The 57,671-nt window shown below is 35.2% G+C and carries 48 protein-coding genes, 25 tRNA genes, 3 rRNA genes, 1 riboswitch and 1 other annotated feature (2 of these 78 running past the window's edge); of the genes, 17 read left to right on the top strand and 59 right to left on the bottom strand.

The genetic code is table 11. The features are described from left to right. Positions 1-299: ribosomal RNA gene (locus BR65_RS12225) — 16S ribosomal RNA — on the bottom strand; it reaches 1,263 nt to the left of the window's first position. Positions 300-771: 472 nt separating this feature from the next. Then, positions 772-1,296 (bottom strand): GNAT family N-acetyltransferase, encoded by a 525-nt coding sequence (locus tag BR65_RS12220; protein WP_034538412.1) that lies wholly within the window; start codon positions 1,294-1,296, stop codon positions 772-774. A 325-nt stretch (positions 1,297-1,621) separates the two neighbouring features. Here BR65_RS12220 and BR65_RS12215 point away from each other — a divergent pair, with 325 nt between their 5' ends. Beyond that, positions 1,622-2,614: a zinc metalloprotease gene (locus BR65_RS12215; RefSeq protein WP_034538411.1), complete on the top strand. Its 993-nt coding sequence runs from the start codon at positions 1,622-1,624 to the stop codon at positions 2,612-2,614. A gap of 88 nt (positions 2,615-2,702) precedes the next feature. On the opposite strand, the gene BR65_RS12210 is transcribed toward BR65_RS12215, so the two are convergent. From BR65_RS12210 to BR65_RS12190, 5 genes are all read right to left on the bottom strand, one after another. Beyond that, positions 2,703-3,218 carry an HD domain-containing protein gene (locus BR65_RS12210; protein WP_034538410.1) on the bottom strand — a complete coding sequence of 172 codons (516 nt, stop codon included), beginning with the start codon at positions 3,216-3,218 and terminating at the stop codon, positions 2,703-2,705. 157 nt (positions 3,219-3,375) lie between these two features. Then, positions 3,376-4,137 carry a TrmH family RNA methyltransferase gene (locus BR65_RS12205; protein WP_023177090.1) on the bottom strand — a complete coding sequence of 254 codons (762 nt, stop codon included), beginning with the start codon at positions 4,135-4,137 and terminating at the stop codon, positions 3,376-3,378. Between the two features lie 131 nt (positions 4,138-4,268). Beyond that, positions 4,269-5,597, bottom strand: coding sequence for a murein hydrolase activator EnvC family protein (locus tag BR65_RS12200; protein WP_023177088.1), 1,329 nt, complete (start codon positions 5,595-5,597; stop codon positions 4,269-4,271). A gap of 295 nt (positions 5,598-5,892) precedes the next feature. Then, a complete protein-coding gene (locus BR65_RS12195; RefSeq protein WP_023177086.1) occupies positions 5,893-6,834 on the bottom strand; it encodes an NADP-dependent oxidoreductase in 942 nt (313 codons plus the stop codon). 200 nt (positions 6,835-7,034) lie between these two features. Further along, positions 7,035-7,895 carry a pyridoxamine kinase gene (locus tag BR65_RS12190; RefSeq protein ID WP_023177084.1) on the bottom strand — a complete coding sequence of 287 codons (861 nt, stop codon included), beginning with the start codon at positions 7,893-7,895 and terminating at the stop codon, positions 7,035-7,037. Between the two features lie 164 nt (positions 7,896-8,059). On the opposite strand from BR65_RS12190, the gene BR65_RS12185 reads away from it, so the two are divergent. Then, positions 8,060-8,542, top strand: a complete 483-nt coding sequence (locus tag BR65_RS12185; protein ID WP_034538409.1) for an ECF transporter S component — start codon at positions 8,060-8,062, stop codon at positions 8,540-8,542. An 85-nt stretch (positions 8,543-8,627) separates the two neighbouring features. Here BR65_RS12185 and BR65_RS12180 read toward each other — a convergent pair whose 3' ends face one another. From BR65_RS12180 to BR65_RS12160, 4 genes are all read right to left on the bottom strand, one after another. Continuing rightward, positions 8,628-9,485, bottom strand: a complete 858-nt coding sequence (locus tag BR65_RS12180) for a DUF368 domain-containing protein (RefSeq protein WP_023177081.1) — start codon at positions 9,483-9,485, stop codon at positions 8,628-8,630. Between the two features lie 237 nt (positions 9,486-9,722). Further along, on the bottom strand, positions 9,723-10,217 hold the full coding sequence (locus BR65_RS12175) for an AAA family ATPase (RefSeq protein ID WP_023177079.1): 495 nt from the start codon (positions 10,215-10,217) through the stop codon (positions 9,723-9,725). A gap of 398 nt (positions 10,218-10,615) precedes the next feature. Beyond that, a complete protein-coding gene (locus BR65_RS12165; protein WP_034538405.1) occupies positions 10,616-10,807 on the bottom strand; it encodes a hypothetical protein in 192 nt (63 codons plus the stop codon). Positions 10,808-10,992: 185 nt separating this feature from the next. Next, positions 10,993-11,337, bottom strand: coding sequence for a hypothetical protein (locus BR65_RS12160; RefSeq protein ID WP_144080628.1), 345 nt, complete (start codon positions 11,335-11,337; stop codon positions 10,993-10,995). Between the two features lie 1,242 nt (positions 11,338-12,579). Between BR65_RS12160 and BR65_RS12155 the strand changes: the two genes are divergently transcribed. From BR65_RS12155 to BR65_RS12140, 4 genes are all read left to right on the top strand, one after another. Then, positions 12,580-13,032: a hypothetical protein gene (locus tag BR65_RS12155; RefSeq protein ID WP_023177077.1), complete on the top strand. Its 453-nt coding sequence runs from the start codon at positions 12,580-12,582 to the stop codon at positions 13,030-13,032. 103 nt (positions 13,033-13,135) lie between these two features. After that, positions 13,136-13,951, top strand: a complete 816-nt coding sequence (locus BR65_RS12150) for an aldo/keto reductase (RefSeq protein WP_034538403.1) — start codon at positions 13,136-13,138, stop codon at positions 13,949-13,951. Between the two features lie 237 nt (positions 13,952-14,188). Continuing rightward, a complete protein-coding gene (locus BR65_RS12145) occupies positions 14,189-15,412 on the top strand; it encodes an MFS transporter (protein WP_034538401.1) in 1,224 nt (407 codons plus the stop codon). Between the two features lie 592 nt (positions 15,413-16,004). Next, positions 16,005-16,493, top strand: a complete 489-nt coding sequence (locus BR65_RS12140) for a LapA family protein (protein ID WP_081901384.1) — start codon at positions 16,005-16,007, stop codon at positions 16,491-16,493. Between the two features lie 79 nt (positions 16,494-16,572). Here the strand turns inward: BR65_RS12140 and BR65_RS13510 are convergent, their stop codons facing one another. Continuing rightward, positions 16,573-17,487, bottom strand: coding sequence for a YsnF/AvaK domain-containing protein (locus tag BR65_RS13510; RefSeq protein ID WP_051932778.1), 915 nt, complete (start codon positions 17,485-17,487; stop codon positions 16,573-16,575). A 98-nt stretch (positions 17,488-17,585) separates the two neighbouring features. Beyond that, a complete protein-coding gene (locus BR65_RS12130) occupies positions 17,586-18,065 on the bottom strand; it encodes an LURP-one-related/scramblase family protein (RefSeq protein WP_023177068.1) in 480 nt (159 codons plus the stop codon). A gap of 192 nt (positions 18,066-18,257) precedes the next feature. Between BR65_RS12130 and rpoN the strand changes: the two genes are divergently transcribed. The 6 genes from rpoN to BR65_RS12110 all read left to right on the top strand — a co-directional run bounded on the left by rpoN (position 18,258) and on the right by BR65_RS12110 (position 23,031). Beyond that, positions 18,258-19,613 (top strand): RNA polymerase factor sigma-54, encoded by a 1,356-nt coding sequence (gene rpoN / locus BR65_RS12125; RefSeq protein WP_034538828.1) that lies wholly within the window; start codon positions 18,258-18,260, stop codon positions 19,611-19,613. A 289-nt stretch (positions 19,614-19,902) separates the two neighbouring features. Continuing rightward, positions 19,903-20,043 carry a hypothetical protein gene (locus BR65_RS14115; protein ID WP_244877174.1) on the top strand — a complete coding sequence of 47 codons (141 nt, stop codon included), beginning with the start codon at positions 19,903-19,905 and terminating at the stop codon, positions 20,041-20,043. Positions 20,044-20,067: 24 nt separating this feature from the next. Continuing rightward, on the top strand, positions 20,068-20,295 hold the full coding sequence (locus BR65_RS14110; RefSeq protein WP_244877173.1) for a hypothetical protein: 228 nt from the start codon (positions 20,068-20,070) through the stop codon (positions 20,293-20,295). Next, positions 20,267-21,238, top strand: coding sequence for an ABC transporter substrate-binding protein (locus tag BR65_RS12120; RefSeq protein ID WP_244877172.1), 972 nt, complete (start codon positions 20,267-20,269; stop codon positions 21,236-21,238). Before BR65_RS14110 ends, BR65_RS12120 begins: the two co-directional genes overlap by 29 nt. A gap of 79 nt (positions 21,239-21,317) precedes the next feature. After that, a complete protein-coding gene (locus BR65_RS12115) occupies positions 21,318-22,190 on the top strand; it encodes a carbohydrate ABC transporter permease (protein ID WP_051932777.1) in 873 nt (290 codons plus the stop codon). Between the two features lie 25 nt (positions 22,191-22,215). Continuing rightward, entirely contained in the window at positions 22,216-23,031 is an 816-nt protein-coding gene (locus BR65_RS12110; protein ID WP_034538395.1) for a carbohydrate ABC transporter permease, read from the top strand. Positions 23,032-23,115: 84 nt separating this feature from the next. On the opposite strand, the gene BR65_RS12105 is transcribed toward BR65_RS12110, so the two are convergent. The 11 genes from BR65_RS12105 to pepV form a co-directional block, all read right to left on the bottom strand. Next, the gene (locus BR65_RS12105) at positions 23,116-24,903 is read right to left on the bottom strand and encodes a DUF4153 domain-containing protein (protein WP_034538393.1); all 1,788 of its coding nucleotides are present in this window, start codon (positions 24,901-24,903) and stop codon (positions 23,116-23,118) included. 129 nt (positions 24,904-25,032) lie between these two features. After that, a complete protein-coding gene (locus BR65_RS12100) occupies positions 25,033-25,833 on the bottom strand; it encodes a formate/nitrite transporter family protein (protein WP_034538390.1) in 801 nt (266 codons plus the stop codon). Between the two features lie 204 nt (positions 25,834-26,037). Beyond that, the gene (locus BR65_RS12095; RefSeq protein WP_051932774.1) at positions 26,038-26,637 is read right to left on the bottom strand and encodes a class I SAM-dependent methyltransferase; all 600 of its coding nucleotides are present in this window, start codon (positions 26,635-26,637) and stop codon (positions 26,038-26,040) included. Between the two features lie 6 nt (positions 26,638-26,643). Continuing rightward, positions 26,644-27,801, bottom strand: coding sequence for a cystathionine gamma-synthase (locus BR65_RS12090; RefSeq protein WP_034538388.1), 1,158 nt, complete (start codon positions 27,799-27,801; stop codon positions 26,644-26,646). Between the two features lie 13 nt (positions 27,802-27,814). After that, a complete protein-coding gene (locus BR65_RS12085) occupies positions 27,815-28,729 on the bottom strand; it encodes a PLP-dependent cysteine synthase family protein (protein WP_023177058.1) in 915 nt (304 codons plus the stop codon). 446 nt (positions 28,730-29,175) lie between these two features. Beyond that, positions 29,176-29,745, bottom strand: a complete 570-nt coding sequence (locus BR65_RS12080) for a DsbA family protein (protein ID WP_034538387.1) — start codon at positions 29,743-29,745, stop codon at positions 29,176-29,178. 133 nt (positions 29,746-29,878) lie between these two features. After that, positions 29,879-31,138 (bottom strand): voltage-gated chloride channel family protein, encoded by a 1,260-nt coding sequence (locus BR65_RS12075; RefSeq protein ID WP_034538385.1) that lies wholly within the window; start codon positions 31,136-31,138, stop codon positions 29,879-29,881. A 97-nt stretch (positions 31,139-31,235) separates the two neighbouring features. After that, positions 31,236-31,985: a DUF975 family protein gene (locus BR65_RS12070; protein ID WP_023177052.1), complete on the bottom strand. Its 750-nt coding sequence runs from the start codon at positions 31,983-31,985 to the stop codon at positions 31,236-31,238. Between the two features lie 91 nt (positions 31,986-32,076). After that, positions 32,077-33,084: a glycosyltransferase family 2 protein gene (locus BR65_RS12065; protein WP_034538383.1), complete on the bottom strand. Its 1,008-nt coding sequence runs from the start codon at positions 33,082-33,084 to the stop codon at positions 32,077-32,079. 88 nt (positions 33,085-33,172) lie between these two features. Then, complete coding sequence (locus BR65_RS12060; RefSeq protein WP_023177049.1) at positions 33,173-33,958, bottom strand: SDR family oxidoreductase; 786 nt, start codon at positions 33,956-33,958, stop codon at positions 33,173-33,175. 181 nt (positions 33,959-34,139) lie between these two features. After that, complete coding sequence (gene pepV, locus BR65_RS12055) at positions 34,140-35,540, bottom strand: dipeptidase PepV (protein WP_034538381.1); 1,401 nt, start codon at positions 35,538-35,540, stop codon at positions 34,140-34,142. Positions 35,541-35,726: 186 nt separating this feature from the next. Between pepV and BR65_RS12050 the strand changes: the two genes are divergently transcribed. Next, the gene (locus tag BR65_RS12050) at positions 35,727-36,563 is read left to right on the top strand and encodes an NAD(P)H-hydrate dehydratase (protein ID WP_034538379.1); all 837 of its coding nucleotides are present in this window, start codon (positions 35,727-35,729) and stop codon (positions 36,561-36,563) included. A 160-nt stretch (positions 36,564-36,723) separates the two neighbouring features. After that, positions 36,724-37,323 (top strand): general stress protein, encoded by a 600-nt coding sequence (locus tag BR65_RS12045; RefSeq protein WP_034538377.1) that lies wholly within the window; start codon positions 36,724-36,726, stop codon positions 37,321-37,323. Positions 37,324-37,592: 269 nt separating this feature from the next. Here BR65_RS12045 and rbsK read toward each other — a convergent pair whose 3' ends face one another. From rbsK to BR65_RS12010, 7 genes are all read right to left on the bottom strand, one after another. After that, positions 37,593-38,537, bottom strand: a complete 945-nt coding sequence (gene rbsK / locus BR65_RS12040) for a ribokinase (protein WP_051932773.1) — start codon at positions 38,535-38,537, stop codon at positions 37,593-37,595. A 228-nt stretch (positions 38,538-38,765) separates the two neighbouring features. Next, positions 38,766-39,485: a pseudouridine synthase gene (locus BR65_RS12035; RefSeq protein WP_034538374.1), complete on the bottom strand. Its 720-nt coding sequence runs from the start codon at positions 39,483-39,485 to the stop codon at positions 38,766-38,768. A 108-nt stretch (positions 39,486-39,593) separates the two neighbouring features. Next, positions 39,594-41,270 (bottom strand): putative polysaccharide biosynthesis protein, encoded by a 1,677-nt coding sequence (locus tag BR65_RS12030; protein ID WP_051932771.1) that lies wholly within the window; start codon positions 41,268-41,270, stop codon positions 39,594-39,596. A 210-nt stretch (positions 41,271-41,480) separates the two neighbouring features. Beyond that, on the bottom strand, positions 41,481-43,898 hold the full coding sequence (gene leuS / locus BR65_RS12025; protein WP_034538371.1) for a leucine--tRNA ligase: 2,418 nt from the start codon (positions 43,896-43,898) through the stop codon (positions 41,481-41,483). Between the two features lie 67 nt (positions 43,899-43,965). Then, positions 43,966-44,207 (bottom strand) — a binding site (T-box leader). Positions 44,208-44,303: 96 nt separating this feature from the next. Beyond that, on the bottom strand, positions 44,304-44,633 hold the full coding sequence (locus tag BR65_RS12020; RefSeq protein WP_023177037.1) for a putative heavy metal-binding protein: 330 nt from the start codon (positions 44,631-44,633) through the stop codon (positions 44,304-44,306). Between the two features lie 74 nt (positions 44,634-44,707). Next, positions 44,708-48,391 carry a LysM peptidoglycan-binding domain-containing protein gene (locus BR65_RS14170; RefSeq protein ID WP_034538369.1) on the bottom strand — a complete coding sequence of 1,228 codons (3,684 nt, stop codon included), beginning with the start codon at positions 48,389-48,391 and terminating at the stop codon, positions 44,708-44,710. 236 nt (positions 48,392-48,627) lie between these two features. Beyond that, positions 48,628-48,882, bottom strand: a complete 255-nt coding sequence (locus BR65_RS12010; protein WP_023177035.1) for a hypothetical protein — start codon at positions 48,880-48,882, stop codon at positions 48,628-48,630. Between the two features lie 207 nt (positions 48,883-49,089). On the opposite strand from BR65_RS12010, the gene BR65_RS12005 reads away from it, so the two are divergent. Both BR65_RS12005 and mnmM read left to right on the top strand, forming a co-directional pair. Then, positions 49,090-49,764 carry a phosphatase PAP2 family protein gene (locus tag BR65_RS12005; protein WP_023177034.1) on the top strand — a complete coding sequence of 225 codons (675 nt, stop codon included), beginning with the start codon at positions 49,090-49,092 and terminating at the stop codon, positions 49,762-49,764. 156 nt (positions 49,765-49,920) lie between these two features. Beyond that, the gene (gene mnmM, locus BR65_RS12000) at positions 49,921-50,499 is read left to right on the top strand and encodes a tRNA 5-(aminomethyl)-2-thiouridylate-methyltransferase MnmM (RefSeq protein WP_034538367.1); all 579 of its coding nucleotides are present in this window, start codon (positions 49,921-49,923) and stop codon (positions 50,497-50,499) included. Positions 50,500-50,521: 22 nt separating this feature from the next. Here mnmM and metK read toward each other — a convergent pair whose 3' ends face one another. Continuing rightward, complete coding sequence (gene metK, locus BR65_RS11995; protein ID WP_034538365.1) at positions 50,522-51,712, bottom strand: methionine adenosyltransferase; 1,191 nt, start codon at positions 51,710-51,712, stop codon at positions 50,522-50,524. Further along, positions 51,710-51,797, bottom strand: a riboswitch (SMK box riboswitch). Its footprint overlaps the gene before it by 3 nt. A 177-nt stretch (positions 51,798-51,974) precedes the next feature. Here metK and BR65_RS11990 point away from each other — a divergent pair. After that, the gene (locus BR65_RS11990; protein ID WP_034538362.1) at positions 51,975-52,814 is read left to right on the top strand and encodes a UbiA prenyltransferase family protein; all 840 of its coding nucleotides are present in this window, start codon (positions 51,975-51,977) and stop codon (positions 52,812-52,814) included. Positions 52,815-52,933: 119 nt separating this feature from the next. Here BR65_RS11990 and BR65_RS11985 read toward each other — a convergent pair. The 27 genes from BR65_RS11985 to BR65_RS11855 form a co-directional block, all read right to left on the bottom strand. Then, positions 52,934-53,005: transfer RNA gene (locus BR65_RS11985), tRNA-Glu, on the bottom strand. 20 nt (positions 53,006-53,025) lie between these two features. Then, positions 53,026-53,099, bottom strand: a tRNA-Ile gene (locus BR65_RS11980). A 10-nt stretch (positions 53,100-53,109) separates the two neighbouring features. Further along, positions 53,110-53,180 (bottom strand) — tRNA-Gly (locus tag BR65_RS11975). Between the two features lie 10 nt (positions 53,181-53,190). Beyond that, positions 53,191-53,263: transfer RNA gene (locus BR65_RS11970), tRNA-Phe, on the bottom strand. Positions 53,264-53,278: 15 nt separating this feature from the next. Further along, positions 53,279-53,351: transfer RNA gene (locus tag BR65_RS11965), tRNA-Asp, on the bottom strand. A gap of 38 nt (positions 53,352-53,389) precedes the next feature. Then, a tRNA-Met gene (locus tag BR65_RS11960) sits at positions 53,390-53,462 on the bottom strand. Positions 53,463-53,486: 24 nt separating this feature from the next. After that, positions 53,487-53,576 (bottom strand) — tRNA-Ser (locus BR65_RS11955). Positions 53,577-53,623: 47 nt separating this feature from the next. Next, positions 53,624-53,695, bottom strand: a tRNA-Glu gene (locus BR65_RS11950). Positions 53,696-53,720: 25 nt separating this feature from the next. Next, positions 53,721-53,808: transfer RNA gene (locus BR65_RS11945), tRNA-Ser, on the bottom strand. A gap of 36 nt (positions 53,809-53,844) precedes the next feature. Then, positions 53,845-53,918: transfer RNA gene (locus BR65_RS11940), tRNA-Ile, on the bottom strand. An 8-nt stretch (positions 53,919-53,926) separates the two neighbouring features. After that, a tRNA-Gly gene (locus BR65_RS11935) sits at positions 53,927-53,997 on the bottom strand. Between the two features lie 6 nt (positions 53,998-54,003). Next, positions 54,004-54,076 (bottom strand) — tRNA-Asp (locus BR65_RS11930). A 38-nt stretch (positions 54,077-54,114) separates the two neighbouring features. Beyond that, positions 54,115-54,187: transfer RNA gene (locus BR65_RS11925), tRNA-Met, on the bottom strand. Positions 54,188-54,214: 27 nt separating this feature from the next. Beyond that, positions 54,215-54,304 (bottom strand) — tRNA-Ser (locus BR65_RS11920). A gap of 37 nt (positions 54,305-54,341) precedes the next feature. Continuing rightward, a tRNA-Ile gene (locus BR65_RS11915) sits at positions 54,342-54,415 on the bottom strand. Positions 54,416-54,440: 25 nt separating this feature from the next. Further along, positions 54,441-54,514 (bottom strand) — tRNA-Met (locus BR65_RS11910). A 30-nt stretch (positions 54,515-54,544) separates the two neighbouring features. Further along, positions 54,545-54,617 (bottom strand) — tRNA-Ala (locus BR65_RS11905). 11 nt (positions 54,618-54,628) lie between these two features. Continuing rightward, positions 54,629-54,702 (bottom strand) — tRNA-Pro (locus BR65_RS11900). A 33-nt stretch (positions 54,703-54,735) separates the two neighbouring features. After that, positions 54,736-54,809: transfer RNA gene (locus BR65_RS11895), tRNA-Arg, on the bottom strand. A gap of 3 nt (positions 54,810-54,812) precedes the next feature. Next, positions 54,813-54,901 (bottom strand) — tRNA-Leu (locus tag BR65_RS11890). Between the two features lie 50 nt (positions 54,902-54,951). Next, positions 54,952-55,023, bottom strand: a tRNA-Gly gene (locus tag BR65_RS11885). 7 nt (positions 55,024-55,030) lie between these two features. Next, a tRNA-Thr gene (locus BR65_RS11880) sits at positions 55,031-55,103 on the bottom strand. A 33-nt stretch (positions 55,104-55,136) separates the two neighbouring features. After that, a tRNA-Leu gene (locus BR65_RS11875) sits at positions 55,137-55,221 on the bottom strand. 39 nt (positions 55,222-55,260) lie between these two features. Beyond that, positions 55,261-55,333 (bottom strand) — tRNA-Lys (locus BR65_RS11870). A gap of 1 nt (position 55,334) precedes the next feature. Further along, positions 55,335-55,410: transfer RNA gene (locus BR65_RS11865), tRNA-Val, on the bottom strand. 24 nt (positions 55,411-55,434) lie between these two features. Beyond that, positions 55,435-55,550, bottom strand: a 5S ribosomal RNA gene (rrf, locus tag BR65_RS11860). 91 nt (positions 55,551-55,641) lie between these two features. Next, a 23S ribosomal RNA gene (locus BR65_RS11855) occupies positions 55,642-57,671 on the bottom strand (it continues 891 nt past the right edge of the window).

Below are 57,671 nucleotides of genomic sequence, written 5' to 3'. Positions count from 1 at the left end.
CATCGCCTTGGTGAGCCATTACCTCACCAACTAGCTAATACGCCGCGGGTCCATCCATAAGCGGTAGCCGAAGCCACCTTTTTTCCATCTGTCAGGAGACAATTGGAAATATGCGGTATTAGCATCCGTTTCCGGATGTTATCCCCCTCTTATGGGCAGGTTACCCACGTGTTACTCACCCGTCCGCCACTCTTTTGTCTCGGTGGGTGCAAGCACCCGGTGAAACAAAAGCGTTCGACTTGCATGTATTAGGCATGCCGCCAGCGTTCGTCCTGAGCCAGGATCAAACTCTCATATAAAATGATGCTTGAAGCTCATTATTGATTGCTAGCGAATAATTATTCACTATATTTGTTACTGTTGACTCAGCACTGCTGAGTCACCCTCACATTTGGTTCGTCTTACTTTGTTTAGTTTTCAAAGGTCTAAAGTTGAATGTTTCGTTTGTGACAACTTACTAATAATATCATGTTCGATATCACTTGTCAACAACTTTTCAAATTTTCTTTTTTGCTGTGTCGGTTTGTTTCAACCTGTCTCAGCGACATGTATTAATATAACAGGGATTTAACTTATCGTCAATAATTTTTTGATAAAAAAGATAACTTTTTTCAAAAGACAGACAACAATAATATATTCATGCTAAATTTAGTCTTTTATTTTGTTAAACACGAACCCCTCCACTTATTTCAATGATTATTATCCGGAGAGAAAGAATATTTATTCAAAAAAAAGGATGAGCTGATTTCCTCATCCTTTTAAGTCATTTAGTTAATTTATTTTTAACCCATAGTATAAGTGATCATGTAAAACACCATTAAAATCTGCTATTTTTTGCATTCTACCCCATTGTTCAAATCCGAATTTACCAAGAAGGTGCTCACTAGCTCCATTCCCTTCTACAATCATTGCCATAACATTTTGATAGCCAATCTTTTTTGCTTGCTGTAGTGTATGATCAACCAATTTTGATCCAATTCCACGTTTACGATAATCACTATTTACATAGTAACTAATTTCAGTTACTTGTTCTACCGCTCTTCTGCCCACTCGATATCCACTTAAATGACTATATCCGGCAACCTTTCCATCTACTTCATAAACGAACAGTGGGTACTTTTCTGTTTGATGGGATTCAAACCATGATTTTCTTTCTTCTACTGTGAATACATCGATATCACAAGTGACGCCTCCAATGATGATTGCCTTATTATAAATCTCAACCATTTCTGGCAAGTCTGCAATACTTGCTTCTCTAATAAATGCTTTTTGTTTGGTAAAAGTTACCTCTATCATTTAAGCTTCCTCCAATCCTATCTAAAATTCCGGTTAGTTTACAGCATGTATTGAACCGTTTGCATCCTCTGTATCATTGACTTAGGAAGGCTTATTTTTTCCGTTCAATTTATGCGGCAAGAATTATTATATACTGTGAGTTATGCTTCTACAATCTTTTTTTTGAAAATTTTTTGTATTGTTTTTATTACTTTTCCAAGCATTTTTTTAATGTTTTCTCAATAAGGTTTCCATCTATTATTTAAGGTGATTTCACTTTACAATTTTAGGTGTATTTACTAGACTTATGATATAAATAATAGGTTTTCTAGGAGGTGAACATTAGATGCAACGATTGTTTTTTTGGATCTTTACTAACTGTTTTCTTTTATTAGGCTATTTGTCTTATGATGCAATAACTCTTCCCGATGACAGTGACCTTCCAATTTCCGAAACTAGCAGTGAAGTAGTTATCGAAAAAGGAGATAGTTATCTTACTAAAGTAACAGACCTTATTGGCGATCCTTTAGATTTCTCATCTGGTTCACTAACAAAAGCCGGTGCAAGTATAGAACAAAATAGAAGCGCCCTGATAAAAGAATCTACTATTGTTACTTATAAAGTTACTGATGGAGCTCTTTCAGACGAAAGCATCAATTATTCTAATACAAAACAACAGGATTATGCCAAGGATACTTTACAACATAATGAACTATGGGACTCTTTTACTACTATTATTCCATCAGAACTAAGATCCAATGTTAAGTCTTTCTCCATTTTTTCAGACGGAACTAGTAACTTACTAGGTTATGTTGAGCCTTTAGATTATGCTGCCGATACTTGGCAACTTGGTGTAGATTTTGCAGATAGTACCGATAAAAAGAATTTCTATTATACTTTGATCCATGAATATGGGCATCTCCTTACTTTAGGAAATGATCAAATGGTAATCAATTATGACTGGAGTACATCTAGTGAAACAGAGTCTACTTATTCTTCTTTCTATGGCGAGAGTATTCCTGATTCTTATATGAACCTTTATTACCAAGAATTTTGGTTAGACTATTACAAAGAATGGCAACATCTTGATGTTCAAAATAATGTAGAAGCTCAAAAAGAATTTTATCTGCAACATCCAGATGATTTCTTGACTACTTATGCTGTTGTACATCCTGAAGAAGATATTGCTGAATCTTGGACTTTTTTTATCCTATCTACTAGGCAAGAAAATACAACAGTTGCTCAAGAAAAACAAAATTTTTTCTACCAATTTCCTGAACTGATTGAAATAAGAACCCACATTTTAGAAAATCTTCTTACAGAAGTCAAAAAAGACTAAGCCATGTATTCGGCTTAGTCTTTTAATTTCTTCTATTAATAGAATAATACTATATGCTTTACACTTCAAATTATACTTTTAGTTTGACTTACTGTGCTGGTGCTGGTCTTAAACGAGCCCAAGCACTTTTTATAGATGTCCGAACTTTTCCAGTTAAAGGAATAGTCACTTCTTTAATCGCACAATATTTATCAACAAAGGTTACAACATAACTTTCTTTATACTTAGGTAAAGCTACTGTAGCTAACCACATATGTTTAATAATAATATCGCATTCTAATTCACTTAATTCTGTTAATTTCTTTGCATTTTCACAAGCCATACGCGGATGAACATAGGCATGAGATCCTTCATCAAATTTTGTTGTTCTCCAATCATAATAAAACAAATCATGAAGCAGCCCTGCACGAGCAGTCGCTCTAGCATCTAGACCATGCTTTTTAGCAATGCAATAACTGATGTAAGATACACTAATAGAGTGATCTAGTCTTGTAGTAAAATGATGCTGCGTATAATTTTCAAGCTTTTTTACTTCTTCAAATTCTAAAAGATCCTCAATAAGCGCAATGTATTCTAAATCTTGCTTCCATTTTGGCTGGGTCATCAAACGACTTCCTTTTCATTGATAGTTATCAAGCTTTTTTAACTTTTTCCTATCATACATCGGATAGATAGATTTTAAAAGCGAATCACTCTAAATTTAAGGAAATGTTAGTAATCTTCAAATTTTAGACATAGTTTTGTAATAATTTGAAATTTAATTATTCTTTTGTTAATGCAAACATGACGACTCCAGCAGCTACTGCCACATTTAAAGACTCGGCTTTTCCTACTATTGGAATATAAAGATTTTTAGTTGTTCGTTTCAATAATTCAGCTGACATTCCATTTCCTTCATTTCCCATAACCAACCCATAAACAGACAGCGGTTCTATCTCTCGATAAGAAACGGCTTCTTCATTTAACTCGGTACCATACACAGGATGCCCATGCTGAAAAAACAAATCAAACCATTCATTTAAATCCCCTTGATAAATAGGCAAATGAAAGTGACTGCCTTGCATAGAACGAAGGACTTTACTATTGTATAAATCAACTGAACCCTTGCCTAGGACAACTCCACCAAAACCAGCAGCATCTGCAGTACGAACCATTGTTCCAACATTGCCTGGGTCTTGGACGTTATCAAGTAATAAAAAAGGTTTGTTTAAACTGGGCTTCTCTACTAACTCTTTTTTTTGAACAATTGCAAAAATACCTTGTGACGTTTCCGTCTCACTTAAGGATTTTGCAATCTCTGCTGAGATCTCTACTTGTTTTTCTTCATCAAAAGTAGGGATATTTTCAAAAGCTATTTCTTCACTTACCATCATCTCTAAAATCACTGCATCATTCTTTATTGCTTCATCTATTAAATGGAATCCTTCAATCAAATAGGTTCCTGCCTTTTGTCGACCTTTTTTTGATTGTAGTTTTTTCCAATTCTTTACACGTTCATTTTTTGTGGATAAAATTAGTTCCATTTTTAATCCTCCGCCCATTTCATCTATTGCATATTCATTCTACTAAAAAAGTCCTCTCTTTGAAAGAGAGGACTTAAGCTATCTGTTTTCAAATTTTTAATTTGCATACCACTATTCTGAAAACTTTCTTCTTATAGATAGTTTGCTGGATCAACACGAGAACCATTTACATAGACTTCAAAGTGTAAATGAACTCCTGTAGAAGAACCAGTTGTACCCATTGTACCGATTTGTTGACCTTGTGACACTTGTTGTCCGGATGTTACTAATAAACTTCCAGCTACCATGTGTGCATATAAGGTTTGCAGTCCATTTCCGTGGTCTATTTTTACATAATATCCCCAAGAACTGTCGTAACCAGAGAAAACAACTGTTCCACTTTGTGCAGCTACAATAGGACCGCCGCCGCCAAAATCAATACCGCCATGTAATTTATTTACACCAGTAATCGGGTGAATACGGTATCCATAGGAAGAAGTTTGATAACCACCACTTGGGTGAATGAAACCTGAACTATTTGAAGATGACGGAGTGCTTGCTTGAGCACTATTATTTGATTGACTTGAAGAATTTGAAGAACTTGTTGTTTGTTTAGTTTCTGCGGCTTCTGCTTCTTCAGCTTTAGCTTTTGCCTCAGCTTCTGCTTGTTTAGCAGCTGCTTGCGCTTTTTCTTCTTCAGCTATAATACGTTGACGCTCTTCTTGTAATTCACTTGATAAAACACTTGTTTTAGTAGCAACAACTGCTTGCGCTTTAACAAATTCATTCTTTTCAGACTCTGTCATATCGTATTTAGTTGCTACTTGAACAATTTTATCATCCAATTCAGCTTTTTGAGCAACTAAGTTACTCTTATTTACTTCAATCTCAGCTTTCAATGTTTCAACAGCTACTTTTTCTTCTTGAGCTGCTTCTTCATTTTTTTCTACTTCTTTTTTATCATTTTCTTGTTGAGTCACGATTTCTTTATTTGCTGAAACCAATTGATTTACTACGCCAACGCGTCCAATTAAATCAGATAGACTATCTGCAGATAATACTAGATCAACCATATTTGAAGCACTACCGTCTGTTTGAACACTTCTTGCTTGGTGTTCTAATTTTTCTTCACGTCTAGCAATCAACTCTTTGAGTTTTTCAATTTCAGCTTTTAATTTTTCAATTTTAGCTTTTGAGTCAGCTAATTTTTGTTCTTGTGCTTTTAAATCTAAAACAACTGCATCGATATCCGTTTGTAATTTTTCTACTTCTGATTCAAGATTTACTTTTTCAGATTCTAAGTTATTTAATGTTTCTTCTTGCGATTGGATTTTTGAGTTTAATTCACTTGATTTATTTTCTAATTCAGCTTTTTGATCTTCAAGTTCTTGTACGCTAGCTGCTTCTGTCACAGTAGGCATTACAATGGGACTTGCAAATAACAGTGTAGCAATTATCCCAGTCATTAATTTCTTTTTCAATTCATACCCTCCGTGGTTTTTTATACCCTTTTATTTTCTCACAGGTGCTAGTATAGCATATATCCTACTAATAATTGATGTAATTTTCTTAACAAAGTTTCTTGGTATATTACAGTTCTATTTCTGAAAGCGGATACATATTGTTTTTAATTTAAGAAACACCGGTTTTGCATATTTAGCCATATTTTGTTCATATTTAACACAACATATATTTTTCTACAATAAAAAGCAAAGGAATTTTATCGCATCCTTTGCTTTAGTCTATTTTTATACTTAATAACCTGTTATTAAAAACTTAATCTTCTACTTTGATCACAATTTTTCCAACTGCATGATGTGTTTCGCTCATTGCATGGGCATCGTAAATTCCTTTTTCAGTTAATGGATAAGTTTCTCCAATAATCGATTTCACTTTTCCTTGTTCCATTAATTGAGCTAACTCCGTCAATTGTTTTCCATTTGGTTCTAACCAAATGTTATTGAATGTGACATCAACTTTTTCAACTAATTCTTTATCTACGTTTCCAACGACGGAAATGATTCGTCCAGTATGCGGTTTGATTACTTTAAAACTATTTTCTAAAACTTCTCCGCCCATAGTATCAAAAATAACGTCCACATCACTCAAAATCTCTGTAAAGTCTTCGTTTTTATAGTCAATAAATTGATCTACTCCTAAGCTCAACAACAGCTCACGATTTTTTTCACTTGCTGTTGAGATAACATAAGCCCCTCTACTTTTAGCTAATTGAATAGCATAAGTTCCTACTCCGCCTGAACCTGCGTGTATCAAAACTTTTTCGCCCTCAATAAGTTTACCGTAATCAAAAAGTGCTTGCCAAGCAGTCAATCCGGCTAAAGGGACAGCAGCTGCTTGTTCATAGGATACATTTTCAGGAATATATGCCAACAATTTGTCGTCAACTGCAGTATATTCAGCATATGTTCCAAAACGCGTTGTATCTGGACGCGCAAATACTCTATCTCCAACTTTCCAGTCAGTTACTTCACTGCCGACTTCGACAATATCTCCAGCAACGTCCCATCCCAAAATAATTGGAAATTCCCAAGGCATCATTTTTTGTAAATACCCTTCGCGTAATTTCCAATCGATAGGATTGATTGAAGTTGCTTTTTCTTTTACAACGACTTGATGAGCACTCGGTTTAGGCATCGGAACTTCTGCTTCTTTTAATTTTTCTTTTCCACCATATTCTTCGATAATAACAGCTCTCATTTTTTATTTTCCTCCATACACTCACTATTTAAGTTATTTTTCAATGCACTTCTTCTTACTAATAAGAAGTATAATAGAAATAATAAAGAAAACCTAATGATTTGTCTGGTTTACAACTTAATTTTAATGCTTTAGTTATTCAGCAATCATTAATCGTTAATCTAGAAAAAAATCAGAATCTACAACTTTTAATGTTTGTTCTAATAGGAAGTTTCTTTTTTCAATTCTTTCATTAAATACATCAAGTCTTTTTCAAAAGCAATGCCGTACAAGGGATCAATTTGTTCTTCAATAGTCCGTTTGACAACTCTTGAAATGTAATTTACTGCTACTTCATTAGCCCTTTTCAAGCTATGCTCTTGAAATAGAAAACCTGCTACTACGCTTGTAAACAAATCTCCAACCCCATCAAAATGACCCGGATAAACTTCTGAAAAAGTATAATGAACTATGGAAATTTCTTTGGTAACAAAAGCCGCACCTACTTGTTTTTCATTTCCAGATACACCCGATAAAACGATACTTTTCTTATTTTTATTAGTTAATTTCCTAATAATTGGCTCAACTTTTTCTTTGGTATGGGGCTTTTCAGGATAGCTTGTTTCTGTTAGCAAACAAGCTTCGGTTACATTTGGAATCAAAACATCTGCAAATTGACAAAGTTCACGCATCGCTTCAACATGCTCAGAAGTGTAACCAGGATATAATTTCCCATGATCACCCATCACAGGATCTAGCACAATCAACGCTTCTTCAGTTGTAAATTGAGTAATAATGCTTTCCATCAATTTTATTTGTTCTACGGAGCCTAAGTAACCAATAACTATTCCGTCAAATTTTATTCCTAAAGAGCGCCAATGATTTAATATTGCTGGGATCTCAGTACTTAAATCTAAAAAGGTATACTCTTCAAAACCTTTACCGGTATGAGTTGACAGTAATGCTGTAGGCAAGATACTGACCCAGTTCTCTAAACAACTTAAAATTGGGACCGCCACATTCATTGAAATACGGCAACTTGCTGAAATATCTTGAATAACTAAAATTCTGGGTTGCTTCATCTTTTTCTCCTCTTCTACCTGTTTCTTAATTACATCTAGTCTAGCATAATTCGCATGATAGAATCTGTTCTTTTCTAATTCTTTTTTGAATTTGAAAAAAATCATGACATTAGCATTAAAAAAGGATAAGATTACTTTATCTATATATGTAAAGGATGAGGATAATGCGGAAAATTAGTACAAAAGAAATTGTAACATTTGCTTTACTGATGGCTTTGACCATCGTAATGACTATCCTTGTTCGTATTCCATCCCTTCATGGTTACATTAACCTTGGGGATATGGTCTTATTGTTCGCAGCACTCTTTTTAGGGAAAAAAGCTGGATTTTTTGTTGGGGGATTAGGAAGTGCTCTTGCTGATATTATTATCGGTTATGCTTACTATGCTCCTATCACATTCGTAGTAAAAGGGCTGCAAGGCTATATTTGCGGCTGGATTTTTCAAAAAACTGGCTATAACAAACCCTTTCTAGCAGCTATTCCAGCTGGTATTTTCATGGCTTTGGGTTATTTTATTGCTGAAAGCTTTATGTATGGCATAGCTGGAGCAGCTGTTTCAATTCCTGGAAATTTACTTCAAGGAATGGTTGGAGCGCTAGGTGCTGTTCTATTACAAAAAGGAATAGGCACTAAAATAAAAAAATAGTTGTATTAAAAAAAGTATTGATGAGCATGCTCATCAATACTTTTTTTAGATTACTTGAACCAAAATTAAAAATAATTAAAAGCTTCTAGCTATTTATCTCAGCCGGTTTATAATTATTTTCCAATTTTTCCATCAGCAATCCTACAGACAAACCAACAAAGAATAATACAACTGTTACTGCTATTCCTCCCGCAGACATGCCACTGTACTGTTCAGGCATCGGAGCTATAATAACCGTTGAAGCTATTACAACTCCTAAAATAAAGTGAAAAATCACTGCATAGGCGATCTCCATTAATTTGCTTACCAATTTAGACAGTAACAGAACACATAAAATTGCACCAATTGCGACAGGGATCAAAATAGAAAAGTTCAGATCTTTTATTCCTTCTGTCATAGGTTCATACAAATGCATATACATCAAAAAATTAGATGGGCTTAACCCAGGAACAATAAAACCTAATGCAAAAATACCGCCGGCCATTACCCATGATAATGTAGATTGTTCAACTACTACATTCATATTAAATTTCGCATACAGTAAACCGATAAATGCAAGAATCGCAACAACTACTGTGATAACAAGGTGATAAGGTTTGCGTCCATTTTTTCCAGCTTCTTTATATAAAGCAGGCAAGGTTCCCAAGATACAGCCGATAAAACACCATAATACCTGAACCTCATTATTTTTTAAAAAATAATCAATAGGATATGCCAGTACAAATATACCAAACAAACCACCAATCCCTACCGGAATAAAATAGTTTACATTTTTAAGAAAATCTTTGCGGATATTTGACAGAAATGCGATCATACTTTCATAAATTCCAAATACAGCAGCTAAAGCCCCACCACTTACACCTGGCAAGATAGCACCTGAACCAATGAACATTCCTTTCACAAAACGGAAAAACCAATCAATAATACCTTCGTTTTTTTTCATAATAACTAAATTTACCTCCACTCACTTAAAAAAAGTGATTATTATTTTACATATGCTGCTTTTAATATTATGACGCAAATATATTCCTTTTGATACTCTTCGTATGAATTCTTAATGATTTTTAAATAAATAATACGGATATCTCTCATACTACAAACAGTCAGTAGGAAGCCAACCTTTTCTATAATACTTGCCTATTGACCAAGTGGCAAGTATAACAATATAAACAACCACTTTTTATTTATTTAATTTAGACGGATATGTTCTCACTTTATTTTTATATTCTTGGGTTAATTTATAAAATTCAATTTTATTTACCTTGTTAAATTTGTGATTCCATTTAAACATATTTATAAGCATTGAAAAAGTTGGTTTATAATTTGCTTTTTCTATCTTTAATAGTTGCTTAACATATCTAAATAAAATACGTTTCAATCTGATGAGATAAGGTGTATCTAGAAAGATAATACAATCTGCAATTTCAAAACTTTTAATTATCCATTTTTTTGTACTGGTTCCTTCTAGAATCCATGCATCACTTTTAACGATTGCTTCTAACCTCTTAACTATCTCTTTATCTGATCTCCTAGTATCTCCCGTTGAATGCCTTTCGAAAATGATATTGTCTATCTCGTAATATGGGATGCTCAGTTCCTTTGAGAGTTTCTTTGCTAAAGTTGTTTTTCCACTACCTACAGAACCAATGATATGTATTCTTCTTTTTGAGCCCAATCTGAAACTCCTCCAATGACTAAATCATTTTCTATATAGAGAATGCATTCTAATATACTCCTTATGGTTAACTGACACTTTATTTCCTTCTTTTCCTTTAATTTTTTTCGGTATTTTAGTTAACAAAAAATGAAACCACTATATCTATCGACGTAGAAATCAGGATCAACAAAAAAGTACGGTCTATAATCATTTGACTCCTACTCCTGCTATCTGAGTGGTCTAAAAATAATCTAATCTCTTCATATGTCATCCATGTAACCCCGAGCACAACAATAAGTGAAATTAAGGATATATCTGATGTGAATGGAGTTTTAAAAAAATAGTTGATTGTTAATGGAATAAATAAAAGCAAAGATAATCCTTTTAGTACATACTTTTTGCCCATGTGCTGCCTCCTAACTATTTTTTTTTCTGACTCTTAAAAGTTCAATTAAAGTAAGTGCTATAGCGGTATATAATCCTGCACCAATGAAGTCTTTATTTATTATCCACTCTATTGAAATACCAATAAAACTAGTAAATACCATTAGTAGTATGACATTCGCATATGGGTGCTTTTCTGTAAATTCTTTATATTTATTAATCATAATTTCACCTCTAATTTATATAGTTGCTTCATTTTGTATTTAGTTGCAAATATTTTCAGCTATAAGTTTCCAGCTTAGATATTAATGCTTGCAGTGCTTACTGTTTTAATATTTTTTAATATCCTACACTAACTGGATCGTCTTCATCATATTCAATTAAAATGACTTAAAGAAATAAAGTTATTTTAATAGTTGAGTTGTAAATACTTTTCCATATATTTGGAAAAAAGAGTGGTGTTTGCATAGAGAAGAACTCCTAAAAGTAGTATCACTTCTGTTTCTACTTTTGATAGAATTAGAATCAAAAGTAGAGAAATAGAGATGTCTATAACTCCACTTAAAACAGCTAAAAGTTTAAATGTAGTCTGTTTTTCTTTAGCTAAATTGTTAATTTGGTATGAGTCAATAGGCGCTATAGTAAAGTAGCATACGAAAGTAGAGGTATATCTACCCAATAAAATATTAAGTATCCCCATCAATTTACCTAAAATAAGTATTGATAAAAAAATAGTAGCTATATAATTTCTCAAAAAAACCCCTCTATTCATTAGTTTATAAAGTTTATCAATTATTAAATGCACAGGATTAATTATATTCATTAGTCTTCTGAATCTGATTTCAGCTGGAGATAATAACCTAGAATAAAAAAAGCATAGCCAAAATAGCACCACAAAAAAAGAATCGGTATAACCTGATAATAACTTTTTTAGTTGTTTTTCATTATGATGTCTCCGATAGCTAATCTTCATACGGACTAATTCGTAATCCTATTATCTATTTAATTTACTAAAACTAAAAGAACGCAGCGGTTTACCTAGTAGCAACCACTGGTTGCTACTAGGTAAACCAATAGGTGCATTACTTTTTAAGTGAAGTTAGAGATAATGAACGTAACAAATTAAGGGGGGCTGGAAGTTATTATTCTATTAAATAGGAAATGGTTACCAGTGTTATGTGTTAATTTATATTTTTAATATAAAAGTAAATCAAAATACAGGAGCTCTCAAAAAAGTTACAGTACACACTTATCATTATTCATATAGAGCCGTTGGACGGAAAGTAAAATAACTAAGTATTGGTCTTGTATAAAAATAGAGTGTTAATATGTGTAAACCTTCTTCTTTAAACTTAACACCGATGGATAACTCAACTAAGTACAACTCTATAGGAAGTGCTCATCCCACAATGTATACTCAAGAAACTGTTCTAACTGTTAAAGAAGGCTAATACATTCCTGCAACGGGGTTATGAAAAAAAGTTCAATAATATAAATTATAAAGGAGATTTTGCAGATAATGAATTATATTTTATTTCTAGTCGTTTTTTTCATTTTTTTGTATGGTGTATTTTCCATATTTCTTTTTATTCATAATCGTATAAATAAAAAGAAATAGTAAACTACTTGCCAAAAGAAACAACTAAGTCTATTACCTGTCATAATCTAAAATGAGAACCTATACGTGGCTAGAGAAAATATAGATGAAGTGTCTAAGCTAAAGTTAAATAGGGTTTTACTGATTTCGACTTCATTAATCACAATACAACGTCTCGTAATCTTCTCGTTGCTGTAGCCTAATATTTCCACCAGTATAGCTACTTTTTTGATTTTCTTGTAATGCGATAACCAAACGTTTTCCACAGTGTATGTTTATCTGTATTGTCTCTCCCTAAAAAGTTTATGTATTTATGATTAATTGAAACTTAAATCACTCTTAACCTAACTTGGTACTTTCATCTAAAATATTATGACAAGAAAAGAGGTTTTAACTAGTATGTTTTACCGAATTTCGAATCCTATTTTAAAAAAAGATTATTTACTTATACTCAAAATTTTAAAAGACTATTCTGATAAAATTGCTATAGTTTACTATCCTTCAGTAGAAAATAAGAACGATATGGAAATAAGAACGGCATTAATGAATTTTTATCTTGAAACTGATTGGATAAAAAAATGGCCTGGGACGATCAGTAGCAAAAAAGCTAGAGTCGATTTTTATGCTTACAATCAGTCAAGTTATACTTTATTAAAAAAATCTCGTTCTCTCATTAATATAAATCAAGAACAGACGATTGATGTATTTTTTTTGTTGAATGATAGATGTGTATTTTATTCTGTTATTCACGAAGATATCTATGTTGTAACAGATTCCAAATTAGCAGAAGCTTTTCGGATAGCAGGTTATCCATTACTTAAGATACCTGCTTCAAGCTCAAAATTTTTCTGAGATATAGAAAACAGAGAAAACGTATGCAATAATATTTTACTTAGTTTGAAAAAAAGCATACAATAAGAAAGTAACATCTTTAAAAATGAGGAGGAAATGATTTATGATGAAAGAAAATTCTTTTGTATTTCACAATGGTGTTGAGATCCCAAATATCGGTTTTGGTACTTGGCAAATCCCAAATGAGGAAGCTTACGATGCCGTAACAATGGCTCTTAAAAATGGCTATACTCATATTGATACAGCATTAGCTTACCAAAATGAAGAAAATGTTGGAAAAGCTATCAAAGACTTTGATTTACCACGTGAAGAAATCTTTATCACTAGTAAATTACCCGCTCAAATTAAAGGTTACGATGAAACTTTAGAGGCTTTTAATACCACTATTACAAACTTAGGTGTGGATTACTTAGACCTTTATCTTATTCATGCTCCATGGCCTTGGGATGAAAAAGGTGCTGACTACACTGAAGAAAATATTCAATCTTGGAAAGCAATGGAAAAATTATACAATGATGGAAAGATTCGCACTATCGGAGTTTCTAATTTTTCTGTGTCAGATATTCAAGCTCTTATCGATGCTTGTGACATCGTACCGATGGCTAATCAAATTCCGTTCTACGTTGGACATGATCAAGAGGACCTTCTTGCTTTTTGTAAAGAACACAACATTGTAGTAGAAGCTTATTCACCGCTAGCAACTGGTCAAACATTGAACAGCCCAAAAATTAAAGAAATGGCAGAAAAATATGGTGTGACTCCTGCACAATTATGTATCCGTTATTGTTTAGAGCGTGAAACATTGCCACTTCCTAAATCAACACATGAAGAACGAATCGTTGAAAATAGTCAATTAGATTTCACTATTTCTCCAGAAGACGTGAAAAAATTGGACGCTGTTGAAGATGTCCGTAAATAATCTTTTATAAACTACTAAAAGACCTGAGAGAATTATCTCAGGTCTTTTTTCATTAAATTAAATTAGTTTTTTCTAATTTTTTTATTTTCTTATTCTTATAATTATGCTACGCTAATTTTATTAAGTTGTTCGAAAAATAGGTTCTGTGTCCTTATTTCTTACTGCTTTATAAAAAACGAGATAAGGATACGGATTAAAAAAATCATAACCTGTTTCTTTATTTATAAGGAGATTATTATGCTATCATCTTTTTCAAAAAATATTCAAACAACGTTAGTCACTTCTTTTTTTAGTAGTTTAGTTTATGCTTGTACAATTCCTTACTTGATTATCTATTTAGCAGGCATATTCAGTAAGGAAACAATCGGAGTCTTAGTTATGATAAATGTAGTTTCCTCATTTTTGGCTGGAATCATTGGCGGCTACTTAGCAGATAACTTTCAGCGAAAAAAAATCTTATTGATCTTTCAAAACTTATATGGAATATCTTTATTTATTGTCGCTCTAAATTTTGCGGATATTCTGCCACAAAATTTTTGGTTGATTTCAGGTTATCTTATTTGTGGTATCACTTATAATTTGTATTATTCAGCTTTTGATGCGGTATTGCTTGACTCTACTGTTCCAAATGAACGTAAAAAAGTGTATCAGCTACAGTATTGGACATTCAATTTATCAATGGCCTTAGGCGCTTCAATTGGTGGATTCTTATTTAAACATTACTTAGTCTACTTATTTTTAGGAGCAGCTCTTTTACAATTCCTAATGTCTGCTTTTCTGCAAAGAAACCTTAATTATAAAAATAATGTTTCCAGCACAAAGGGAAAAACAATTTTTCATGATCTGTTTACCAATTATTATATTGCTGCTAAAGATAAACGGTGGGTTATTTTAATTTTAGGGATTGCTCTTTATAGCGCTGCAGAATTTTCATTACAAAACTATACTGGAATTCGTTTATCAAAAGAATTTAAGCCCATCACATTATTTTCTGTACCTATTGACGGTGTGAGGATGCTTAGTATTTTACAAGTGATCAACACTATTATGGTTGTTTGTTTTACATTTATTGTTTCAAGGTTAACAGAGAAGAAAAACGAATGCACTGTTGTACTCATTGGATTATTGATTTATGTGACCGGGTATGGCTTAATGGCTTCTGCCAATAGTATTTACTTCTTGATTCCATTAGCAATTATAGCAACCATTGGAGAATTGGCTTCTGCTCCTATTCTAAATGCCCGTCAAGTGAGTCTGATACCTGAAGACAAACAAGCTTCTTATTTAAGTTTTGCTTCTCTTTCTTTCCAAGGTTCTCAGCTTTTAGCTGCTTTAGGGTTAACATTAGGTGGTTATCTCGCTGCTGGATTAATTAGTGGTTACATTATTATTTTAGGTATAGCCGGTATTTATTTTGTTATTTCTAGCTTATACACTAATAAAGAAAAATCTATCATTTAAATTTTTATATTATTTTCACCCTTTTTAGTCATCTTACATGGCATTATTCAACTTAGTGTAATCAAAGCTGACAGCGAAACAAATACTAAACTTTGGGTAGTTGGCTTAATTTTTTCAGGAATTGTATGTGAGTTGATTAAGCGGATTGGCTTTTATCTTATATACTTATGAGGTTAGTCGTCATTGTCACTAGTTTTAAAGTTTATTTATGTTAGTTGCTTCCATTAATTACTTCATTGGAATTCTGTTACCTTTTTTATTCAATACTAAAAAACAAACGATCTGATACCAAGAATCAATTCATTTTATTTAATCAATAAGCAAAGTAAAAAGCCTATGAGCGGTTAAGTAAACACGTTCATAGACTTTTTTTGGTTTAAAGCCCTATTATTTCATTATTTACCTTTCAACGTTTATAATTGGTTTATAGATTAAATCAATCTTTTTTAGTTTCATTTGTAAAGTCACTCTATTTCTTTAGGCAATCGTTACTCTCTCAGTATTTGTATCAGCTGTCTTAGTTTACAGTGTATCTACTTATTTAAATCTTCAAAAGTATTTATTCAATCAAAATTCATTATTAGGAAGGAGAATGAAAATTATGATAATAATAGCGATTATATTATTGGTATTGGTAGGGATAGTAGCATTTTTAAATATGGATATGGCTACTTTAAATCTTTATTTCACTTCATTAGAACTCCCTTTATGGTTGCTTTTCGTTGGCTTCTTATTAATTGGAATGCTGATAGCTGCATTGTTTGCAATGTCTAAAGGGGCACGTAATAGACAAGTGATCAAGAACAAGAATGAAGAATTAAAAAATGCTGAAACGTCTAGGGACGATGCAGTTAATAGAGTCAAAAAAGAATCAGAAGCACAACTCGAATTGCAAAAGAAAGAGGCTGAAATTCAAAGTCTTAATACTCGTTTAGCTGGTTTAGAAAACAATCAAACGGCTCAACAAAATGAAACAGCTACAAATACTCAACAAGCAGATCCTATCAGTGATACCTCTACTGCTAAAGAAATTCATGTAGAAGAGTACCATATTGATGACACAACTACTCCTAAGAAATAATAGGCATAAACAATTACATGTTAAAAAGAGGCTAGGAACTGTGTTCCTGCCTCTTTTTTGTTCCGTTATTCTAATGATTCTATTGATTAGAATCATTGATTTCATTTATATGTGCATGTCCCTCTGTCTCCACATTCAATTCTTCTTTTTTTACTGTTCCTTTAACTTGCTTTGTATCTTCTACGCTTTGTTTATGAATCGATACTTCTTCTTTTACTGTTGGCCGTTTCGTTACCTCAATTTGTTCTTCAGAAACAGGTATAACGATTTTTTTTTCTTTCTCTATACTATTTGAATCGTTTGTCCCATCAAGATTATGCTGTTCAATGACGATTTCTTCATGACGAACTGGAACTTCTATTGTCTTTGTTTCTTCTATCACACGTTTTTTAGCTTGAACCTCACCCGTTTGAACTTCTTGTTTCGTTACATCTAATTGTTCTTCTTTTAACTGGATAGTTTCATCCGTTGCCCGTTGTTTTTGATCTGAATAATCCGAATTCGAGGCATTTGTAGGTTCATCTGGATTTGACGAAGATTCTAAGGTTATTCCTGGACCTGCTCCAAACATAGGATCTGGATCCAAAGGAGTAGTAGTCTTTCCTTTTTCGTGTGACTCATTTTCATTACGGCCTTTTTTTTCTTCATTTATCATAACGATAATATTCCCATTTGCAAGGTCCTTTTGGTAAGAATACAGTGGATCATCATCAGAGTTAGTAGAAACTTTTCCATCATGATCTTCTGTAGAAAAAACGCCTTTGATTTTTTCCCAAGCAGAACGATCATCGCTTCTTTTTGCATTAGTTTTTTGATTTGTAACAGCTTCATCTGTACTTACTTCTACATTTGTAGTAGTGGAAATTGAATTTTTAGATTCCGTACTGGACACTAATGTGATAGCTTCCTTTCGATAACCTTCTTCTTGTAATTTCCTAACGGCTTCTATTGCTTCTTGTGGTGATGTATAGCTTCCTACAACATATCTGTTCATTTTCTTTCCTTCCCTTCATCTTCATAGACTTCATGCTATCTTTATTGTACTGAGTCCAAAATGGTTACTCAAACGATAGCTCTTGCAAAAAAATTTGTTTATCCATCGTTTTTTTCATCTAGTTGCAAACACCAAACAGCAATAATGATTGCTAGTACCATTTGGGCATCCTTTTTTTCTTCAATATCTAAAACATAAGAGTCTCCATAAGAAAATCTTTTCTTTTTAAAAGAAGCTATTTTGCTAAATCCTTTTTTTATTTCATAATCTTCTTTTTCGACATTTCCTTTAATCTTCCAATCAATTTTCTCAATAACGTAATCAGAAGCAATTAAATTAGTTTCTTTTTTTACTGCACCAACTTTTTCGTCTTGTTGGTAAATCATATATTTAGGTGAAAAGCCTATTTTTTTCTCTTCAATGGATAGGACTTTTTCTTTAGACTGATTATAAATGTGCACTTTATTTCCAATCGCTATTCGTTCACTCTTAACGGTATAAAGGACTTCTTTCTGTTCATCTTGTACAAGTAATTGGTCTCGTAATGAAAATCTTTTTTCTTTAATATAAAGCTTCATAATGGATCACCTACTTTCACTTCCGATTATAATCATTTGTTTGACTGTATGCTACTATAAAGCTAGTTGTGAACACTTTTTTACACTATTTCTAGCCATACTGCTTCTTTCTTTTAGCTAACGTTCTCATTTATAGTGCAATATGCTATGATGAACCTATCAGAACATATTGATACTAGAGGTGAAAACGTTTTGAATTTCGAACAAAATTTTACTCAATTACAAAAGCAGCAACAGCAATTGACCATGACTCCTCAGTTACAACAGTCGATTCAAATGCTGCAATACAATCGTAAAGACCTAGTTGATTTTTTAAAACAGAAATCCTTAGAGAACCCTTTTATCTCTATTTCTGTAAAATCAACAACAAAATCACAAGGAACGTCAACTCAAAAATACAATAGTAATCAGTCACACTTAAACCAAACTACTACTGGTTCCATATGGGACACATTAGCGACCTCATCTACTACTTCTCTTTACGCTGCTCTATTAGAGCAAATCCATTTATCCTTTAGAGATACAGCTTTACGTGACTTAGTTATTTGGTTGGCTCAATATATTGATAATAACGGTTACTTAACTCTTTCACTAGATGAGGCTATTAAGCTAACCCAAGCAGAACCGTTTCAGTTATTAGATGCCTTGACCCTTTTACAGCAATTAGAACCAGCAGGTGTCGGTGCCAGAAATTTGCAAGAATGCTTAATGCTTCAAACCGAACGAAACAATCAAGCCCCTAATCTAGCTTATCTGATTTTGGAAGAAGAATTTGAGGCTTTTGCAAACCGCAAGTGGGAGCACATCGCAAAGCGTTATGCTATCTCATTAAGTGATGTTCAAGAAGTTTCAGATTTCGTCAAGACTCTTACGCCACACCCTGGAGCTATCTTTTCGAGTACTCCTACTCAATACATTCGACCAGATCTATCGGTTAAAATAGATGATGAAGGTCAAATAGTAGTACGGTCTGTTAAATCCGGTCTTCCAGTTATCGTGTTTCAAAAAGAATACTATGAGGAGCTAACTGCAATTAAAGATAAGGAAGTTTCAACATTTATTCATGACAAGCAATCCGAATATGAATGGCTAAAAAAAAGTTTGATGCATCGAGAAGAATCTATTCTTAGAATAGGCATTGCTATTGTCAATGCTCAAAAGGAATTCTTTTTATCCGAAGATCATCCGATCCAATCGTTGACTCTTAAGAAGATTGCTGATGAACTGGATATCCATGAATCTACAGTAAGTCGTGCTGTTAACGGAAAATACCTTACGACTGAATTTGGTATATTTGAATTGAAGCACTTCTTTACAAATGCTTTAGTCACTTCATCTGAAGAAGGAGAAGGATCAATTTCTTCTAACCAAATAAAGAAAAAAATACAGTTAATTATTCAAAATGAAGATACTAAAAAACCTTTATCAGATCAAAAACTTGTGGATCTCTTAAAAAAAGGCGGTATCGAAATATCTAGAAGAACTGTTACAAAATATCGAGAAGCTCTTTTTATTCCCAGCTCTCCTAAACGCAAACGTTTCGACTAAAACGATCATAATTTAGCTATCTCGCCTATTTAAGGTGGAGGTAGTTTTTTGCCTTTACATGCACTATTTCAGATTTTTATTTTGACCTATATTTCGCCATATTATGGGTTATTCTTATCCACAGCTTTTCATTTTACTTCTATAACTTCCTGTGTAATAATCAATTTATGGTTATGCATTTATCAGTTTAAAATGAAAGCGTATTCATTATTTATTCGTATGATTTTTGTGAGTAAAGAATACCAATATTTATACTTGAGGTTAATTAATCTTATTGGGGGGATTACTAATGAAAAGAAAATGGTTGGGTTTGATTTATGGTACAGTAACACTTTCTTTGCTAGCAGCTTGTTCTGGTTCTTCTGAGTCTGGGAGTGATCCAGATCAATTTGCAAGTTCAGATGAGTCTACTATAACTGTCTGGGCTTGAGATAAAAATTTCAATATTCCTATTATGGAACGTGCTGGAGAATATTATACAGAAGATGGTCATGAAGATTTTAAAGTTGATGTAGTTGAAATGTCAAATGAAGATACTAAAAAACCTTTATCAGATCAAAAACTTGTCTCTGGATTTACTTCAGGTGTTTCTGAAGGATTGCCAGACATTGTTTTAGTCGAAGATTATGCTGCTCAAAATTTCTTGATCAACTATGAAGGAAAGTTTTTCCGAATTATCTGAAGAGATTGATTTTGCTCAATTTGCTCCTTATAAAGTTGAAGCCGTAACCCATAATGAGGGTATTTATGCTGTTCCTTTTGATTCAGGCTCTGCTGGTCTTTATTATCGTACAGATTATTTAGCTGAAGCGGGCTACACTGAAGAGGATATGCAAAATTTAACTTGGTCTAAATTTGTTGACATTGGGAAAGATGTTAAAGAAAAAACAGGAAAATGGTTTGTAGCTTTTATTCCTAATAGAGGAACACATTACATTCAAATGGCTATGCAATCTGCTGGTGTCTGGTACTTTGATGAAGATGGAGAAATCTTCTTAAAAGATAATCCAGTTGTACGAGAAATGGCCGAAATCCTAAAAGAAATTGAAAAAAATGATTTAACTAAACCAGTTGATTACTTCGCTCCGGAAGGAATTGGAGCTGTAACAAGCGGGGAAATAGCTGCGGTCAATTCAGCTGTCTGGTACTCTGCTACGATAAATTCAGCTGAAGATCAAGCTGGTAAATGGGCTTATACAAACCTTCCACTATTGGAAACAGTGGAAAATGCGACTCCTTATTCTAATTTAGGCGGATCAAGCTGGTTTGTTTTAGAGGATTCTCCGAACAAAGATCTGGCAATAGAATTCCTCAAAACTGAATTTGCAGGAAATGATGAATTTTATCAAGATATTCTAGTAGAAAATGGTGCTGTAGGAACCTATATTCCATCTCAAACAGGCGAAGCTTATCAATACAAAGATCCCTACTTCAATGACGCACAGATCTATAAAGACTTTTCAAGCTGGGCCGAAGAAATTCCTGGGGTAGATTATGGAGTAAATACCAGTGTTGCTTATGAAGCTTTGAGATCTGTTTTACAAGATTACTTTGATGACAAACTTACTTTAGATGAAATACTTGAACAAGCTGAAGAATACTACACTATGCAAATAGGAGAATAATATTCTTAGTGGATTGCGGTTAGTAGTTTATTCCTGCTGGCCGCATTTTTTATTCTTTACTATATGGGGGTGAACCATTATGAAATTAAAACATACATCAAAAAAATCGGATCTTTGGAAATTTATATCGTTTGCTGTTATCTTCAGCTCAATATTTTTGCTTTATCCGATCTTTTACTCCATCTATATATCCTTTCATAATATGAGAGGTTTAAACTCAGTTTTTACTGGATTTGGTAACTATCTTCGTATGTTCCAAGATGATGTTTTTAGAAAAGCACTCATGAACAATTTTACTTATTTGATTTTTCAAGTTCCTATCATGTTGATATTGGGACTGCTGTTAGCTTTCTTACTGAATTCGCCTAATTTAAAAGGCAAAACCTTTTTTAGACTAGCTATTTTTTTACCTTGTGTTACCTCATTAGTATCTTATGCCGTTTTATTTAAAATGATGTTTCAAGTTAGCGGCGTAGTTAATGATTTCTTGCTTACTATTGGATTGGTTCAATCTCCAATTGATTGGTTGAATAGCCCATTCTGGGCAAAAGTTACGATTATTATTGCTTTATGTTGGCGATGGCCGGGATACAATATGGTCTTTTACCTTGCAGGGCTTCAAAATATATCCACAGATACTTTAGAAGCAGCTGAAATAGATGGAGCTAATGCCTTTCAAAAATTTTTCCGTGTGATTATTCCACAGCTTAAACCCGTTATCGTATTTACAACAATCACTTCAACAATTGGTACCATACAATTATTCGATGAAGTGGTTAATCTTACAGGTGGCGGCCCATCTAACGAGACTCTTACAGCAGCACAACTTATCTATAATCATTCTTTTGTGTACACTTCTAATTTTGGTTACTCAGCGACTTTATCTTGGGCTTTAGTAGCCATCGTTGCGGTATTATCCATTATTCAACTCGCTATTACCAATAAAAAATAATTTTTTACGTAAGGAGGAAATTTTAATGAGATCAAAAGCACTTAGCTTTTTGAAATATACTTTTTTGATTCTATGCTCTTTTGTTTCCATCTTTCCTTTTTATTGGATGATTGCAGGAGCAACGAATACATCTAATCAAATAGCGGAAGGGAAACTATCACTTGGATCTAATTTATTGAAAAATCTCAGTGATTTACTTGAAGGGTATAATATTCCACTCATTATGTGGAATTCTTTAAAAGTATCTCTGGTTACTGTGGTGCTAAGTTTAATCGTTACCTCAATGGCTGCCTTCGGATTTGAAAAGTTTACGACTCGTAAAAGTGAGATTATTTATTCTATTCTCTTATTATTTATGATGATTCCATTTGCTACGCTTGTTATCCCTCTGTTTAAAATGATGGCTGGTTTAGATTTGATTAATCAACATTTAGCTATCATTTTACCGTCTGTATCGAATATTTTTCTTGTCTTTTTCTTTAGGCAAAGCTTTAAGTCCTTTCCAGATGATATCATTGATTCAGGTAGGGTCGAAGGAGCAGGCAACTACAAAATTTTCTTTAAATTAGTTTTCCCAATGATGAAATCAGCTTATGCAGCTGCTGCTATCTACTCTTTTATGAATGCATGGAACAGTTATTTGTTGCCTTTGATCATACTGCAAACTGAAGATAAATATACGATGACACTACTTATTTCCGGTTTATCCTCCGCTTCTTATGTAGCAAATTATGGTGTACAAATGGTGGCAATAACGATTGCTACCATGCCAACACTTGTTCTATTCTTAATTATGCAAAAGAGTTTCGTAGCAGGAATGACATGTTCCTTAAAAGCTTAAATCATGATTAAGTTAATTAAAAATAATGGTCATGAAAAAGCACTTGATTAATCCTTATAAGATTAACCAAGTGCTTTTATGCTTTTATTTAATATCAATAAATAGATAAAACTCACTATTGTATTTATTATCGTAAATGTCAATAGAGGTAAACACAATATTCATCTTAGCTTCTTCATTTTCTGTAGTAACGGTTGCTTCTTCTAAAGTAATCACATTTTTAGTTTGTGCACTTGCTGCAACTTGATCAATCGTCTCTTGAAGATCAATAGTGATAAGAGTATCATTCTGTTCATTTATCAATGAAAGGTTGGTTGTATTATCTTCATTTTTGGAGATTATATCATATGTTGAATTTTCAACTTCAAAATCTATTGCTGAGAGAGTCGGTGAATCATATTGAGAAAATACGATCATTTTGTCATAATCCTCAATCGAAAGTAGCGGACTCCCTTTCCAATCTATCGTTGCATAATAAGATTGATTAGGTGAAAAACTTGACTCATCATAAACCGGTTCAAAACCGACAACTTCTTCAAACTGATAGTTTAATCGTTGATTATATGGTGCTAGCCATTCAATTTCTTTGCTGTAGTTCATACTAGCTAAATAATCAATTGTTTGGCTGATTTTGATCTTATCTTCATCTGGAATAGAAGCATTCGGTATGATTTTATTTCCTTCCAACATATTATTCTTTACAAGTGTTTCCTTTAATAAGTTTGTTTGAGACACACGGCTAACCGTAAAAGCATCTACTGGAGGAAGGATTGAGATCAAAGAAAAAACTATTAAGACCACTGCTACCCATCCATTCTTTCTAACAGGTAAAACACTGAAAATAATTCCAGCAATAAATGCAAATACTCCGAATAAAATAACGTAATATCTACCGAGTGTTAGTCCCGTTTCTTGAATTCTTAATACAGAAGAAACAGTTTGAAACAAAACAATGGGTACCAATACTTTCGGAAAAATTTTTCTGAAGAAATTAGCCGATTTTGTATTTATAGTACTCACTAAAAAGTACACAATGATTACCGTAATAGCGTAAGAAACCAACATAGGTTCTAATAAATTGTTTGTCCAAAACTCTCCTGTGATATTTTGTAAAAGATAAACTAACAATATTATGGTAAAAATAGCTGTCAATGGAATAACAATATAGGAAAGTAAAAGTTCTAGTACTTTAGGAACCATTAGCTCTTGTTCGATCTGTTCTTGTTTATCAGCCTGCTCTTCCAAAGACTGAGTAGATTCGTCTTGTTTGCTTAGATAAAGCGGCGTTCCCGAAAGGAAAAAAATTGGCGCAAATAGTGAAGCAACTAAATTTAGACAGTGTAAATTCACTTTATAATCTAAAGAAAATAACAATTGGTCAACAGCTAAAAGAATAACTCCAATCCCTGCGTACAGAACTACTGAAAATAATACTGTCGTGAAAAAGGATTTAAACGTCGCTAAGAAACTTTTATTAAAAGTAACTTTACTGTTTATAGTAGGAATCCACATAAAAGCAAACGTTAAAGCAAAGAAAATGATCCCAGTCTTAATAGTTGTTTCCGGATCATAGTCAGTGGATGAACCAATAGTATAAAAGTATAAAACAGTCAATATTATGGCTCCGACCATTAATAAGATACGTTGCATAGTTTTTTCAAAAAAACGTTCATATACATGCTGTGCTGTTGCACTTAAAAAAATGCCTATAAAAAAGCTGTAAAGATACCTTGTGTAATCGTCTGCTTCCTGTTGGATCATATAAGCATTTAACCCAGCAATAGCAACTAAAAAAACAACACTTAGTGGATACCGTTTACAAGCTTGAATGAATCCTTGAAATTTATTCTGTATATTTTGTATCACCTTCATCAATAAACACTCCTCTCCTCATTCTTATTATGTAGTCTAGCTTAGATTTCTGTCAATCGTAAACCTATAGAGTCTATAATAAAAAAAATCTGATACACACGTATCAGATTTTTTAGGGCTATTTATTTACTAATCAACGTATTCTGTTTGATCTTTATTTAACCAAGAGTAAAGCAGACCGATCACTAATGCGCCACCTACATAATTGCCTAGCAAAGCTACGACCCAATTCAGTAAGACAGCACCGATTGTCATACCAGGGACTGTTCCGCCTGAAGCAAAAAAGGCTAGTGAAAAAGATGAAAAATTGGCAATAACGTGTTCAAAGCCTAAGTAAGCAAAAATAAAAATAATAAATATCATAGCAATAATTTTTCCAGCGTCATCTTTCATGCGAATGGTACAGAAAACAGCAGTATTTACAATAATATTAGCAAATATACCTTCCGAAAAGATTTGAAGAGGTGTCTTAGCTAATTTTCCAGCTACTGCTGTAAAGAGATAATGATCACTTGGTAGTGCATGAAACTTATATGTGAAAGATATAACTAAACTAGCAATAATTCCACCGATTAAATTAAATAAGAGACAATAGAATAATATTGACAAAGCTTTTTTAGGTTTTATTAGTTTTCTTTGTATAGCTACTGTCATGTACATCATATTTGAAGTGCCCAGTTCTGCATTCATATAAATAATCATCACCAATGACCAGCTAAACATAAATGCATAAAGCATTTTACCTAATCCGGGTGCTATTTCTTCACCTGCTTGGCCAATCATAACGGCTACAGCTGTTCCTAAAGTTAAAAACAAACAAGCTAACATAGCACGTACAAAATAGCGAAGTTTACTATTATCATATAAACTTTGTTTTTTCAGAATGCTTTTTTCAATGTTGTATATTAATCCCGTATTTTGAGTATCCATTTTCCCTACCACCTTTTTAAGTTTGTTATCTTTTTAACAATATAATTATTATACAGCAATTACTGACATTTTAATATAAAAATGCGCTTTCAAAAAAAGAAAAATAAGAACAAAAAATGAACAACATCTCCTCAGTCGATGCTGTTCATTTTCAATTGATTAAACTTGTTTCGTTCCTTCAACAATCCAAACATATTCATTCTTCTATTCAAATTCTATCTCAAACCCCGCTTGATTAAATAGTTCTCTTAAGGTGGAAATCAACGGGTAATATTCACGCTCTAAATCATCTGCTAAAGTATAAAATTCATTTTGTTTAGCCTGTTGAATGAGTTGGTCCATTATTTTTTGAGATTCAAACATAGTATCTGCGAAAATGATTTTCCCTCCAATTTCAAGTTGATGCGCATAATCGATTAATGCTTTTCCTTTTTCTTCGTTAGTCAAATGATGAAAAACATATGAACTCACAATAGTATTTATTTGTCTCAATGGTTTAGGATACTGTTGTAAATCCCCGTCATAAATGATGACCTCTTTCGGCAGCTTTTTCCTTGCTAATTGTCGCATTTCTTTTGACGGTTCTATTGGGAACACCCATTTTCCAGCTGTAACCAATTGCTGAGTTAGATTTCCAGTACCAATTCCAAATTCTAATACTCGCGTACCACTTCTTTGAACAATATCTTTTAAAATATCTTTATAACCTTCAAAAACGGCTTCGTATTCTGGATCTTTCCCTTCTACAAATTCATCATAATCACTTGACCAATCAGTAAAAATATCTAGAAATTCACGTCCCATATCTTGTTACTCTCCCTTATTTTTCGCGACAAAAGCTAATGCTTGATCCAAGTCTTCAATCAGATCTTCTACATCCTCTAGCCCAACAGACAAGCGAATCAATTCGTTGCTAATTCCAGATTTTACTCGAACGTCTTTCGGAATAGATCCATGTGTCATTAAAGCAGGAATTTCAACCAAACTTTCAACGGCTCCTAAACTTTCTGCAAGGGTGATGAGTCTCAATTTTTCAACAAATATTTCAGCTGAGTACCCTTCTTTTAAATCAAAGGAAATCATTCCGCCAAATCCGTTAGCTTGTTTTTTAGCGATTTCATGACCAGGGTGACTTTCCAAACCAGGATAGTACACTTTTTCAATACTAGGGTGATTGACTAGGTAATGCACGATCTCAAGAGCATTTTTTTCATGCTCTTCCATCCGTATACCTAATGTCTTGATCCCTCTTTGTAAAATCCAACTATCTTGAGGCCCTAATATTCCGCCAATAGCATTTTGTAAAAAACCAATTTTATCTGCTATTACTTCGTTATTTGTTGTAACTAAACCTGCCACGATGTCGCTATGTCCTCCCAGATACTTAGAAGCACTATGAACAACGATATCGGCTCCAAGGGTAAGTGGGCGTTGATGATAAGGTGTAGCAAATGTATTGTCAACAATGGTAATTATGTTGTGCTTTTTCACTATTCTAGCTACTTCTGTAATATCGGTTATTTTTAGCAATGGATTGGTTGGCGTTTCTAAAAAGATAGCTTTTGTTTCTGGACGAATAGCCGGTTCAATGGTACTTAGATCACTTGTGTCGACTGTCGTAAATGTTATTCCTAAATGGACAAGCACTTTATTCATTAATCGATACGTTCCTCCATACACATCATCGCCCACAATAATGTGGTCTCCTTTAGAAAATAAAGACATTACAGTATGCGTTCCAGCAGAACCAGAAGCAAAAGCAAACCCACGTACACCTTCTTCTAAGTCTTTGATCAGCTCTTCTACTGCAAAACGAGTTGGATTTCCGGTTCTAGAATATTCGTATCCTTTATGTTTGCCTACTTTTTCTTGTTTGTACGTTGACGTTTGGTGAATCGGTACATTTACTGAACCAGTTGCTTCATCATGACTAATACCACCATGAATTAATTTTGTTTTCATTTTCATTTTTAACACTCTCCTATTGATAGATTTGTTTACTTAAATAACGTTCACTGCTGTCTGGAAAAATAGTAACAATGTTACTTCCTTCAGGTAACAATTCTGCTTCTTTCAAACAGGCAGCAAACGCTGCTCCACTTGAGCTTCCAACAAACAATCCATTTGTTTTGGCTAACTGTTTAACATAGTAAAAAGCTTCCTCATCTGAGATCGTATAAATGTGATCTATGATTGATCTGTCTAAAAAACTGGGAATAAATTCCATTCCAATACCTTCAGTTCTATGCCCATAACTCATACCGCCACCTAGAATAGAGCCTTCTGGTTCTACAATAGCAGCACGAATCGACGATTGTTTTTCTTTTAAATACGATGCCGTTCCAACAAATGTTCCACCACTTCCGGCTCCTGCTACAAAAGAATGAATGGGGATGTTGACCATATCTTCCATGATCTCAGGTCCAATCGTTTCATAATACGTTTGAGGATTAGCCGGATTTTCAAACTGCATAGGAATGTAGCTGTTTTTGATTTCAGCTGCCAAGATTTTAGCTTTTTCTATGGCACCTAACATTCCAATGTTCGTCGGTGTAAAAATTAACTCTGCGCCTAGAGCCTTCATCAACTCTTGTTTTTCTTGACTAAATTTTTCTGGAACAGTAAAAATAACCTTTAATCCATACTGCTGAGCAGCTAATGCTAAACCAATTCCAGTGTTTCCAGCAGTTGGTTCAATAATAGTAGACTGTTTATCTATATACCCTTTTTCAAATGCTTCTTTAAGTAAATTAACTCCTAAACGATCTTTAATACTGCCTCCCGGATTGAACATTTCCAATTTAGCAAATATTCTGCTGCCTTTTGGAATTTCAACACCTTGTATCTCAAGTAATGGAGTTAGGCCAATTAAATCTTGTGTTTTTTTATAAAGCATATTTCTCACTCTCCTCATTCTTAGCATACGTAGTCTTAAAAAAGTAGACAAAAAAAGTGCATGAGTGGTTACACTCATGCACAGAAAATCATTCTTTTATCTCATTACACTCACTGAAAACAGTTTCATACCTATTTAGAAAATTTCGCTAAATTTCAGCATATAGGGATATGAAAAGGGTTTATTAACAGGAAGAAGCCATAAAAGATGAGAACTGAAGACATGAGCGTTTCATACAACATTGACAACAACACACGTCTAATTCAATCATCTTTTTCATTCCGGCTTCCTCCTTTCTTAATTAGTAGTTTTAAGTAACACCTTTTATCTATTGGTATGAATGTTATGTTAACAGTCCTATTTTCATTTGTCAAGAATATTTTGGTTCCCTTATTCATCGACTAGTACAACAATTTAAAAGAAAAAAATGATTTAAACATCTCTGTTTAAACCATTTGACACAAATCTTCAGCTGTTATAGAGCTTTCTATAAGAGTCGTCGTTTTTTCTTCTCCAGTAGTAACCAAGACACATGTTGGCGTATCTGTTGCACCCATTGTTTTAGAGACTTCTTGGTCTAAATGAAACAACGATTGAGTAAATGAAGAATGAAAATCAGATAGAAACATCTCGATATCTAATCGTGCTTTTTTTGCTGCCTCAATCAATAGTTTTTTTGATAAAGGCTTATCTTGATCGACAATCTGCTCTTGGACATCCATAAGAAAGTTACGGCCCTTTTTCTTACCTTGTATCGTTGCCGCAATATAAGCTAGCGAAACATGGTAAATATCATTTTGTAAGGTATTCCATAATTGTGTACTCTGCGTTGGCATGTGGTTTCTTTGCATATAATTAAAAAGGGTCTGAGGATTGTGATAAGGAAGAATACTCATTTGAGCATCTTTTTCATAAATTCCAATAAATTTTAATACTTCTTTTTCCATTTTAAAAGAAGATTCACTGATTGGATTAATAAACAGAAAAATTTCAATTTGTTTATTTCTTTCTACCATAAACGATTCACCTCGTTTCTAGCTTGTTACTATTCTTATAGTAACAATAATAGTCATTTATATAAACTATTTTGCTCAAGAAAGCTTGTCAATCCAATATTGCAGCTATCTATACGGTTGCTAGAAACTTATTTTATTCCTCTTCAAATAAGTGGCCTTTTCGTAAATAAACCTGTTGTGTTTCATAGATTCCTTGATTACCAGAAAAAAGATAACTGACGACACAGACCAAAAACAAATACGGCAACGCTCCTACCCCAAATAACTCCAGTCCCATGATAAAACATGCTACAGGAGTGTTGGTTGCTCCTGAAAAAACACCAATAAATCCAAGTCCAGCTAAAAACGGAATAGAAATATGCAAGATACTGCCTAATGTACTTCCTAAAGTAGCCCCTATTGTAAACAAAGGTGTGACTTCTCCTCCTTGAAATCCTGAACCTAGAGTAATGGATGTAAAGATTAGCTTACCTAGAAAGTCAAAATGCCCTGTTTCACCTAAAAATGCTTGATCGATCAAAGGTAAGCTGAGTCCTAAATAATCCCTCTTACCAATGATCACAACCAAGAGAATAACAATCAGACCACCTATAAAACTTTTCAAGACAGGATTTTTAAACCAATTAATCATAATCGCTTTTACTGTACTGGTTAACCAGCTAAATAAACGCCCTGTAAAACCAAATAGAATGGCTGCTAGCAGCAATTTTACAATCAACAAAGGATTGGCCTCTGGTATAGCCCCCATATCATAATGTGTATGAGCCACCCCCCAAGCAATTGTTACCCAATTAGCTATTAAAGCCGCCCAAAGACTTGGAAATAAAGCTTCCTGACGTACATACCCAATTGCTAATACTTCCATTGCAAAAAGAGTACCTGCAATAGGTGTACCGAAAACGGAGCTGAATCCGGCACTCATTCCACTGATTAACACTATACGACGGTCTATTTTCGATAGATGAAAAAGACGACCTACAGCATCTGCTACAGATCCACCCATTTGGACAGCCGTGCCTTCCCTTCCAGCGGACCCACCGAATAAGTGCGTGATTAATGTGCCAAAAAGCGTCAAGGGTATTAACCTTTTAGGAATAGACTCTTGTTTTGTTGATTGGCCTTGAGCTTCTTGAATCACTAAATTATTTCCACGGATCGCATTATCTCCAAACTTCCAATAAAGAAAACTAATGACTGCACCTCCTACTGGCAACAGATAAATCAACCATGGATTATTTAGGCGAGCAGTTGTTACAGTTGCTAAACTCGTTAAAAAAAATGCAGATAAGCTCCCAACGATTATTCCGACGATACTGCTATAAAAAATACTTTTAAAAAAATAACAGCTTACTAGAAAAATTTCTTTTTGTTTTAATTGCTTCAATGTGTTCATATAGATTCCTCTTCATTTATTTTCTCTTTTGCTTTTCTTGTTAGTTAAAAAAGTTAAAAGATTTGAACAGAGTGCTTCAAATCTTTTAACTTTTATTTCAGTAATCTTGTTCGTTTAGGTATTTCCCTTTGGTTAAATCCTCATAGAATGCTACTCTTGTAGCATTCTCATATGGGAACAACCATAAGAATCCAATCCCTAAAGATAAAACAGCTAATATTCCCCATCCAATAAAACTCATTTCTAATAAGAAAAAGCGCCACTTGTGACCTTTCATCAAGTTTTTACTTTCGGTGATACAGTTCAGTGAAGAAATTTTTTCATTTGGAGATAAATTGGTTTGATCTTTGTAAATCAAATAGGCTTGAGAATAAGCATAATGTTTTATGATCCCAGGAATGATAAATAGTAGACTCCATAATGTAGTAAAAATGCTGGTTAAGATATAAATAAGAAAGGCTCTAAGAAAATATTTTCTTGAGAATACTTGCAAACTATTTTTTATCGGATGAATTTTCTTATCCGGATCTCTAAACCAGTCTAAAAAAGTAAAAGAAATCCCAACTGTAAATAAAGTAGATAGTATTCCACTAGTGACATTACTTGTCCCATTACCACTATTGCTTGATTCGCCTATATCTTCAGACACATAAGAATCATTTGTCCAGTTTTCAATAGGTGTATTGGTCTGATTGGCTATGCTAAAAGAGACAACCACAATAACTAAGAATGCAATAAATGTAATCAATGTTGGAATAAGATTTAGTAAAATTGCATCTTTCCATCTTCCTCTAAACAATTCTTTTGTATCTGATTTCAGCTCTGCTCGTGTTTTATATTGTTCCATTATTTGTTACCCTCCACAAATGAATCGATTTCTTTTATATTAACAAAAAAAACCGGCAGTTGTTACCTATTTATTAAATAAATAACAGCAATTATAAATATTCGTCTTTTGATTCCGATTGTTTGCCTGTAATAAATAACTTAATATTTTTTTTATAATAGTCTTTATACCTGACAATGTCGCTTTGGATCAATTTCACACCAACTTTATAATATAAAGGAACTTTTTTATCTTCATCAATATCCTCTTGATAAATCTGAATATCTTCTCGTAGTCTCTTTTGAAATTCTTCAACTATAATGGACTCTGAAGCTTGACTCAATTTATATCCGGCAGAAATGATACTTTCTAAAAATTTCTGTAATCCCAAATGCTGTAATTCTGGAAAATCTACTTTAATTAATGCATACAGCCGTTCGCATTCTGTCACAATATCGTAGTAATCTGGCGAAAATGAACTGCTGACGGTTGTATTAGATCTTCTAATATAATGATATCCGATCCTATTAGAGATGACCGTTTTTTTAGAAATTTTTGCTAATTTGTATGTTGTTACAATATCTTCAAAAAATTTTCCTTCTGGAAATTGGATATCACGAAATAAGCTATTATGATAGATTTTATTCCATGTATAAAATGCAACATTAGATGATGTAAAAACTAACTGTATCATTTCCTTATTGTTGGTTATGACTCGATCTTTGTTGCGTATTTTTGGTACATTGAATTTACCATATACTTTATCAAAATTCATCACATACATCGTCATATCGCTGTGCTGAATACTTGCTTCATAAAAGTTCAAAAAAGTTTCCCTATCAAATCGATCATCACTATCAATAAATGCGTAGAATTTACCGGAAGCTGCTTTCATTCCTTGATTCCTAGCTACTGCTATTCCTTGATTTTTTTGATGAACAACTTTGACGCGTTGATCTGTTTTTACTAGTAAATCACAAATTTCTGCTGAACTATCTGTAGATCCATCGTTAACTAAAATAAGTTCAAAGTCGGCAAATGATTGTTGTAGTACACTTTTCACTGCATCACCTATAGTTTCATTTGCATTGTATACAGGCATAATCACACTTAACAGCATTTTCTTCCCTCCTTGAGTAACTAGTTACCTTCACTCATTGGTCTTAACAAGCTCTTATCGAACTCGTTTTTTTAAGTTTACATTCCAATCAAATAGCTTTTACGCTTCCACCATCAATGATTATAGCTGATCCAGTAACGTACGTATTGACATCTGAAACAAGAAAAACAACAAACTTCGCGAACTCTTCTGGTGTTCCATAACGACCAAGTGGAATAGCTTTTTGATTAGTTTTAGCGATTTCTTCTACTGAAACTTGTTGTTTTTTGGCTGTCATTTCATCTAATGTCGTTATTCTATCGGTTGCGATTTTTCCTGGAGCGACCGTATTGATCAAAATATTATATGGTCCTAACTCTTCCGCTAATGTCTTACTAAGACCTACGATACCCATTCGAAAGGTATTAGACAATATTAACCCGGAAATAGGTTGTTTAATAGAGGAAGAAGCAATATTAATAATTTTTCCTCCAGTTTTTTTTAAGTCAGGCAAGACTTCTCGAATGGTACGGATGTAACTCATTAAATTCAGCTGGAAAGAGTGTTCCCATTCTTCATCTGAAAACTCTTCAAAAGTTCCTGATGGAGGACCACCTGCATTATTAATAAGAATATCGATAGAACCAAATGTTTTTCTGGTTTCTTTAACAAGTTGGTTGATGTCTTCGCTTTTTGTAAGATCTGCAGGAAAAAAGACAACTTTTCCTTTTTTAAGCCCATTTAATTCGTCTTGAACTCTTTTTAATTTATCTGGATTTCGACTGGAAATCATAACATTTGTTCCTTCTTTTACTAACTCAGTCGCAATCGCTTTTCCTAATCCTTGACTAGACGCTAGTACTAAAGCCGTTTTATTCGCTAAGTTTAATTCCATAAATGACTCCTCCTTATTTCTTATACTTTATCTAATTGTATTTCTTTCATTTTTTCATACTCCAACATAAAAGTAAACGTTTACTGTGATTTCTTCTTTTAGGCTCTTCCTTTCATCTAAACAATTGAAGTACAAATTTTAAAAAAAAGCCGGATCTCATAGGAGATTCGGCTTTTACTTATTATTTGATTAATTCATAAATCGCTTCTGCGTAGATGCTCATTGCGTTCATCAAGTCATCAATCGCCATGAATTCATTAGCTTGGTGCATTGTATCAATGCTGTTAGGGAACATAGCTCCATAAGCAACTCCACGTTCCAATAAACGGCCATATGTTCCGCCGCCAATTGTTTGTTCATGAGCTTCTAATCCAGTTTGTCTTTGGTAAACATCTAATAATGTTTTAACTAATGGATCTTCTGCCGATACATAATGTGGCAATTGTTCTTTGCCACGGCTAAGCGTTACACCGAATTCTGCTAGTTTGCTTTCCATTTTGATTTCGATTCCTTCAGGTGTCACACCTTTAGGGAAACGGAAGTTTACAGCGATTACGCCGCCATCTTCAGGAGTGAAAGTAAATACGCCTGAATTCATTGTTAAATCTCCCATAACATCATCAATGTAGTTTAATTCTAATTTTTCAGCTTTAGTATCTTCATGCAAATAATCAGCTGTCAATTGCAAGAAGTTTTTAGCATCTCCACCAAATGAATACTCATTTAAGAAAGCAGCTAAGTAAGTTCCAGCATTTACACCTAAATGAGGCGCCATACCATGAGCAGCTTTTCCTCCTACTTCAATGGTAACGTCAGTACCTTCTACTTTTATTGTCCCAGTAATTGGTGAAACTTCAACAAAATCATAAAAATCTTTTTCGATTTGTTCAGCTTCTTCACTAGTAAAAATAGCTGTAGCGTCTTGAGGTACCATATTTTCACGTAGACCAGCATCAAAACTGATCAATTCATTTTTTCCGCCTTTATTGTCGCCTTTTGTATTTACATAAACAGTTAATATCCCTTTTTCGCCATTAATAATTGGGAACTCTGCATCTGGTGAAAAACCAAAATCAGGAATAGGTTCATTAGCTAAATAGTGGTCCATACACATCCAGCCACTTTCTTCATCTGTTCCAATAATAAAGCGAATTTTTTTAGAAACTGGCAAATCTAGGTCTTTGATCATTTTTAAAGCGTAATAAGCTGCCACACCTGGTCCTTTATCATCACTAGATCCACGAGCGTAAATACGGCCATCTTTGATTACAGGGCTAAACGGATCTGTTTCCCAGCCTGTTCCAACGGGTACAACATCGACATGAGCAAAAACACCCATTGTTTCATTACCATCACCGTATTCAATATGTCCAGCTAAATTGCCAACATTTTTAGTAACAAATCCATCTCGTTCTCCTAAAGCTAAGAAAGCTTCTAATGCTTTTTTCGGTCCTGGACCTACTGGGGCATCAGTTGTCGCTTTGCTATCATCACGCACACTGTCAATTTTAAGTAATTCTGTTAAGTCAGCTAGAAAATTTTCTTTTCGAGCTGCTGCTTCTTTTTTCCAGTCAATTGCCATTTATACAACACTCCTTATTATTTTGTCAACATATCTATCATATCACTTTTCGTTTCTAAGACCAACGCCTAGTCTTTATTTTTCTTCGTGACATCAATAAAGATTCGTGCAAAAAATAACATTTCGGTCTATAATCAATTGGACTACACGTATATCATTTATTCGTTATTATTGGAGGGTTCTTAAGTGAAAGAAATAAATACAGAAGCCATTCAAGGCATGATTCCCAAAAGAGAAAAAGATAGTCATAAAGCTACTTACGGCCGAGTTCTTGTCATTGGTGGAAATGAAGAAATGGGCGGAGCAATTATTCTCACAGCCAGTGCAACCGTTTATAGCGGTGCTGGACTGGTTACCGTGGCAACAGCTAAAGTAAATCATACAGCTTTACATGCTCGTCTTCCTGAAGCAATGGTTATTGATATGTATAATAACGATCGCTTGCTTAAACAACTAGCGACAGCAACGGTTATAGTCATTGGACCTGGTTTAGGCTTATCTCCTGAATCATTAACGATTCTAAAATCAGTTTTAGAGCATGTGACAAAGGAACAACGGTTAATCATTGACGGCAGTGCGATTACTTTAATGGCCATTCACAATTTAAAAACTCCTGTAGCAAAAACTACGTACACACCACATTTAGGAGAGTGGCAAAAACTTGCTCACTTGAAACCTACTGAACAAAATGAAACACTAAATATTCAAGCTAGAAAAGAATTAAAAGCTTTTGTTGTCTTAAAACAATCTCGAACTGAAATTTATTTTTTGGATGAAGCTTGGAAAAACAGCCATGGAAATCCTGCAATGGCAACAGGTGGAATGGGCGATACATTAGCAGGAATGATAGCAGGATTTAGTGCTCAATTGAAAAATTATCGTTTTGCAGTTATTTCATCTGTTTTTCTTCATAGTAAAATAGGCGACGATTTAGCTAAAAAACAATATGTGGTTCTTCCGTCTCAGATTATTGAAAGAATTCCTAATGAGATGAAAGAATTTTCTACTAAGTTTAATTTTTGATTTATTCACTAATTTAAAAGGAAAGACTGCTATAAATTAATTAGCGGTCTTTCCTTTTATTTGCGTTTAACCTCCCCTCACCGTATTAATTGTATTCTCTTTTTCTTTTAAGTATACTCAGGTATAACCAGTTCGTTAATCTAAATGAGGAGTGATGTAAATGGAAAAACGTGTTATTGGAAGTTACCCATCTAAAGCAACAGCCTTACAAAAACTCAATGAACTTTTAATTCAAGGCTACTCCAAAGAATTGATTACTTTAGTAACCAATCCAGATACAGAACGTTCCATCCGCAGTCAAACTGATGTAGAGGTAATAGCGTTATCTTCTGAACCCAAAAATGATGAATCATTAGGAGATAAAATGAAAGACTTCTTTTCCTTAAGTCCACAAGCAGATACAACACTTGATTCTGCAGTTACTGATGAAGAACTTTTGGTTAACTATAAAGAATCGATTAAAAAAGGAAGTATCATCATTCTTTTGGAAGATGACTCAAATGAAACAACTTATCCAGTAAACGTAGATGCTGTTGGAGAAGATGCAGCAGGTATTTACCCTAATGATCCAGATCTTCCATTAGAAGATGACCCATCAGATTTAGCTAGAGGTGAAAAGCAGCCTCCATCAATGAGAACACAACATTTAAATTACAATGAGGACGATTTAGATCCTGGCATCAATACAGACGGAGACTTAGAAATAGAAGAAGACTTTCCTCCTACTGAAACACCTGACAGATCTGATTTTTCTCACTAAATAAAAAAGAATAACAGATTTTTTGAACTAACATCAATTAACGAGAATTAAGCATAAATACCTCCATTAAGTTCAATAAAATGAATTTAATGGGGGTATTTATGCTTAAAAAAGCTATAGGACTGAATAAATAGGCTACCTATCTCCTTTAGAGTATAAAAGTCAAGCTGCCTAATAAAAGTATTGCTCTGGCTAAGAATTTTTTTTACCCATATAAAATAGGTTTTTGTTTTCTAAGTATACACTTTTTTTGTGCTAGCTATTATTTTTTAAGACTTTACTTCTAAAAGAGATTGTTTCAGACATGTTTCTACTTCTGCTAACGTTGGCATTGCTTGTGCCGTGCCTTCTTTTGTTACTGCTAGAGCTCCAACTATGTTTGCAAATTGAAGAGCTTCTATCAACTCTACCTCATTCGCTAATGCATAGGCCAATCCACCATTAAAAGCATCTCCAGCTCCTGTTGTATCAACAGCATCCATTATAAGTCCTGGGAATACTTTTCCTTTATATTCTTCATTATACAAAAAGCATCCTTTTTTACCTAAAGTGATAACAACATTTGCAACTCCCATTTGGTACAATTTTTCTGCCGCTAACCTTGCGTCTTCTTCAGTCTCTAAACGTATACCCGTTAATTGAGCTGCTTCTGTTTCATTTGGTGTTATATAAGCTGCTTTCTTTAGCCATTCATTCGGTATCGCTTGATAAGGAGCTGGATTTAAAATAACCGGAATATGATGTTTCTCTGCTAATTCCAAAGTCCTTTCCACAGCATCCAAATTAGTCTCTAGCTGTGTTAGTGCAATCGCAACGTCAGCCAGCTTTTCTTCTGCTTGTTCAATTTCCTCTCTTTTAATCTTTCCACACGCACCTGCTGTCACAACAATCATATTTTCACTCTGGTCATCGACTGCTATCAACGCAGATCCTGTGGGCATTTCTTTATCAATAGCAATTTGCGAAGTATCAATCTGTTCTTTTGTAAAATGCTCCAATGCCAATTTCCCAAAAGCATCGTCTCCTAGCTTAGTCACTAAAGTTACTTCTGCACCTAGTCGTGCCGCTCCGACTGCTTGATTGCTTCCTTTCCCGCCTGCACCTGTTCGAAATGACTGACCAAAAACGGTCTCTCCTGGTTTTGGTAAATGCGATGCCCTTGCTGTTAAATCGGTTACATAACTGCCCATTACAAAAATCTTATTCTTCTTCAATGAATCAACGACTCCTTTTTCTTGTTTCTTTATTTTTTCTATACAATAAAAGCATACCTTTCATTCCTATTCAAGGCAAGGAATGAACTTCACTATATCCATATCTCATGTTATACAGGAATACTGATGAATTATAATGAACTAATATGCTTTATCGGTCTCTCATTTTTTTACTCTCTTGTATGCATTCGACTTTTATATTTATTAACCAAATTTCTAAGTTTTTGCTTATTCATTAGTTAAAGAACTTAATTCCTCTTCAGTCAATTGTCTATATTTTCCTATTTCTAATGTTTCATCTAACTTAAGATTCCCCATAGATAATCGTTTTAGATAAGTAACAGATTTATCTACTGCTTCAAACATGCGTTTTACTTGGTGAAATTTCCCTTCATGTATCGTCACTTGAATAATGGACTGTTCTGCATCAACATCGATAGACAAAATGTCTAATTCAGCTGATTGGCAGTTAAAACCATCATTTAGTGTTATCCCGTTCTTAAATGCTAAAATATCCTGTTCATTCACTATTCCATTTATAGTAGCTTTGTAACATTTATCAACGTGTTTTTTTGGTGAAAGTAAATTATGTGCTAAAGTTCCATCATTAGTCAATAACAACAACCCTTCTGTATCCTTATCCAATCGTCCTACAGGAAATGGATCCAGTACTTGATCTTTTGGGGCTAATAAATCGATAACTGTTTTATGCAGATTATCATTTGTAGCACTTACTACTCCTTGTGGTTTATGCAACATAAAGTAAACAAATTCTTGGTATTCAACGGCTTCACCCGCAACAACAACTTTGTCTTTATCTGGGTCGACTTGGCTTTTTCCATCTTTTATAACTATTCCATTAACCGTTACTTCTTTTGCTTTCAATAGCGTTTTTACGGTTTTTCTTGTTCCAAACCCCATATTAGCTAAAAGTTTATCTAAACGCATTTCCTCTGCTCCATTCTTTTAAGTCTAGTCAAAAAACTGAGGCTGGGACAAAAGTCCTAGCCTCTTATTTATATCCAAATGATTATTCTAGAACATGCTCCAGTTTTCTTATTTAATGTGTAATTTGGTTCTCAAACTCGCTACACGAGCTCCTAATAAACGGTCAGCTAAACGTGTTTTTAATGAAGCATATACATAAACAATACCGCCCATTCCAGCTGAAACACCCATTACTAGAAGTGCACTAAGACGATTTTCTGGATGCATAACTAAGTAAAGAGCTTCTTTAACGGCAAACGTTACAATAGCCATTACTACTGTTAGGATAACCATCAACAATACTCTTCTGAGTAAGAGCCCAATATTAAAATGAGTAACCTTGTACATTTTTCGCAACATTAAAAAGACTGTTACACCAAATCCAAATATATTAGAAATAAACATTCCATTTGTCTGTGCTATTGCAAGCATTGGGTATTGCAATGCTAATTTCACAACTAACCCAATTGCTAAAGCCCATAGAGCCGGTCTTGTTTGATTTGCAGCTTGCATCGTTGAGCCCATAAGGACAAACAACCCTAAAAATAAACTCATAAATGACGCAACTTGTAACAGATTTGTTCCAAAATCATTTTGTCCATAAAAAACGGTATATAAAGGTTCTGCTACAACAGCCATACCAATTGTTGCCGGCAGCATGATGAAGAAAAACAACTGCAAGCTATCACTAACTTGACGGGATAATTTTTTCAAATCATTTTTTGCTATCAACTCAGAAATCAGCGGAACAGATGTTATCGCCATCGAACCTCCAAAAGAAATAACAATCATAATCAATTTATTGACATTTCCTGATGCTATCCCATAACTATCTACAATCTCTTTTGGGGTAAAATCAGAAACGCGGGTCATAATTTGTTGGAAAGTAAACTGATCGATCATTTGAAACAATGTTATTCCAGATCCAATAATGATAAATGGAATAGCCGTACGAATAATCGATTTAAAGATCTCATTTGTAGAAATATTCACCTTATTTAAACTCTGAGCAGCATGCTCATCTAGCTCTGGTTTTTTACGCCAAATAATATAAAATAAATACCCTATACTAAAAACAGCTCCAATAACGGCTCCAAATGTTGAAGCAGAAACCGCATTCACTACTGAACCATTCCATATTTGACGAATAAAGTATACAGCCGCAAGCATAAAGATGACGCGAGCTAATTGTTCAATAAATTGCGATATAGCAGAATATTTCATTACATGATGCCCTTGAATATATCCTCGTGTAACGCTCATACATGGAATAATGAGTAACGCCCAACTAAGAGACCGAATAACTTGTGTTCCATCGTCAACCGAAATACCTGGACTGCTTCCAGCTATCAAAGGTGCCGCAACATACATGATCAATGCAGACACAACACCTGTAATTGCCATTACTTGTAATCCTTTTCTATAAATTTTTTGGCTCGTTTCATATTCGTTTAGACTATTATAATAAGAGACTTGTTTAGCAATGGCAGAAGGTACACCAGCTGTCGCAATATTTAAGAATAATGCATAAGGTGTGTAGCCAATAATGTAAAGGGCATTTGCTGACGCTGCTACGCTGGGATTTCCCATCCAAGCCATCCAAGGAATAATATAAAGAGCTCCTAATAACCTGGACAAAATACTTGCACCTGTCATCCAAGCTGACCCACTGATCATTTTATCTTTTGAGCTTAATTCTTTAGTTTGTTGTCCAATTTTATTATCACTGACTGTATCTTTTGACATGATTCAAAAACCTACTCTCATACTTTTGTATCAGGTTCTATTTTACTTCTTAAATCAGAGGGTTGCAATGTTTATTGAGCTTTCTGCATTCAACTTTAAAGAAAAATTAAGGTCTCTTTGAAGATGAAAAAAGTAGAAAGGACTGCAACTTAATCGTTGCAGTCCTTTCTACTTAAGTTAAATCTTTAAAACCTTAACGTAGAAAACACTTTAGTTTGCTACAATATTTACCAATCTACCAGGAACAACAATCACTTTGCGAATTGTTTTTCCATCAATGGCTTCTTTGATCTTTTCATTATTCATTGCTAACGTTTCTAGATCTTCTTTAGAAATTTCTTTTGATGCTTGAGCTTTTGCTTTTAATTTACCGTTTACTTGGAAAACTACTTCGATTTCATCTTCTACCAAGAATTTTTCATCAAATGTCGGCCAAACAACATATGAAATACTTTCATTGCTGTTTGTTAAGTTAGCCCACAATTCTTCTGCCATATGCGGAGCAATTGGCGCAAGCAATTGAACAAAAGATTTAATATAATTCACTGGTAATGCAGTTGCTTTATAGGCTTCATTAACAAAAACCATCATTTGAGAAATAGCTGTGTTGAAGCGCAAGTGTTCAAAATCCTCGGTTACTTTTTTAACGGTTTGGTGGTAAACCACATCAAGAGATCCATCATTAAAGGTTGTGATACGGTCACGGACTTTTCCATCTTCATCCATGATCAAACGCCATACACGATCCAAGAATTTGCGGCTTCCTTCTAGCCCATTTTCACTCCAAGCAATTGAAGCATCCAACGGCCCCATAAACATTTCATACATGCGTAACGTATCTGCACCAAATTTTTCTACAACATCATCTGGATTAACAACATTCCCTTTAGATTTAGACATTTTTTCATTGTTTCCACCTAAAATCATTCCTTGATTATACAATTTTTGGAATGGTTCTTTAGTTGGAACAACACCGATATCGTAAAGGAATTTATGCCAGAAACGTGCATACAATAAATGGAGTACAGCATGCTCAGCTCCACCAATATAGATATCTACTGGTAACCATTGTTTTAGTTTTTCAGGATCAGCTAACATTTCTTCATTTTTAGGATCGATGAAACGCAAGAAATACCATGAACTCCCTGCCCATTGCGGCATTGTATTTGTATCACGGCGTCCTTTCATTCCAGTTTCGGGATCTACTACATTTACCCATTCCGTAATGTTTGCTAATGGAGACTCTCCTGTTCCACTTGGTTTGATTTCGTTTGTTTTTGGCAAGATCAACGGTAATTCTGATTCAGGCAATGTTGTTGAAGTCCCATCTTCCCAATGAATGACCGGGATAGGTTCGCCCCAATAACGTTGGCGTGCAAATAACCAGTCACGTAGACGGTAAGTTGTTTCTTTTTTTCCAAAATTATTTTCTTCTAACCATTCATTCATTTTATCGATAGCTTCTTGTTTTCCAAGACCATCTAAGAATTCAGAATTTATATGTGGACCATCTTCAGTGAAGGCAGCAGCAGCTACATTTCCACCTTCAAGTACAGGAAGAATTTCCAAGTTAAAAGCCTTAGCAAATTCATAATCACGTTCGTCATGTGCTGGAACAGCCATAATTGCACCTGTTCCATATGAAGACAACACATAATCTGCGATCCAAATAGGGATTTCTTTGCCATTGACTGGGTTTATCGCATAAGCACCAGTAAATACGCCTGTTTTATCTTTATTCAAATCTGTACGATCCAAATCACTTTTCAGACTAATTTTTTCGATATACGCTTGAACTTCAGCTTCTTGTTCAGCTGTTGTAATTTGTTTAACGAGATCTAATTCAGGTGCCAAAACACTATAAGTTGCTCCAAACAACGTATCTGGACGAGTCGTAAAGACTGTATACTTATGGTTAGTTCCTTTAACAGTAAACTCTACATTTGCACCAATTGATTTACCGATCCAGTTACGTTGCATGTCTTTGATACTTTCAGGCCAGTCAACTAATTCTAAATCATCCAGCAAACGGTCAGCATAAGCTGTAATTTTCAGCATCCATTGTTTCATAGGTTTACGGTAAACAGGGTGTCCCCCACGTTCACTCTTACCATCGATTACTTCTTCATTAGCCAATACCGTCCCTAATGCAGGACACCAGTTAACAGCTACTTCGGCTTCATAAGCCAATCCTTGTTCGTACAATTTTGTAAAGATCCATTGAGTCCATTTATAGTACTGAGGATCTGTTGTATTTACTTCTCGCTCCCAGTCATAACTAAATCCTAAAGAATTGATTTGACGACGGAATGTTTCGATATTGTGAGCTGTGAATTCAGCTGGATCGTTACCTGTATCTAGAGCATATTGCTCAGCTGGTAAGCCAAATGCATCCCAACCCATTGGATGCAATACATTGAATCCTTGAGCACGTTTCATACGAGAAATGATATCTGTTGCTGTGTATCCTTCTGGATGTCCTACATGCAGACCTTGTCCTGATGGATATGGGAACATATCTAATGCATAAAAGTTTTTCTTTTTAGGATCTTCAGTTGTTCGGAAAGTCTGATTAGAAGCCCAGTAATTTTGCCACTTCTTTTCTATCGTCTTGTGGTTAAAGCTCATATATATCCCTCTTCCATTTCTTATTCAAAATAAAAATCGTCCTATGAATGCAGATGACTATCTGTACTCATAGGACGATTAAATAATTTATTATTCGTGGTACCACCTATGTTTTCCACGACCTTATTATTCCTAATAAAATACATCGTGGACTCCTCATACCTTTAACGCAGGCGTTACGTCTTTGTCTACTCTTTTTTCAACAAAGCAACTCTAAAGGCGAGTTCGAAAGTCTTTTTTATGCATTTCCACCACCCATGCACTCTCTCAAAAAAAATCATTTCTACTATTCCTTTTCACTGTTTTTTTCTATTGATTTCATTTTAACAAAAAATGACTATAGGAGCAATAAGAAAAAACAACAGTTGATTTCTAAAATGTCTTTTCAATTCGTCTATTCGTCTATTATTTAACTGTTTTAAGCTTTACTGCTGTTCCACTACAGGTAACCATAATCATGCCATTATCTGATCCTAATGTCTCATAGTCCATTTTAACCCCTACAATAGCATCTGCCCCTTGTTCGTCAGCTCTTGTTTCCATTTCCTCTAACGCTTTACTACGAGCTTCTAATAATTCGTTCTCATAACCTTGAGAGCGTCCGCCAAACATGTTTCGCAAGCCCGCTCCCATATCTTTAAACATATTGATACCAGAGATAACTTCACCAAATACAATTCCTTCATAAGAAGAAATTTCAAAACCTTCAACAGAAGTAGTTGTCGTAACGATCATCATTTTCACTCCCTTTTTAGTTATCTTACAGCACAAAAGGAGACTCAAATTTTATGTTGAGTCTCCTTCTATGATTATTTGATAATCAAAGACTGACCAACAAATATAACATCTGATTTTAAGTAATTCGTTGATTTCAAATCTGAGATAGACATACTATATTTTTGAGCAATATCCCAAAGAGTATCGCCACTTATAACTTTATGCGTAGTTGCACTAGTTGGCGTTGTTACTATTGAAACAGCATTCGTGCTTTTTAAAACTAGTTTTTGACCTACATAAATTGTATCCGTTGATAAATTATTCCATGATTTTAAGTTCGCTACAGATACACCATTTTTTGAACCAATACCAGTTAACGTATCACCGGATTTCACAGTATACGATGTGCTGCTTGTGTTCCCTGTACTTGGTGTTGTCGTTGACCCGCCTGAAGTTGAACCACCTTTAATCGTCAATGTTTGGTTCACATAGATCGCATCTGTTTTCAAACTATTCCACGATTTCAAGTCCGCTACAGTTACGCCGTATTTTGAACTGATTCCAGTCAATGTGTCACCGGATTTTACAGTATGCGATGTGCTGCTTGTGTTCCCTGTACTTGGTGTTGTCGTTGATCCACCTGAAGTTGAACCACCTTTAATCGTCAATGTTTGGTTCACATAGATCGCATCTGTTTTCAAACTATTCCACGATTTTAAGTCTGCTACAGTTACGCCGTATTTTGAACTGATTCCAGTCAATGTATCACCGGATTTTACAGTATACGATGTGCTGCTTGTATTCCCTGTACTTGGTGTTGTCGTTGTGCCGCCTGAAGTTGAACCGCCTTTAATCGTCAACGTTTGATTCACATAAATCGTATCTGATTTCAAACTATTCCACGATTTCAAGTCCGCTACAGTTACGCCGTATTTTGAACCGATTCCAGTCAATGTATCACCGGATTTTACAGTATACGATGTGCTGCTTGTGTTCCCTGTACTTGGTGTTGTCGTTGACCCGCCTGAAGTTGAACCTCCTTTAATCGTCAATGTTTGGTTCACATAGATCGCATCTGTTTTCAAACTATTCCACGATTTCAAGTCCGCTACAGTTACGCCGTATTTTGAACTGATTCCAGTCAATGTGTCACCGGATTTTACAGTATGCGATGTGCTGCTTGTGTTCCCTGTACTTGGTGTTGTCGTTGATCCACCTGAAGTTGAACCACCTTTAATCGTCAATGTTTGGTTCACATAGATCGCATCTGTTTTCAAACTATTCCACGATTTTAAGTTCGCTACAGTTACGCCGTATTTTGAACTGATTCCAGTCAATGTATCACCGGATTTTACAGTATACGATGTGCTGCTTGTATTCCCTGTACTTGGTGTTGTCGTTGTGCCGCCTGAAGTTGAACCGCCTTTAATCGTCAACGTTTGATTCACATAAATCGTATCTGATTTCAAACTATTCCACGATTTCAAGTCCGCTACAGTTACGCCGTATTTTGAACCGATTCCAGTCAATGTATCACCGGATTTTACAGTATACGATGTGCTGCTTGTGTTCCCTGTACTTGGTGTTGTCGTTGACCCGCCTGAAGTTGAACCTCCTTTAATCGTCAACGTTTGATTCACATAAATCGTATCTGATTTTAAGTTGTTCCATGATTTCAAGTTTGATACAGATACACCGTATTTTGAACCAATACCTGTTAAAGTGTCACCAGATTTTACAGTATATGATGTGCTGCTTGTATTCCCTGTACTTGGTGTACTTGGTGTTATCGTTGATCCGCCTGAAGTTGAACCTCCTTTAATCGTCAACGTTTGATTCACATAAATCGTATCTGATTTTAAGTTGTTCCATGATTTCAAGTTTGACACAGATACGCCGTATTTTGAACCAATACCTGTTAAAGTGTCACCAGATTTTACAGTATATGACGTTTCGCCTGTATTCGACGACCCTGTATTTCCAGTGCTTGGTGTTGTTGAAGAATTATCATTTGATTCAGGAGTTGTTGTTGATCCTCCTGAAGATTTTGTATCATATTGTGTTAAGTTATATGCATTTATAATAGCATTTAATTTAGATGCATAAGTTGGGTCCGTCGCATAACGCCCTTGTAACCAAGCTGTTGCCTCAAATGCATTTGATGAATTACTTACCCAAGCTCCAGAATAATAGCCATGATCCCATGAAGTTCCATTTTTTATTAGATTTGCATTATCTTGTAAAGACTCAGCATAAGACGGGTATTTCTTAAAGTTTTGCGGAATGTAAATCCAGCCTGTTGAAGAACTCCATTCAGAAGTATACATCGTAACTGTATTTCCGTTGTAGCTTCCTTTGATACCAAATAGATTGTAGTTTGGACTAGTTGCTAGTTTACTGCTGCCATAGCCACTTTCTAAAGCTGCTTGTGCAATCATAACAGAAGCATATAAATCATTTTTAGCTGCAACTTGCTTTGCATAAGAGGCAATAGCATTAACAAAACCAGCTGGTGTTGTTGCATTTGCAATAGAGTCATTTGTTTTAGAAGGCGTTGGAGTTGTTACGTTCTTGGCTGCTGCTTCATTTAATGCTAAAACTTGTCCAACTTTAATTAAATCTGAAGACAAATTGTTCCATTTTTTCAAGTTTGCTACAGTCACATTATTGGCTTTACTAATTTTATTTAGTGTATCTCCCGATTTTACTGTGTACGTTTTTGCTGTTGCTACAGAAGTTGTTGCTACTGCTGTTGTTTTAGCTGAAGTCGTTGCAACTTTTAAAGTAACTGCAGTTGTTTTAGCCGAAGTCGTTGTAGTTTTCGGAGCAACTACCTTGGCTTTAACCGTTTCTTTTACAACTTCCTTTTTAACCTCTTCTTTTACAATTGTCGGTTTTTCTACTACTGGTTCTTCAGATTCTACAATAGTTTCAACCGTATCTTCTGCTTCTTCTGGAATACTAGGTTCAGCTTCGTTTGGAAGTTCTGCAACTTCTGGTTCTATAATTTCTTGTTCTACTGCTTCAATTGCTTCTACTTCTGGTACATCTTTTTCAATTTCATTTGGTAGTTCTACAACTTCTGATTCGCTCGGTTCAGCAACAAGATCAATTTCTTCTTCTACTACTTTTTCAGATTCATCTTTTGAAATAGTATCCTCAATCTCAAGTGATTCCTCTACTACTTCTGGTTTTAACACTTCAATTTCTTCAGCTGTATCTTCTTCTGAAACATCGCTTTCATCTTTAACTGCCTCGGTTGGTTCAGTAGTAGAATCATTTAACTCATCAGTTATTCCGGTACCTGCTTCATTTTCTATTTCTTCATTTGATTCTTCTGTTAATTTTTCTAGAGCAGTTAAAATTAATTCATCAATTTCTTCAACTGATAATTCGTCAAATTTTAAAGTTTCAAAATCTTCTGTAGATATAATAGTTTTTAATTCTTTAATTTTTTGTTCTTTCTCAATTAAATCGTCTTGTGATATGTACTCGCTACTGTCCGTTTCTACAGCTGTCTTTGTGGTTGCTTCTTCGGTTACATTAGTTACATTGCTGTTATGTTCAAGCGTTTCTTCCAATTTTTTACTACTTGTATCAGCTAATTCATTTGCGCTAGCTGATGCAGAAAAAGTTGGAAATGCTAGTAAACTCACTAATAAAGTTGTGCTAAAAACAGCTGTGCCTTTTTTCATCAATCCATTAGTATATCCTGATTGATCAAAACTTTTTTTATTTTTTTCAGCTGAAATTCTTTCTTTTCTTGTTTTTTCCAAAGTGAGTACCTCCTACTTTTATTCTTTAATCATTCTCAAGGTCTACTTTATTGTAAAGCACTTGCTATTTTATTATATCTTTCCCATAGATAGAATGGAAGGTTAAGTTAAGTAGAAGACCTTTTTTTAATATACGTTACACAACCGTAATATACACATATAGCGTTTCACTAAAATAGACAAAAAAATCAACCTAAATGTATAGTGACATTAGGTTGATTCGACTCATTTATCATTTAAGCAAAAGAAGTATCTGTTATCCAATCTTGTTGCAACAAAAAGTATGTATCTTTATTGTATGGTATCCAAAGATCAGCTGCAATAATATCTATAATAGCGTCCCAAAACACCGAATCTGTTTGTTGTTGTTTGGTTGTATTAAGCACTAGGCTCTTTCCATTTTCTGTTTGTACTAAAATTTTTGGAAATTGAATGCTCTTAATTTGACACGTCCCTATTAGTTGAACATATTCACTGTCATCAATTAGCATGTATTTCACTCCCTTAACCTACTACATTTAGTATATTCTTCAACTATTAAAAAAGAGATAAGAAAGTGTGAATTTTAAAAAAAGTTATTATTTTTTTACTGATAGTCTTTGTTCTGTTTAATACTTTTAGTTTATTCTATACGTAGAATATGCTAAACTTATTTTTTCAATAAGTATATCCAATTTATAGAAAGTATGAGAAAAATTATGAAATCTAAAACATCTTTTTTTACCTCGAATTATTTTTTATTGTGTCTAGTGTTACTCATTCCTTTTAGTGTACTTGCATATGGAGTCGCACAGCAAGCTGAGTGGATCAATGTGTTTGACCACTTTATCGCCTCTCCTATCTTAATGAATCGTTCTCCTAAAAGCACTGCTTTTTATTCATTTATAACCGATATGGGTGGAACCTTTTTTATTGTACTTCTTACGTTGATCGTCAGTCTTTATTTTATTTGGCAAAAGAAAGATACTAAAACAGCATATTGGTTTATTTTACATGTTGCTCTAGGAGCTGGGCTCTTAAATCAAGTCGTAAAATTCTTTTTCCAGAGAACTCGGCCAACTATTGAACATTTGGTTTTACAAGACGGTTATAGTTTTCCAAGCGGTCATTCTATGGCTTCCTTAATTTGTTATGGTGGAATTGCTTTTTTGATCATCCACTTCACTCAAAAAAAATGGATTAAGTGGTTAACTTGTTTAATAACCGTACTCATTGTTAGTATTGTTGGTTTAAGTCGTATTTACTTGGGGGTACATTTTCCTTCTGATGTAGTTGCTGGATTTTGTTTAGCAGGTTCTTGGTTTGCTCTTTCTGCAGCCTTTTACTCTATTAAACTAAAAAAAATTAACAGAATTAAAAAGACTACATTTTAGCCATATAGACCCCTAAACAAGATTATTTAAATAGAAAGAAGGAAATTGACGTCTCACTCCAATTTCCTTCTTTTTTGATTATTCCATATTTATTTATAAATGATAAAATAGAATAAATAAGTCCATTCATTGATCGGATAGGAAGGATGAATAATCATGCTTGAAAATGCTCTACACTATAGTCGTACTTTATTAAAAAATACTCTTGTACCTGGGGATATTGTTATCGATGCTACAATAGGAAATGGGAACGACACAGTTCTGTTAGCAACATTAGTAGGTAAAACTGGGAAGGTTTATGGCTTTGACTTACAAGAACAAGCCATTAAAAAAACCAAAGAAAAACTGCTCTTAACCGGCTTAACCGACCAAGTTGTGTTATTTCAGCAAGGTCATGAGACGCTTAGTTCTGTACTGCCTGAAAATACTCTTTTAGCTGGAGCAATTTTTAATTTAGGGTATCTGCCTAAAGGTGATAAGACCATTATTACAAAGGCTGAAACTACATTAATCGCCATCAAAGAAATTTTACCTCGCCTAAGAAAAGGAGGTTTGCTTCTACTCGTTGTCTATTATGGTCATGAGGGAGGAAAAGAAGAAAAAGAGACTGTACTTAATTATGTCCAAACACTTCCTCAAATGAATTACACTGTTTTACGTTACGACTTTTTAAATCAAAAAAACAATCCACCTTTATTAATAGCTATTGAAAAAAAAGAAAGAAATGACAGCTAAGCGTCATTTCTTTCTTTTTACATTATTTAGCTAAAAATAATTTTAAATCGTCAACTTTATCTGTATGTTCCCAAGTTAAATCAATATCAGTACGACCAAAGTGACCATATGCTGCAGTTTGTTTATAGATTGGTCTTTGTAAATCCAACATTTTGATAATACCAGCTGGTCTTAAATCAAAATTAGCACGTACTGCTTCAATTAATTTTGATTCTGAAATGGTTCCAGTTTCAAATGTATCAATAGAAATAGAAACTGGGTGTGCTACTCCGATTGCATAAGCCAATTGAACTTCACATTTATCTGCAAATCCAGCAGCCACAATATTTTTCGCAATATAACGAGCTGCATAACTTGCTGATCTATCTACTTTTGTAGGATCTTTCCCAGAGAAAGCACCTCCACCATGACGAGCATATCCGCCATAAGTATCAACGATAATTTTACGTCCAGTTAAACCTGCGTCTCCTTGAGGTCCTCCGATAACGAAGCGACCGGTTGGATTAATAAAGTATTTAGTCTCTGTATCTAGTAATTCACTAGGAATTTCATGTTTGATGACAAGTTCCATCATATCTTTTTTCAATAATTCATATGTCACATCTGGATGATGTTGAGTACTTATAACGATTGTGTCTACACGCAAAGGTTTATTATTTTCATCATATTCAACCGTAACTTGAGCTTTCGCATCTGGTCTTAAGTAAGAAACCAGCTTTTCTTTTCTAACTATAGATAGACGTTTTGTCAAACGGTGGCTCAATGAAATAGGTAATGGCATTAGTTCAGGTGTTTCGTTTACAGCAAAACCAAACATTAACCCTTGGTCCCCTGCACCGATTTGATCTAATTCATCTTGATTCGTTTCTTTAGATTCAATAGACTCATCAACACCTTGAGCAATATCTCTTGATTGTTCATCAATAGATACGATTACAGCACAAGTATCTGCGTCAAAACCATATTTAGCTCTTGTATACCCTATTTCACGAATTGTATCACGTACTGTTTTTTGGATATCAACATACGTTGTAGTAGAAATTTCTCCTGCTACTAATACTAAACCTGTTGTTACAATCGTTTCGCAAGCAACGCGTGCGTCCGGATCTTTTGTTAAAATTGCATCCAATATAGCATCACTGACTTGATCCGCTATTTTATCTGGATGTCCTTCTGAAACAGATTCAGAAGTAAATAATCTTCTTTCTGACATTACTTTGTTCCCCCTTTAAATTTTCGGTTACAAGGCTTCTCCACTTCTAAAGTGAATCCTCTCGGGAATCCGATTTGCAAACCTTATATATTCTACCATACTTCATTATCTATTAGTATAGAATCTGTTGTTTTTGTACTAAATTGATTGAAAGCCGATTTGCTTATCATTAAATATGCACTCTTATACTTTATTTATCTATACCCTTATCTCTTTTTTAGGTAAAATAAGAATAGACAAACAGTTAAAAGGGGTTTTTAAATTGTTCCAATCTATCTTCAAAACTATAAACCATTATCTTTACCATCCTTTATTTTTAGTTTTAACCATTCCTTTATCTTACTTAATAAGTGGGACTTTGTATGCAGGTCAGTATGCTCACTTTAGTGTTGTGCATTTTTTCTTATTGTATAGTTTTACTTTTATCAACCATTTATTAGGGAATTTTCTATTTAAAAAGACTAAGGAATCGATTTCTTATTTTCAATTGTCTTTTATTGCTTTCGAAATCATTAATCTACTGCTTATCTTCTATTTTTCTTTTAGAGTCCATTATTTAGCTGGTTTGCTATTACTTTTGTACAGTTTAGTGATTCATCTACAATTCTATCTTGTTAAACAAGGTTATGCTTGGCTAATGTTAGTTTTCTCTAGTATTTTTAAAGGTGGGATTTTAACCTACTTAAGTTTTTATGTTCAAGCTAACTTTATCCCCTCAACTCTTTTTTACTGGAGCATTCCTCTAGTCCTAGTTGTATTCTTAGTAGAGTTTGGAAAACTTCAATTAAATTATGGAAGTATCCATAAAGATTTCAGCAACGATCAGACAACCTTATTATTTTTAAAACAAGAGCTGTTTAATCGCATCTTTTTAGGATTGACTGTTCTTATTTATCTCATCAGCTTTATCATCTTTATTCCTACATTTAACAAACTGAGTTTTATTATTTTATTGACTATTCCTTTTGCTCTTAGCATTATTCAGTCCATTCTATCTACTAAAAAAACTGTTCCAACTAAACTTAAACAAAGAATGCTGTATATCTATTCTATTTCTTTCTTTATCGCATTTAGTATTATTTTATTTGTCCATATATTTTAATTTTCTCTTCCCGTATATCCCTTTCAGTACTAGCAAGATTAAGTTTCTAGTACTGTTTTTTCTAATCAATACAAAAAAAGAACAAGAGAATTTTCTCTTGTTCTTTTTTTGTTATTTTATGACCCGTACGGGAATCGAACCCGTGATACCGCCGTGAAAGGGCGGTGTCTTAACCGCTTGACCAACGGGCCAGTTTACTATTTTTAATTAATGGGCCTAAATGGACTCGAACCATCGACCTCACGCTTATCAGGCGTGCGCTCTAACCAGCTGAGCTATAGGCCCATAAAAAAAAAGCGGGTGACGAGAATCGAACTCGCATCAACAGCTTGGAAGGCTGTGGTTTTACCACTAAACTACACCCGCATTACATAAATGGCCTGGGACAGAATCGAACTGCCGACACCTTGAGCTTCAATCAAGTGCTCTACCAACTGAGCTACCAGGCCAACTATTCAATTAAACGGTCTCGACGGGAATCGAACCCGCGATCTTCTGCGTGACAGGCAGACATGTTAACCCCTACACCACGAGACCTTTTTTATTTTTAAACTATCTTTTATAAAAAAGATAAATTGCGGGGACAGGACTTGAACCTGTGACCTTCGGGTTATGAGCCCGACGAGCTGCCAACTGCTCCACCCCGCGATAATATTAATATTAATTTGAAAAAGGAGGATAAGGGATTCGAACCCTTGCGTGCTTTTACACACCTGACGGTTTTCAAGACCGTTCCCTTCAGCCGGACTTGGGTAATCCTCCATAAGACTGATAAGATATTTCAGTATTAAATTAAACATAATTGTTTATGACCCGTACGGGAATCGAACCCGTGATACCGCCGTGAAAGGGCGGTGTCTTAACCGCTTGACCAACGGGCCGAAAAAAACACAAAAAAATAAATTACGGAGAAGGAGGGATTTGAACCCTCGCGCCGCGTTAACGACCTACACCCTTAGCAGGGGCGCCTCTTCAGCCACTTGAGTACTTCCCCAAAAAACCAAAATAGTTAATTATTTAATTTATTCAATGGGCCTAAATGGACTCGAACCATCGACCTCACGCTTATCAGGCGTGCGCTCTAACCAGCTGAGCTATAGGCCCATAAAAAAAGCGGGTGACGAGAATCGAACTCGCATCAACAGCTTGGAAGGCTGTGGTTTTACCACTAAACTACACCCGCAAAAAACGGTCTCGACGGGAATCGAACCCGCGATCTTCTGCGTGACAGGCAGACATGTTAACCCCTACACCACGAGACCTTTTTTACTTTTATACTATCTTTTTTACAAAAGATAAATTGCGGGGACAGGACTTGAACCTGTGACCTTCGGGTTATGAGCCCGACGAGCTGCCAACTGCTCCACCCCGCGATAATATTAATGAATCATTTTAAAAAAAGGAGGATAAGAGATTCGAACTCTTGCGTGCTTTTACACACCTGACGGTTTTCAAGACCGTTCCCTTCAGCCGGACTTGGGTAATCCTCCATAATGATACAAGGTTACTTTAATCTTTACTGATTAATGGACCTTGTAGGACTCGAACCTACGACCGGACGGTTATGAGCCGTCTGCTCTAACCAACTGAGCTAAAGGTCCAAGATCTTTTAAATAATAATAATAATAGCGGCGAAGGGGATCGAACCCCCGACCTCCCGGGTATGAACCGGACGCTCTAGCCAGCTGAGCTACACCGCCATAATAATAAGGTGAATATTTTTAAAAAAGTGGAGCCTAGCGGGATCGAACCGCTGACCTCCTGCGTGCAAGGCAGGCGCTCTCCCAGCTGAGCTAAGGCCCCTAAATTTTAAATCGGGAAGACAGGATTCGAACCTGCGACCCCTTGGTCCCAAACCAAGTGCTCTACCAAGCTGAGCTACTTCCCGTAATGCTGAGTTTTATCTTTTTTACAAAAGAAATGCACCCAAGAGGACTTGAACCTCTAACCCCTTGATTCGTAGTCAAGTACTCTATCCAATTGAGCTATGGGTGCAAATGGTGCCGAGGGCCGGAATCGAACCGGCACGGTGATCACTCACCGCAGGATTTTAAGTCCTGTGCGTCTACCTGTTCCGCCACCCCGGCATTAGAACAGCTTGTCATTCTTACGAATGAGCTCACTAGTTGAACTAGTAAGCGAAAGACGGGATTCGAACCCGCGACCCCCACCTTGGCAAGGTGATGTTCTACCACTGAACTACTTTCGCAACAAAATGCCGGCTAAAGGAGTTGAACCCTCGACCCTCTGATTACAAATCAGATGCTCTACCAACTGAGCTAAGCCGGCTAAAGTGGTACTTCACTAATCATTCAAAAAAAATGGTGCGGGTGAAGGGACTTGAACCCCCACGTCTTTCAACGCTAGATCCTAAATCTAGTGCGTCTGCCAATTCCGCCACACCCGCAAAAGTATGGCATAACTAAACATGTTGAATGATTAGTTATGAGTCATGCAGGATTCGAACCTGCGACCCTCTGATTAAAAGTCAGATGCTCTACCAACTGAGCTAATGACTCATGGTGGAGGTTGACGGGATCGAACCGCCGACCCTCTGCTTGTAAGGCAGATGCTCTCCCAGCTGAGCTAAACCTCCATCTGAGAAAAAATAATTGAATCTGCGTGGCAGCGTCCTACTCTCACAAAGGGAAACCCTTCACTACCATCGGCGCTAAGAAGCTTAACTGCTGTGTTCGGCATGGGAACAGGTGTGACCTTCTTGCCATCGCCACCACACAAATTTCAATCTAGAGAACGTTGTTCTCTCAAAACTGGATAAGTTAAAAGTTTGTTCTTCGTTTAGAAACCGTCGTACACCGTTTATTCTTTGGTTAAGTCCTCGACCGATTAGTATTGGTCCGCTCCATCTATCGCTAGACTTCCACTTCCAACCTATCAACCTGATCATCTCTCAGGGGTCTTACTCACTTACGTGATGGGAAATCTCATCTTGAGGGGGGCTTCACGCTTAGATGCTTTCAGCGTTTATCCCGTCCACACATAGCTACCCAGCAATGCCCTTGGCAGAACAACTGGTACACCAGAGGTGTGTCCATCCCGGTCCTCTCGTACTAAGGACAGCTCCTCTCAAATTTCCTACGCCCGCGACGGATAGGGACCGAACTGTCTCACGACGTTCTGAACCCAGCTCGCGTACCGCTTTAATGGGCGAACAGCCCAACCCTTGGGACCGACTACAGCCCCAGGATGCGATGAGCCGACATCGAGGTGCCAAACCTCCCCGTCGATGTGGACTCTTGGGGGAGATAAGCCTGTTATCCCCAGGGTAGCTTTTATCCGTTGAGCGATGGCCCTTCCATGCGGAACCACCGGATCACTAAGCCCGACTTTCGTCCCTGCTCGACTTGTAGGTCTCGCAGTCAAGCTCCCTTATGCCTTTACACTCTGCGAATGATTTCCAACCATTCTGAGGGAACCTTTGGGCGCCTCCGTTACACTTTAGGAGGCGACCGCCCCAGTCAAACTGCCCGTCAGACACTGTCTCCCAGCCCGATAAGGGCTGTGGGTTAGAGTGGTCATACAGCAAGGGTAGTATCCCACCAACGCCTCCACCAAGACTGGCGTCCTGGCTTCAATGGCTCCTACCTATCCTGTACAAGCTGTACAAACACTCAATATCAAACTGCAGTAAAGCTCCATGGGGTCTTTCCGTCCTGTCGCGGGTAACCTGCATCTTCACAGGTACTATAATTTCACCGAGTCTCTCGTTGAGACAGTGCCCAGATCGTTACGCCTTTCGTGCGGGTCGGAACTTACCCGACAAGGAATTTCGCTACCTTAGGACCGTTATAGTTACGGCCGCCGTTTACTGGGGCTTCAATTCTGAGCTTCGCCCGAGAGCTAACCCATCCTCTTAACCTTCCAGCACCGGGCAGGCGTCAGCCCCTATACGTCATCTTACGATTTTGCAGAGACCTGTGTTTTTGATAAACAGTCGCCTGGGCCTATTCACTGCGGCTGACCAATTGGTCAGCACCCCTTCTCCCGAAGTTACGGGGTCATTTTGCCGAGTTCCTTAACGAGAGTTCTCTCGCACACCTTAGGATTCTCTCCTCGACTACCTGTGTCGGTTTGCGGTACGGGCAGTTTGTTTCTAACTAGAAGCTTTTCTTGACAGTGTGACATCGGGAACTTCGGTACTTAATTTCCCTCCCCATCACAACTTGTTCTTAAAGAAGCAAGCATTTGACTCACTTCAAAACTTGTTGCTTGGACGCGCATATCCAACAGCGCGTATTCCTTAGCCTACTGTGTCCCTCCATTGTTCAAACAAAACAAACTGGTACAGGAATCTCAACCTGTTGTCCATCGTCTACGCCATTCGGCCTCGACTTAGGTCCCGACTAACCCTGGGAGGACGAGCCTTCCCCAGGAAACCTTAGTCATTCGGTGGACGGGATTCTCACCCGTCTTTCGCTACTCATACCGGCATTCTCACTTCTAAGCGCTCCACTAGTCCTCGCGATCTAGCTTCAACGCCCTTAGAACGCTCTCCTACCATAGAACCAATGGTTCTATCCACAGCTTCGGTGTTATGTTTAGCCCCGGTAAATTTTCGGCGCAGGGTCACTCGACTAGTGAGCTATTACGCACTCTTTAAATGATGGCTGCTTCTGAGCCAACATCCTAGTTGTCTAAGCAACTCCACATCCTTTTCCACTTAACATAAACTTTGGGACCTTAGCTGGTGGTCTGGGCTGTTTCCCTTTCGACTACGGATCTTATCACTCGCAGTCTGACTCCCGGATATAAATCAATGGCATTCGGAGTTTATCTGAATTCGGTAACCCGAGAAGGGCCCCTAGTCCAAACAGTTGCTCTACCTCCATGATTCTA

Source organism: Carnobacterium inhibens subsp. inhibens DSM 13024 (assembly GCF_000746825.1).
Taxonomy (GTDB): domain Bacteria; phylum Bacillota; class Bacilli; order Lactobacillales; family Carnobacteriaceae; genus Carnobacterium_B; species Carnobacterium_B inhibens.
Note: the sequence above shows the minus strand (reverse complement) of the source record. Positions and strands in the feature narration are given on the sequence as shown.

Coding starts and splice junctions, on each gene's coding strand:
- leuS (WP_034538371.1), bottom strand. CDS start 43,898: ATGAGCTTTAACCACAAGACGATAGAAAAGAAGTGGCAAAATTACTGG.
- BR65_RS12210 (WP_034538410.1), bottom strand. CDS start 3,218: ATGACCCAGCCAAAATGGAAGCAAGATTTAGAATACATTGCGCTTATT.
- BR65_RS12090 (WP_034538388.1), bottom strand. CDS start 27,801: ATGAAAATGAAAACAAAATTAATTCATGGTGGTATTAGTCATGATGAA.
- BR65_RS12215 (WP_034538411.1), top strand. CDS start 1,622: ATGCAACGATTGTTTTTTTGGATCTTTACTAACTGTTTTCTTTTATTA.
- BR65_RS12045 (WP_034538377.1), top strand. CDS start 36,724: ATGGAAAAACGTGTTATTGGAAGTTACCCATCTAAAGCAACAGCCTTA.
- BR65_RS12100 (WP_034538390.1), bottom strand. CDS start 25,833: ATGGATACTCAAAATACGGGATTAATATACAACATTGAAAAAAGCATT.
- BR65_RS12190 (WP_023177084.1), bottom strand. CDS start 7,895: ATGAAGCAACCCAGAATTTTAGTTATTCAAGATATTTCAGCAAGTTGC.
- BR65_RS12085 (WP_023177058.1), bottom strand. CDS start 28,729: ATGCTTTATAAAAAAACACAAGATTTAATTGGCCTAACTCCATTACTT.
- BR65_RS12120 (WP_244877172.1), top strand. CDS start 20,267: ATGAAGGAAAGTTTTTCCGAATTATCTGAAGAGATTGATTTTGCTCAA.
- BR65_RS12030 (WP_051932771.1), bottom strand. CDS start 41,270: ATGTCAAAAGATACAGTCAGTGATAATAAAATTGGACAACAAACTAAA.
- BR65_RS12220 (WP_034538412.1), bottom strand. CDS start 1,296: ATGATAGAGGTAACTTTTACCAAACAAAAAGCATTTATTAGAGAAGCA.
- BR65_RS12110 (WP_034538395.1), top strand. CDS start 22,216: ATGAGATCAAAAGCACTTAGCTTTTTGAAATATACTTTTTTGATTCTA.
- BR65_RS12060 (WP_023177049.1), bottom strand. CDS start 33,958: ATGGAATTAAACTTAGCGAATAAAACGGCTTTAGTACTAGCGTCTAGT.
- BR65_RS12205 (WP_023177090.1), bottom strand. CDS start 4,137: ATGGAACTAATTTTATCCACAAAAAATGAACGTGTAAAGAATTGGAAA.
- mnmM (WP_034538367.1), top strand. CDS start 49,921: ATGCTTGAAAATGCTCTACACTATAGTCGTACTTTATTAAAAAATACT.
- metK (WP_034538365.1), bottom strand. CDS start 51,712: ATGTCAGAAAGAAGATTATTTACTTCTGAATCTGTTTCAGAAGGACAT.
- BR65_RS12035 (WP_034538374.1), bottom strand. CDS start 39,485: ATGCGTTTAGATAAACTTTTAGCTAATATGGGGTTTGGAACAAGAAAA.
- BR65_RS12150 (WP_034538403.1), top strand. CDS start 13,136: ATGATGAAAGAAAATTCTTTTGTATTTCACAATGGTGTTGAGATCCCA.
- BR65_RS13510 (WP_051932778.1), bottom strand. CDS start 17,487: ATGAACAGATATGTTGTAGGAAGCTATACATCACCACAAGAAGCAATA.
- BR65_RS12145 (WP_034538401.1), top strand. CDS start 14,189: ATGCTATCATCTTTTTCAAAAAATATTCAAACAACGTTAGTCACTTCT.
- BR65_RS12155 (WP_023177077.1), top strand. CDS start 12,580: ATGTTTTACCGAATTTCGAATCCTATTTTAAAAAAAGATTATTTACTT.
- BR65_RS12130 (WP_023177068.1), bottom strand. CDS start 18,065: ATGAAGCTTTATATTAAAGAAAAAAGATTTTCATTACGAGACCAATTA.
- BR65_RS14115 (WP_244877174.1), top strand. CDS start 19,903: ATGAAAAGAAAATGGTTGGGTTTGATTTATGGTACAGTAACACTTTCT.
- BR65_RS12075 (WP_034538385.1), bottom strand. CDS start 31,138: ATGAACACATTGAAGCAATTAAAACAAAAAGAAATTTTTCTAGTAAGC.
- BR65_RS12020 (WP_023177037.1), bottom strand. CDS start 44,633: ATGATCGTTACGACAACTACTTCTGTTGAAGGTTTTGAAATTTCTTCT.
- pepV (WP_034538381.1), bottom strand. CDS start 35,540: ATGGCAATTGACTGGAAAAAAGAAGCAGCAGCTCGAAAAGAAAATTTT.
- BR65_RS12005 (WP_023177034.1), top strand. CDS start 49,090: ATGAAATCTAAAACATCTTTTTTTACCTCGAATTATTTTTTATTGTGT.
- BR65_RS12165 (WP_034538405.1), bottom strand. CDS start 10,807: ATGATTAATAAATATAAAGAATTTACAGAAAAGCACCCATATGCGAAT.
- BR65_RS14110 (WP_244877173.1), top strand. CDS start 20,068: ATGGAACGTGCTGGAGAATATTATACAGAAGATGGTCATGAAGATTTT.
- BR65_RS12080 (WP_034538387.1), bottom strand. CDS start 29,745: ATGGTAGAAAGAAATAAACAAATTGAAATTTTTCTGTTTATTAATCCA.
- BR65_RS12095 (WP_051932774.1), bottom strand. CDS start 26,637: ATGGGACGTGAATTTCTAGATATTTTTACTGATTGGTCAAGTGATTAT.
- BR65_RS12070 (WP_023177052.1), bottom strand. CDS start 31,985: ATGGAACAATATAAAACACGAGCAGAGCTGAAATCAGATACAAAAGAA.
- BR65_RS12105 (WP_034538393.1), bottom strand. CDS start 24,903: ATGAAGGTGATACAAAATATACAGAATAAATTTCAAGGATTCATTCAA.
- BR65_RS12140 (WP_081901384.1), top strand. CDS start 16,005: ATGAAAATTATGATAATAATAGCGATTATATTATTGGTATTGGTAGGG.
- BR65_RS12195 (WP_023177086.1), bottom strand. CDS start 6,834: ATGAGAGCTGTTATTATCGAAGAATATGGTGGAAAAGAAAAATTAAAA.
- BR65_RS12115 (WP_051932777.1), top strand. CDS start 21,318: ATGAAATTAAAACATACATCAAAAAAATCGGATCTTTGGAAATTTATA.
- BR65_RS12185 (WP_034538409.1), top strand. CDS start 8,060: ATGCGGAAAATTAGTACAAAAGAAATTGTAACATTTGCTTTACTGATG.
- BR65_RS12180 (WP_023177081.1), bottom strand. CDS start 9,485: ATGAAAAAAAACGAAGGTATTATTGATTGGTTTTTCCGTTTTGTGAAA.
- BR65_RS12065 (WP_034538383.1), bottom strand. CDS start 33,084: ATGCTGTTAAGTGTGATTATGCCTGTATACAATGCAAATGAAACTATA.
- BR65_RS12010 (WP_023177035.1), bottom strand. CDS start 48,882: ATGCTAATTGATGACAGTGAATATGTTCAACTAATAGGGACGTGTCAA.